Annotated in this window: 38 protein-coding genes and 10 pseudogenes (1 of these 48 running past the window's edge); 23 read left to right on the top strand and 25 right to left on the bottom strand. The window is 67.9% G+C overall.

Annotated elements, in window-relative coordinates; genetic code table 11:
- The 4 genes from J7E86_RS15620 to J7E86_RS15605 form a co-directional block, all read left to right on the top strand.
- Window positions 1-222, top strand: partial view of a lactate utilization protein B gene (locus tag J7E86_RS15620; protein WP_215082275.1) — the 3' end only. 1248 nt of this gene lie to the left of the window's left edge; only the last 222 of its 1470 coding nucleotides appear in the window; its start codon lies off the left edge, out of view; its stop codon occupies window positions 220-222.
- Window positions 219-887 carry an LUD domain-containing protein gene (locus tag J7E86_RS15615; protein ID WP_308312602.1) on the top strand — a complete coding sequence of 223 codons (669 nt, stop codon included), beginning with the start codon at window positions 219-221 and terminating at the stop codon, window positions 885-887. The genes J7E86_RS15620 and J7E86_RS15615 overlap by 4 nt, the downstream gene beginning before the upstream one ends.
- A 93-nt stretch (window positions 888-980) precedes the next feature.
- Window positions 981-4091, top strand: coding sequence for a glycoside hydrolase family 2 TIM barrel-domain containing protein (locus J7E86_RS15610; RefSeq protein ID WP_215082273.1), 3111 nt, complete (start codon window positions 981-983; stop codon window positions 4089-4091).
- Window positions 4092-4227: 136 nt separating this feature from the next.
- Window positions 4228-5388: a CaiB/BaiF CoA transferase family protein gene (locus J7E86_RS15605; protein ID WP_374223804.1), complete on the top strand. Its 1161-nt coding sequence runs from the start codon at window positions 4228-4230 to the stop codon at window positions 5386-5388.
- Here the strand turns inward: J7E86_RS15605 and J7E86_RS15600 are convergent.
- Window positions 5385-6710 (bottom strand): MFS transporter, encoded by a 1326-nt coding sequence (locus tag J7E86_RS15600; protein ID WP_215082272.1) that lies wholly within the window; start codon window positions 6708-6710, stop codon window positions 5385-5387. The two genes, J7E86_RS15605 and J7E86_RS15600, sit on opposite strands and share 4 nt — an antisense overlap.
- A gap of 111 nt (window positions 6711-6821) precedes the next feature.
- Between J7E86_RS15600 and J7E86_RS15595 the strand changes: the two genes are divergently transcribed.
- Complete coding sequence (locus J7E86_RS15595; RefSeq protein WP_308312601.1) at window positions 6822-8111, top strand: SGNH/GDSL hydrolase family protein; 1290 nt, start codon at window positions 6822-6824, stop codon at window positions 8109-8111.
- A 22-nt stretch (window positions 8112-8133) separates the two neighbouring features.
- Here the strand turns inward: J7E86_RS15595 and J7E86_RS15590 are convergent, their stop codons facing one another.
- Window positions 8134-9951 carry an ABC transporter ATP-binding protein gene (locus J7E86_RS15590; protein ID WP_215082271.1) on the bottom strand — a complete coding sequence of 606 codons (1818 nt, stop codon included), beginning with the start codon at window positions 9949-9951 and terminating at the stop codon, window positions 8134-8136.
- A 123-nt stretch (window positions 9952-10074) separates the two neighbouring features.
- On the opposite strand from J7E86_RS15590, the gene J7E86_RS15585 reads away from it, so the two are divergent.
- Window positions 10075-10515, top strand: a complete 441-nt coding sequence (locus J7E86_RS15585) for a MarR family winged helix-turn-helix transcriptional regulator (RefSeq protein WP_215082270.1) — start codon at window positions 10075-10077, stop codon at window positions 10513-10515.
- 103 nt (window positions 10516-10618) lie between these two features.
- Here J7E86_RS15585 and J7E86_RS15580 read toward each other — a convergent pair.
- Window positions 10619-11404, bottom strand: a pseudogene (locus J7E86_RS15580) (peptide-N4-asparagine amidase); the annotation flags it as partial.
- A 386-nt stretch (window positions 11405-11790) separates the two neighbouring features.
- A pseudogene (locus J7E86_RS15575) lies at window positions 11791-12095 on the bottom strand (transposase family protein); the annotation flags it as partial.
- 114 nt (window positions 12096-12209) lie between these two features.
- Here J7E86_RS15575 and J7E86_RS15570 point away from each other — a divergent pair.
- Window positions 12210-13325, top strand: coding sequence for a hypothetical protein (locus tag J7E86_RS15570; RefSeq protein ID WP_215082268.1), 1116 nt, complete (start codon window positions 12210-12212; stop codon window positions 13323-13325).
- 840 nt (window positions 13326-14165) lie between these two features.
- Window positions 14166-15182 (top strand): hypothetical protein, encoded by a 1017-nt coding sequence (locus J7E86_RS15565; RefSeq protein ID WP_215082267.1) that lies wholly within the window; start codon window positions 14166-14168, stop codon window positions 15180-15182.
- Between the two features lie 247 nt (window positions 15183-15429).
- On the opposite strand, the gene J7E86_RS15560 is transcribed toward J7E86_RS15565, so the two are convergent.
- Window positions 15430-15699 (bottom strand): hypothetical protein, encoded by a 270-nt coding sequence (locus J7E86_RS15560; protein ID WP_215082332.1) that lies wholly within the window; start codon window positions 15697-15699, stop codon window positions 15430-15432.
- 45 nt (window positions 15700-15744) lie between these two features.
- Between J7E86_RS15560 and J7E86_RS15555 the strand changes: the two genes are divergently transcribed.
- Window positions 15745-15984 carry a hypothetical protein gene (locus J7E86_RS15555; RefSeq protein WP_374223803.1) on the top strand — a complete coding sequence of 80 codons (240 nt, stop codon included), beginning with the start codon at window positions 15745-15747 and terminating at the stop codon, window positions 15982-15984.
- A 52-nt stretch (window positions 15985-16036) separates the two neighbouring features.
- Here J7E86_RS15555 and J7E86_RS15550 read toward each other — a convergent pair whose 3' ends face one another.
- The 3 genes from J7E86_RS15550 to J7E86_RS15540 all read right to left on the bottom strand — a co-directional run bounded on the left by J7E86_RS15550 (window position 16037) and on the right by J7E86_RS15540 (window position 20559).
- Window positions 16037-18685, bottom strand: coding sequence for a hypothetical protein (locus tag J7E86_RS15550; RefSeq protein WP_215082266.1), 2649 nt, complete (start codon window positions 18683-18685; stop codon window positions 16037-16039).
- 162 nt (window positions 18686-18847) lie between these two features.
- A complete protein-coding gene (locus J7E86_RS15545; protein ID WP_215082265.1) occupies window positions 18848-19267 on the bottom strand; it encodes a hypothetical protein in 420 nt (139 codons plus the stop codon).
- A 626-nt stretch (window positions 19268-19893) separates the two neighbouring features.
- A complete protein-coding gene (locus J7E86_RS15540; RefSeq protein WP_215082264.1) occupies window positions 19894-20559 on the bottom strand; it encodes a hypothetical protein in 666 nt (221 codons plus the stop codon).
- A 209-nt stretch (window positions 20560-20768) separates the two neighbouring features.
- Here J7E86_RS15540 and J7E86_RS15535 point away from each other — a divergent pair.
- Window positions 20769-20999 (top strand): annotated as a pseudogene (locus tag J7E86_RS15535) (IS110 family transposase); the annotation flags it as partial.
- 20 nt (window positions 21000-21019) lie between these two features.
- Here the strand turns inward: J7E86_RS15535 and J7E86_RS15530 are convergent.
- Window positions 21020-21711: pseudogene (locus J7E86_RS15530) on the bottom strand (transposase); the annotation flags it as partial.
- Between the two features lie 80 nt (window positions 21712-21791).
- On the opposite strand from J7E86_RS15530, the gene J7E86_RS15525 reads away from it, so the two are divergent.
- Window positions 21792-22142: a transposase gene (locus J7E86_RS15525; protein WP_215082263.1), complete on the top strand. Its 351-nt coding sequence runs from the start codon at window positions 21792-21794 to the stop codon at window positions 22140-22142.
- A 46-nt stretch (window positions 22143-22188) separates the two neighbouring features.
- Here the strand turns inward: J7E86_RS15525 and J7E86_RS15520 are convergent, their stop codons facing one another.
- The 7 genes from J7E86_RS15520 to J7E86_RS15490 all read right to left on the bottom strand — a co-directional run bounded on the left by J7E86_RS15520 (window position 22189) and on the right by J7E86_RS15490 (window position 29357).
- Window positions 22189-22401, bottom strand: coding sequence for a DUF5988 family protein (locus J7E86_RS15520; RefSeq protein WP_215082262.1), 213 nt, complete (start codon window positions 22399-22401; stop codon window positions 22189-22191).
- A 550-nt stretch (window positions 22402-22951) separates the two neighbouring features.
- Window positions 22952-24223: a wax ester/triacylglycerol synthase domain-containing protein gene (locus tag J7E86_RS15515; RefSeq protein ID WP_215082261.1), complete on the bottom strand. Its 1272-nt coding sequence runs from the start codon at window positions 24221-24223 to the stop codon at window positions 22952-22954.
- A gap of 188 nt (window positions 24224-24411) precedes the next feature.
- Window positions 24412-25659 carry a beta-ketoacyl synthase gene (locus J7E86_RS15510; protein WP_215082260.1) on the bottom strand — a complete coding sequence of 416 codons (1248 nt, stop codon included), beginning with the start codon at window positions 25657-25659 and terminating at the stop codon, window positions 24412-24414.
- Window positions 25656-25910 (bottom strand): acyl carrier protein, encoded by a 255-nt coding sequence (locus J7E86_RS15505; RefSeq protein WP_215082259.1) that lies wholly within the window; start codon window positions 25908-25910, stop codon window positions 25656-25658. Before J7E86_RS15505 ends, J7E86_RS15510 begins: the two co-directional genes overlap by 4 nt.
- Window positions 25911-25945: 35 nt before the next feature.
- Complete coding sequence (locus J7E86_RS15500; RefSeq protein ID WP_215082258.1) at window positions 25946-26947, bottom strand: beta-ketoacyl-ACP synthase III; 1002 nt, start codon at window positions 26945-26947, stop codon at window positions 25946-25948.
- Window positions 26948-27157: 210 nt separating this feature from the next.
- Entirely contained in the window at window positions 27158-28060 is a 903-nt protein-coding gene (locus J7E86_RS32045) for an alpha/beta fold hydrolase (RefSeq protein ID WP_215082257.1), read from the bottom strand.
- Window positions 28061-28982: 922 nt separating this feature from the next.
- On the bottom strand, window positions 28983-29357 hold the full coding sequence (locus tag J7E86_RS15490; protein ID WP_215082256.1) for a hypothetical protein: 375 nt from the start codon (window positions 29355-29357) through the stop codon (window positions 28983-28985).
- A 714-nt stretch (window positions 29358-30071) separates the two neighbouring features.
- Here J7E86_RS15490 and J7E86_RS15485 point away from each other — a divergent pair.
- The 6 genes and pseudogenes from J7E86_RS15485 (at window position 30072) to J7E86_RS15460 (ending at window position 44094) form a co-directional block, all read left to right on the top strand.
- Window positions 30072-31403, top strand: coding sequence for an AarF/ABC1/UbiB kinase family protein (locus tag J7E86_RS15485; RefSeq protein WP_215082255.1), 1332 nt, complete (start codon window positions 30072-30074; stop codon window positions 31401-31403).
- Window positions 31404-32743: 1340 nt separating this feature from the next.
- Window positions 32744-39277, top strand: a complete 6534-nt coding sequence (locus J7E86_RS15480; protein ID WP_215082254.1) for a type I polyketide synthase — start codon at window positions 32744-32746, stop codon at window positions 39275-39277.
- Window positions 39274-41574, top strand: coding sequence for a TIGR03617 family F420-dependent LLM class oxidoreductase (locus J7E86_RS15475; RefSeq protein WP_215082253.1), 2301 nt, complete (start codon window positions 39274-39276; stop codon window positions 41572-41574). The genes J7E86_RS15480 and J7E86_RS15475 overlap by 4 nt, the downstream gene beginning before the upstream one ends.
- A 49-nt stretch (window positions 41575-41623) precedes the next feature.
- Window positions 41624-42538, top strand: a pseudogene (locus J7E86_RS15470) (IS256 family transposase); the annotation flags it as partial.
- Between the two features lie 72 nt (window positions 42539-42610).
- Window positions 42611-42868, top strand: coding sequence for an acyl carrier protein (locus J7E86_RS15465; protein ID WP_215082325.1), 258 nt, complete (start codon window positions 42611-42613; stop codon window positions 42866-42868).
- Complete coding sequence (locus J7E86_RS15460; protein ID WP_215082252.1) at window positions 42865-44094, top strand: beta-ketoacyl synthase; 1230 nt, start codon at window positions 42865-42867, stop codon at window positions 44092-44094. The genes J7E86_RS15465 and J7E86_RS15460 overlap by 4 nt, the downstream gene beginning before the upstream one ends.
- Window positions 44095-44291: 197 nt before the next feature.
- On the opposite strand, the pseudogene J7E86_RS15455 reads toward J7E86_RS15460, so the two are convergent.
- A pseudogene (locus J7E86_RS15455) lies at window positions 44292-44924 on the bottom strand (IS6 family transposase); the annotation flags it as partial.
- A gap of 217 nt (window positions 44925-45141) precedes the next feature.
- On the opposite strand from J7E86_RS15455, the gene J7E86_RS15450 reads away from it, so the two are divergent.
- Window positions 45142-46386 carry an ISL3 family transposase gene (locus J7E86_RS15450; RefSeq protein ID WP_308312606.1) on the top strand — a complete coding sequence of 415 codons (1245 nt, stop codon included), beginning with the start codon at window positions 45142-45144 and terminating at the stop codon, window positions 46384-46386.
- Here the strand turns inward: J7E86_RS15450 and J7E86_RS31090 are convergent.
- The gene (locus tag J7E86_RS31090) at window positions 46294-46683 is read right to left on the bottom strand and encodes a hypothetical protein (protein ID WP_251019186.1); all 390 of its coding nucleotides are present in this window, start codon (window positions 46681-46683) and stop codon (window positions 46294-46296) included. The genes J7E86_RS15450 and J7E86_RS31090 overlap by 93 nt on opposite strands.
- A 107-nt stretch (window positions 46684-46790) precedes the next feature.
- On the opposite strand from J7E86_RS31090, the gene J7E86_RS15445 reads away from it, so the two are divergent.
- A complete protein-coding gene (locus J7E86_RS15445) occupies window positions 46791-47384 on the top strand; it encodes a hypothetical protein (protein WP_251019185.1) in 594 nt (197 codons plus the stop codon).
- Between the two features lie 298 nt (window positions 47385-47682).
- Here J7E86_RS15445 and J7E86_RS15440 read toward each other — a convergent pair whose 3' ends face one another.
- Window positions 47683-48099, bottom strand: a complete 417-nt coding sequence (locus J7E86_RS15440; protein WP_215082251.1) for a hypothetical protein — start codon at window positions 48097-48099, stop codon at window positions 47683-47685.
- Between the two features lie 239 nt (window positions 48100-48338).
- On the opposite strand from J7E86_RS15440, the pseudogene J7E86_RS15435 reads away from it, so the two are divergent.
- Window positions 48339-48848 (top strand): annotated as a pseudogene (locus J7E86_RS15435) (IS5 family transposase); the annotation flags it as partial.
- Window positions 48849-48896: 48 nt separating this feature from the next.
- On the opposite strand, the gene J7E86_RS15430 reads toward J7E86_RS15435, so the two are convergent.
- Window positions 48897-50108: an IS110 family transposase gene (locus tag J7E86_RS15430; RefSeq protein ID WP_215082250.1), complete on the bottom strand. Its 1212-nt coding sequence runs from the start codon at window positions 50106-50108 to the stop codon at window positions 48897-48899.
- 239 nt (window positions 50109-50347) lie between these two features.
- Here J7E86_RS15430 and J7E86_RS15425 point away from each other — a divergent pair.
- The 3 genes and pseudogenes from J7E86_RS15425 to J7E86_RS15415 all read left to right on the top strand — a co-directional run.
- Window positions 50348-50515: pseudogene (locus tag J7E86_RS15425) on the top strand (IS5/IS1182 family transposase); the annotation flags it as partial.
- 532 nt (window positions 50516-51047) lie between these two features.
- Entirely contained in the window at window positions 51048-52829 is a 1782-nt protein-coding gene (locus J7E86_RS15420; RefSeq protein WP_215082249.1) for a reverse transcriptase domain-containing protein, read from the top strand.
- Window positions 52830-52936: 107 nt separating this feature from the next.
- Window positions 52937-53082: pseudogene (locus tag J7E86_RS15415) on the top strand (IS5/IS1182 family transposase); the annotation flags it as partial.
- An 8-nt stretch (window positions 53083-53090) separates the two neighbouring features.
- Here J7E86_RS15415 and J7E86_RS15410 read toward each other — a convergent pair.
- The 5 genes and pseudogenes from J7E86_RS15410 to J7E86_RS15390 all read right to left on the bottom strand — a co-directional run bounded on the left by J7E86_RS15410 (window position 53091) and on the right by J7E86_RS15390 (window position 57595).
- Window positions 53091-54725: a GMC oxidoreductase gene (locus tag J7E86_RS15410; RefSeq protein ID WP_215082248.1), complete on the bottom strand. Its 1635-nt coding sequence runs from the start codon at window positions 54723-54725 to the stop codon at window positions 53091-53093.
- Complete coding sequence (locus J7E86_RS15405) at window positions 54722-55753, bottom strand: hypothetical protein (RefSeq protein ID WP_308312600.1); 1032 nt, start codon at window positions 55751-55753, stop codon at window positions 54722-54724. The genes J7E86_RS15410 and J7E86_RS15405 overlap by 4 nt, the downstream gene beginning before the upstream one ends.
- Window positions 55754-55761: 8 nt before the next feature.
- Entirely contained in the window at window positions 55762-56364 is a 603-nt protein-coding gene (locus tag J7E86_RS15400) for a hypothetical protein (protein WP_215082246.1), read from the bottom strand.
- A 534-nt stretch (window positions 56365-56898) separates the two neighbouring features.
- Window positions 56899-57422, bottom strand: a pseudogene (locus J7E86_RS15395) (transposase); the annotation flags it as partial.
- Window positions 57419-57595 carry a winged helix-turn-helix domain-containing protein gene (locus J7E86_RS15390; protein ID WP_308312605.1) on the bottom strand — a complete coding sequence of 59 codons (177 nt, stop codon included), beginning with the start codon at window positions 57593-57595 and terminating at the stop codon, window positions 57419-57421. The gene J7E86_RS15390 and the pseudogene J7E86_RS15395, both read right to left, overlap by 4 nt.
- Window positions 57596-57671: the final 76 nt, after the last annotated feature.

Here is a 57671-nt window from a genome sequence, read left to right as displayed (position 1 = left end):
AGGCACAGCGCCGAACGGGCCATGATGCGGGCCGCCCGCTGGACCTTCGACCATCCCGGCGCACTCCGCCGCGGCCAGCGGATCCTCTCCCGGACGCGTGCGCTCCACCCTCGTCGGCTGCCGGGACCGGGACGCGCCTGGACGGACTCCCGCACCCTGCCGACGGTCCCTCCGGAATCCTTCCGCGACTGGTGGGCCCGCACCCGCGGGGGCCCGGCGTGAACGGCGACGCGAGCAGGGAACGGATCCTCGGGCGGGTGCGGCGCGCGCTGGCCGACGTGCCCCGACAGGAGCGCCCCGGTGACCACCCGGTGGCTCGCGAGTATCTGCGCGTTCACGAGGAACGGTCGCCGGCCGAGTCCGTCGACCTCCTCGCCCGCAATCTCACGGACTATCGCGCCCTCGTCCACCGCGTGGACGCGCCCGGCCTGCCCGCGCTGCTCGCCCGGCTGCTGCACGAGCGGCATGCCGGCCGGGTGGCCGTGCCCGCCGGACTGCCGGAGGCATGGCTCGCCTCCGCCGGGGTGCGCCTCCTTCAGGACTCGCCGGCCCTGACACCGCATGAGCTCGACGGTGTGGACAGCGTCGTCACCGGCTGCGCGCTGGCCATCGCCGAGACCGGCACCGTGGTGCTCGACGCCGGCCCGGGCCAGGGGCGTCGCGCCCTCACGCTCGTACCGGACCATCACCTGTGCGTGGTGCGGATCGACGACCAGGTCGTGGACTCGGTACCGCGGGCCCTGGAACGCCTGACCGCCACCCGGCCCCAGACCTGGATCTCGGGCCCGTCGGCGACCAGCGACATCGAACTGGACCGGGTCGAGGGCGTCCACGGGCCCCGCACCCTGGAAGTCGTCCTCGTCGCGGGAGATCCGCGGACCGGGTGAGCCACGCCGGACACGGGGCTTGTGGCGGGAACGCGTTCCGTCCGATCCTGGTGGTTCCTGTTCCTCGGCGTATCGCTCATTCGGAGCCGACGTATGCGCGCACGACGACCGGACCCTCGCGCTCACCTTGTCACCCACGCGTCGCCGGAGGTGTTCCAGGAGAACCGGGAACCCGCCCGGGCCCCGTTCATCCCCCACGCCGACGTCAGGGCCGCGCTCACCGGCGAGGCGGCCGACTCGCCGCACTACCGCTCCCTGAACGGCGAGTGGCGCTTCGCCTGGTCGAGGAACCCCGACGAGCGGCCCATGCACTTCCACACCGCCGACTTCGACGACAGCGGCTGGGACCACATCACCGTGCCCGGCAACTGGGAGACCCAGGGCTACGGAGATCCGGTCTACCTCAACGTCGAGTACCCCTGGACCGGCTACGAACAGCCCGCTCCCCCGCACGCGCCCACCGGATTCAACCCGGTCGGCTCCTATCGCCGCACCTTCACCGTTCCCCCGGCGTGGGCCGGCCGCCGGACCCTGATCTCCTTCCAGGGGGTCAAGTCCGCGTTCTTCGTGTGGGTGAACGGCGAGCGGGTGGGCTACAGCGAGGACAGCTACAGCCCGGCGGAGTTCGACATCACCTCCTGTCTGCGCACCGGCCAGGATGATCCGGACGAAGGGTGCGACAGCCTCGCCGTCGAGGTCTACCGCTGGTGCAAGGGGAGTTGGCTGGAGGACCAAGACCTGATCGACCTCTCCGGAATCTTCCGCGACGTGTACCTCTACTCCGTCCCCGAGGTGCGCGTGAACGACCTGTTCGTACGCGCCGAGCCGGACAGCGCGTCGCGCGACGCCGCGCTCATGGTGACGGTCGGCCTGCGGTCGGGGGCGCAGCCGTCCCCCGACGGTCATCAGGTGCGGGCGACACTCCACGACCCCCTCGGTGCCGCCGTCCTCTCCCTGACCGGCGCCGCCCGCTTCGATCCCTCCGGGGAGGCCGTGGTCGAGCTCTCGGCCCGTGTCACGGCACCCGCCCTGTGGTCGGCCGAGGATCCCCGCCTCTACACGCTCGTCGTCGAGCTGATCGCCCCCGACGGCGGACCGGTGGACGTCCGGCGTACCCGTGTCGGCTTCCGCTCGGTCTCGTGCGGTCCGGCCGGGCTCACCCTCAACGGCAGGCCCCTCGTCCTGCGAGGTGTCAACCGGCACGAGTGCGACCCCGACCACGGGCAGGCGGTGCCCGAGCGGCGGATGGTCCAGGACATCCTCCTCATGAAGCGGCACAACATCAACGCCGTCCGCACCTCGCACTACCCGAATCATCCGCGCTGGCTCGAACTGTGCGACGAGTACGGCCTGTACGTGGTCGACGAGGCCAACCTGGAGACGCACGCCGTCCGCGACCGTCTGCCGGCGAGCCGCCCCGAGTGGACGGCCGCCTGTCTGGACCGGATCCGCGGCCTCGTCGAACGGGACAAGAACCATCCCAGCGTGGTGATCTGGTCGCTGGGCAACGAGGCCGGCCGGGGATCCGCCTTCGAGATCATGGCCGACTGGGTGCACCGCCGCGACCCCTCGCGGCCCGTCCACTACGAGGGCATGAACGAGGTCGCCGACATCGAGTCGCATATGTACGCCACTCCGGAGGACGTCAAGGCCTACGGCACATCCGGCGGCCCCAAGCCGTACGTCCTGTGCGAGTACGCGCACTCCATGGGCAACAGCACCGGAAACCTCCAGGAGTACTGGGACGTCATCGACGCCCATCCCTCGCTGCACGGCGGCTTCATCTGGGACTTCGCCGACCAGGCGCTCCGCCGCCCGGTCCCGGGCGACCCCGGCCGCACGTTCCTCTCCTACGGAGGGGACTGGCAGCCCGGCGGGCGCGACGACGGCAACTTCTGCTGCAACGGGCTCGTCGACGCCGACCGCAACCCCCATCCGGCGCTGCACGAGGTCAAGAAGGTCTACCAAGCCGTACGCATCGCGGCCGCGGACCTCACGCACGGGGCCGTACAGCTCACCAACCGGCAGGCGTTCACCGGCCTCCAAGGCTACGAGCTGTGCTGGGAGGTCACCCGCGACGGCGAGCGGATCCGGCACGGCACCCTGCCCGCCCCGCGTACCGAGCCGGGAGAGACCACGACGGTGAACCTCCCGCTGGAGCCACCGGAGAAACCGGAACCGGGGGCGGAGTACTGGTTGAACATCTCCCTCGCCCTGCGCGCGGCGACGCGGTGGGCCGAGTCCGGACATGTCGTCGCCGCCGGGCAACTCGCGCTCCCCTGGCGCGCGGCCGCACCGACCCCGCCCGCCAGGGCCGTCCGGCCCGCGCTCGACGTCAGCCGGACGCCGCACGGCGTCACCGTCACCGGGCCCGGCCTCCACGTCGTCCTGGACCGGGCCACGGGAACCCTCACCACCTACCGCCACCACGGCCGAACGCTGCTGACAGCCGGCCCCGTGCCCAACTTCTGGCGGGCGCCCACCGACAACGACATCGGCCGCGCCACCCAGGTCACCCAGATGACGTGGCGCGACGCGGGGGCGCGGCGCACGGTCACGGGGCTGGAGATCAGCCAGGTCGATCCCTCCGAGGTCGTCCTCACCGTCACGGCCACGTTGCCCACGGCTCCCGCGGTCTCCCGCTGGACCACGGTCTTCACTGTGCGAGGCGACGCCGGGATTCACGTCCGGCACGTGCTCGCACCGGGAGCGGGACTGCCGGATCTGCCGGTGGTGGGCGCCCTGCTGACCGTGCCGCCCGATCTCGGGACGCTCACCTGGTACGGGCGAGGGCCGCACGAGAACTACCGGGACCGGTGCACCGGAGCCTTCGTCGGCCGCTACAGCGGCTCCGTGGACGCGCATGGCATGCCGTACGCCCGCCCGCAGCAGACGGGCAACGTCACGGACGTGCGTTACGCCTCGCTGACCGGGCCGGACGGCACCGGCCTGACCATCGCGGCGGAGCCTTCCGAGAACGCGGGATGGCTGGAGTTCAGCGCGCTGCGCTGGACCCCGTTCGACCTCGACGGCCTCAGGCATCCGCACGAACTGGTCTCGCGCGACGAGATCGTTCTGAGCGTCGATCACCGGCAGACGGGCGTGGGCGGCAACGACTCCTGGGGCGCACCGCCCTTGGAGCCCTATCTCCTGCGCGCCGATCGCGACTACGGCTACGCGTACTGGCTGCGGCCCGCCCGCTAGCCGCCGAGCACGCTGTTCTCCCCCGGTGAACCGCCCCCTGATGTCCATGTCCGCGAGACTAGGCGGGAAGCGGCCCGGCCGTTCCGGACCGTCCACAGGGCCGGTCATATGATCTCACTTGACGGAAGGAGCCCTGGTGGAACTGCCGCTGCACGGCGTCACGGTCATCGCTCTCGAACAGGCTGTCGCCGCCCCCTTCGCCACCCGCCAGCTCGCGGATCTCGGCGCACGCGTCATCAAGATCGAGCGGCCGGGACGCGGAGATTTCGCCCGCGACTACGACCGCCGGGTGAAGGGACTCTCCGCCTACTTCGTCTGGGTCAACCGGGGCAAGGAAAGCGTGACGCTCGACCTCAAGGACGCCACCGACCGTTCCCTGCTCGACCGGCTCCTCGCCCAGGCCGACGTGTTCGTACAGAACCTCGGCCCCGGCGCCGCGGACCGCCTGGGGCTCGGCGCCGACGTGCTGCGCGCCCGCCGGCCCCGCCTGATCACCTGCGACGTCTCCGGTTACGGCGCGGCGGGGCCGTACCGGGACAAGAAGGCCTACGACCTGCTGGTGCAGTGCGAGGCAGGGCTCCTCTCGATCACCGGAAGCCCCGATTCGCCCGCACGGCCCGGCATTTCCGTGGCCGACATCGCCGGTGGCATGTATGCGTACACCGGCATCCTCACCGCGCTGTACGAGCGCGAGCGCACCGGCGAGGGGTCGGCCCTGTCCGTCTCGCTGCTCGACGCGCTCGCCGAGTGGATGGGGCAGCCGTACTACGCCCAGGCCTACGGCGGCGAGCCCCTCACCCGCAGCGGCGCCCGGCATCCGACCATCTCCCCGTACGGGCACTACGGGTGCGGCGACGGCGCGACGGTGTTCCTGAGCGTGCAGAACGACCGGGAGTGGGTCGCGCTGTGCGAACAGGTGCTGCGGGAGCCCGCGTTGGTCCGCGATCCCCGTTTCGCGGACAATCCGCTGCGCCGCGCACACGACGCCGACCTGACCGCCGTCCTGGAGAAGCACTTCGCCCACCACACGGCGGACGGGCTGGTGGCGTTGCTGGACCGGGCCGGCATCGCCAACGCCCGGCTGCGGACGGTCACCGAGTTCGCCGGCCATCCGCAGCTGGCGGCCCGGGACAGGTGGCGCGACTTCGGCTCGCCGGCCGGTCCGCTGCGGGGCCTGCTGCCACCCGTCGAGGTGAACGGTCGCGAGGCGGCGATGGGAGCGGTACCGGCCCTGGGCGAGCACACGGCCGCGATCCGCGCGGAGTTCGACGGCCCTTCGGAGGCCGGCACCGATTAGCGGTCCAGCGGACGCTTGGCGGTCTCCGGGAGGACGGCGTAGACGCAGGCGGAGACGAGGCAGAGCCCCGCGACGTACCAGGGGAAGGCTCCGGGGTGGCCGGACTGCTTGAACCAGGTCCCCAGGTAGGGAGCCGTCCCTCCGAACAACGCGACAGTGAGGGAATAGGGGAAGCCGATTCCGGCGGCTCGTACCCGCGCCGGGAAGACCTCGGCGTTCACGGCCGCGGCGACCGAGGTGTAGCCGGTGAGCAGCACCATCCCCGCGCACTGCACGAGCAGCAGGGAGGCGAAGTCGCTGGTGATCGCGCGCAGCAGGGGCACGGCGAGGAGCGCGAAGCCCACGGCGAAACCGAGCAGCAACGGCCTGCGGCCGACGCGGTCCGAGAGCAGACCGCCGAGCGGCTGGAGCACGGCGAAGAAGGCCAGCGAGAGGGTACCGGCGATGAGCGCCTGCCCCTTGTCGAAGCCGGCGTTCACCTGGGCGTAGGTCGGCAGATAGGTGGTCCAGGTGTAGTACGCGAGGGTGCCGCCGGCCGTGATGCCGCAGATCAACAGGGATTCGCGCGGGTGCTGTCGCAGGGCGTCGAAGAGGGCGGGGCGCTCGGCCGCGCGTTGCCTCACCTCATGCGTCTCCCGCGCGCCCTGGCGGATCCAGAATCCTACGAGGCTGATGAGTGCGCCGATCAGGAACGGCACCCGCCATCCCCAGTCGCCCATCTGCCCGTCGGTCAGCAGGTGGGCGAGGAGGGCTGCTATGCCGGAGGCGAGAAGCTGGCCGATCGTGGTGGACACGTACTGGAAACTGGAGAACAACCCTCGCCGGCCGGGGCCCGCCGATTCCACGAGGAAGGTCGTCGAGGCGGCGAACTCCCCTCCGACCGAGAGGCCCTGGACGAGGCGGGCGAGGACGAGGACCACGGGAGCGAGGACCCCTGCCGAGGCGTAGGTGGGGGTCAGGGCGACCAGCAGACTGCCGCCTCCCATGAGCAGGATGGTGACGGTCAGAGCGGCGCGACGGCCTCGCCGGTCGGCGATCGCGCCCATCAGCAGACCGCCGACCGGCCGCATGAAGAAGCCCACCGCGAAGACTGCGAAGGTGGAGAGCAGCGGCACGAGGGAATTGCCCGAGCTCTTGGGAAAGACCTGATCGGCGAAGTAGACCGCGAGGAATGAGTAGGCGTACCAGTCGTACCACTCGGCGGCGTTGCCGATGGACGCCGCCGCGAGTTGGCGGAGGGCTGATCGTGACGAGGTGGGCGAGGGTTCGGCGGTCGTGCCGGTATCAGTGCCGTCGACGGGCAGGGACTCGGATTGCGTCATGATCCATTGGATCCCCGCACCACCCCTCTCGCACACCCGTCCGAGGGCAGTTCTCGCAAGGTAACCCTGCGAGTGGTACGCACGGGGTTCGTACGCAGCAGGGAGGTCTGGGTGCAGCGGGAGCCCGGCGGCAGGCTCTTCTCCAACAGCTCACCGCACACGAAGAAGGGCCGGACCATGACAGTTCAGGAAGAGAGCCGGGCGACGACGGCGCACACCGAGGCGCCGCACGGGTCGGACGTGGCGACGGCCTGGTCGGCGGGCTGGTCCGCTCCGGTGCAGCGCCCGAGCGCCGGATTCGAGGAGAACTGGTCCGAGACGGGCTTCACCCGTCAGTCGGTACGCCAGGTCGTGCGCGTCACGGGCGGGGGCAGCGCCGCCCGCATCCGGCTGTCGAATCGTTTCGGCACTCAGCCGCTGACCGTGACGGCCGCGACGCTCGCACTGGCCGGAAAGTCACCCGCGCTCAAGCCCGGTACGGTCGGCGATCTGACGTTCGACGGAAGCGCCTCGGTGACGATCCCGGCGGGTGGCGAGGCCGTCAGCGAGTCGGCTCCGCTGCTGGTGGAGCCATTCGACTTGGTAGCGGTCACTCTCTACTTCGACGGACCGACCGGTCCTTCGACGTTTCACGCCCAGGCTTACACGGACTCCTACCGGGCGGCGGGCGACCGGACGGCCGACGTCGAGGGCGATGCCTTCGACGCACGCACCCACTCCTGGTACTACCTCTCCGACATCGAGCTCACGGGAGGGCCCCAAGGCGAGGGAACGGTCGTGGTCTTCGGCGACTCCATCACCGATGGCTACGGTTCCACCGTGGGCGCCGACCACCGCTACCCGGACGTCCTCGCCGAACGGCTCGCCTCCGCGGGACAGCGACGGGCCGTTCTCAACGCCGGCATCGGCGGGAACCTCATGCTCCACGACTCGGTCTGGTACGGCGAGCGGGCTGTGGGCCGCTTCGAGCGGGATGTGCTCGCCAAGCCCGGTGTCCGCTCGGTCATCGTCCTGGCCGGCCTCAATGACATCGGCTTCAGCGAGGTCGACCTGGAGACGTACAAGCCCAATCCGGAGGTGACGGCGGAGCAGTTGATCGCCGGCTATCGGGAACTGATCGAGCGGGCGCACGATCGGGGCATCAAGATCATCGGTGCCACCATCCTTCCGTTCAAGGGCTCGGAGTACCACACTCCCCGCGCCGAGGCGAAGCGCGTCGCTCTCAACCAGTGGTTCCGTAACTCCGGTGAGTTCGACGCCGTCGCCGACTTCGCCGAGGCCCTCGCCTCGGCCGACGACCCCGAGGTTCTCTCCCCCGCCTACGACAGCGGCGATTTCAAGCATCCGAACGACGCCGGATACCGGGTCATGGCCGAAGCCGTCGACCTCGGCGCCCTGTGAGCAACCGGGCTCGCCTCACGGCTCATCCCACGCTTGTCGTGAGGCGGGCGTCGCGCCGCACGAGCGCGGCATAGTGCCCGTCCTCCGCGAGGAGTTCCTGGTGGGTGCCGCGCTCGGCTATGTGCCCCTTGTCGAGGACGACGATCTGATCGGCGTCGCGGACGGTGGAGAGCCGGTGCGCGATGGTGATGGTCGTCCGGCCGGCCGAGAGCGCGTCTATGGCTTCCTGCACGGCGTGTTCGGTGCGGGTGTCGAGCGCGCTGGTCGCCTCGTCCAGGATGAGGACCGGTGGGTCGCGCAGGATCGTGCGGGCGATGGCCAGGCGCTGCTTCTCCCCACCGGAGAAGCGGTAGCCGCGCTCGCCGACGAGGGTGTCGTAGCCGTCGGGCAGGGCGGCGATGTGGTCGTGGATCTGTGCCGCGCGCGCCGCCGCGACGATCTCCTCGTCGGTCGCTTCCGGCTTGGCGAAGCGGAGGTTGTCGACCACCGAGGCGTGGAAGAGGTAGGTCTCCTGCGAGACCACGCCGACCGCGCGGGCGAGGGTGTCGAAGTCGAGGTCCCGGACGTCGACCCCGTCGAGCAGGACCCGCCCGCCGGTGACGTCGTAGAGCCGCGGTACGAGATAGCTGAGGGTGCTCTTGCCGGAGCCGGTCGGCCCGACGATGGCCAGGCTGCCACCGGCCGGCACGGACAGGTCGATGCCGCTGAGCGTCGCGCTCACCGGGCCGGAAGGCCCCGGTGGGTCGTAGGAGAAGGTGACGTTCTCGAAGCGCACCTCTCCGCGCACCTTGTCCAGTCGCACCGGTCCGGCCGGCTCGGCGATGTCCACCGGCAGGTCGAGGTATTCGAAGATGCGCTGGAAGAGGGCGAGCGACGTCTGCATCTGCACCCCGGTGGAAAGCAGGCTCACCGTCGGGCGGAACAGACCCTGCTGAAGGGAGACGAAGGCGACGAGCGTACCGATCGAGATGTCCGGGCCGCCGGCTCGCAGGGCCATCCCGGCCGCCCAGTAGATGACGGCGGGCATGGCGGCCATGACGACGCCGATGGTGGACATCCGCCAGCGCCCGGCCATGCTGGAGCGCACCTCGAGCCCGACGAGCCGCTCGGACTCCCGGGTGAACGCCTGGGTCAGGGAGTCGGAGCGGCCCATGGTGCGGCCGAGCAGAATGCCGCTCACCGACAGCGATTCGGTGACCATCGCGGACATGGCGGCCATCTGTTTCTGCCGCTGGGAGGTGATTCTCTTGCGCTCGCGTCCGACCCGGCGGCTGATCCACACGAACACCGGCAGCAGGAGCAGCGAGACGACGGTCAGCCGCCAGTCCAGGGCCAGCATGGCGACGATCGAGGCGATCACGCTGGTGAGGTTGGAGACCAGCGAGGTGGCGGTGGAAGTCACGGTGGCCTGCATGCCGCCGATGTCGTTGGCGATACGGGACTGCACCTCGCCGGTGCGGGTCCGGGTGAAGAAGGCGAGCGGCATGCGCTGGAGCCGGTCGTAGACCGCGGTGCGCAGATCGTGCATCACGCGCTGGCCGACCGTGGTGGAGACGAGGGTCTGCAGGACACCGAAGACGCTGTTCACCACCGCGGCGGCGATCATGCCCAGCGCCAGCAGACTCAGCAGTCCCGTACGCCCGTGGGGGATGGCGACGTCGAGGACCTCACGCAGCATGAACGGTGAGGCCACCGAGACGAGCGAGGAGGCGGCGACGAGCAGCCCGACAAGGGCGAGCCTGCCGCGATAGGGGCGGAAGAGCCGGAGGATGCGGCGCACCTGCGCGGGTTGCTCAGGGTCAGGGGGTGGTGGTGTCCAGTCCGGTTCGTCGTGACGCATGGGCTCCTGGTTCTCTGATCGCGAAGGGTGGACAGAGGGGAGTGGCGAGGGAACGGTAACGAAAAGAGCATAGCTCACTGTTACCTATACTCACAATGCACTCCCTCCTGGTAATCTCTGATCATGACCGCCCCCGACACATCCGGACAGCTGGCCGAACAGCTGCTGCGTCTCACGCGCAGGCTCCACCGCGCCCAGAAGCTCTATCTGGACCCCGTGGGCATCACACCCGCCCAGTCCCGGCTGCTGCGGACCGTCGCGCAGTACGAGGAGCCGCCCCGGATGGCCGACCTCGCCCAGCACCTGGAAGTGGTTCCGCGGGCGGTCACCACGCTGGTCGACGCCCTGGAGACGAACGGCGCGGTGCGCCGGGTGCCCGACCCCACCAACCGCCGGGTCATCCGCATCGAGCTCACCGACCAGGGCCGCTCCACCCTGCGGGAGCTGCGGGAGGCGCGGCGGACCGCGGTCGAGGACATCCTCGCCCCGCTCTCCGCAGAGCAGCGCGTCGTGCTCGGCGGCCTGCTGGAGGAGCTGATACGAGGGCCGGAGCAGCGCTGCTGACCTCGCCGCGCCGGCACCACCGGACGGAACCGCGCGGTCGTGACGGTCGAAGGCGGAGGGCGGCTCGCGCGCACGGGCCCGCGAGCCGACCCGGTCCGGGGGCTCAGCAGCGCTGCCGGTCCTCCGTCAACTCCCCCTGAGCCGTGGCAAGGATCCGGTCGTAGCAGGTACCCAGCCCGTCGAGGCGGTAGCGCTCACGGGATACCCCGGTGGCGTGCCGCTGCTCGCGGGGCACGTTCTGGTTGTACGAGGCGTCGCCGGTGTACGTGTCGTCCAGTCGCGACCAGTCGATCCGCTTCCCCGCGCGCAGGGTCACACTGTCCGACCGGTCGCCCATCGTCATCACGGTGCGCAGGCGGTCGCCCGCACCGACCGTCGTCTCGCCGTTCATGGTGTACGTGCGGTGGACGTGAGTAGTGGCCACGGGCCCGCGGCCGTCCACGGTGATCGTCTCGTCGTCGTTCCAGCGGGCCTGGAGCGCGTCCGTGGTCTCACCCTCCGTCCAGCGGTGCGTGGAGGTGTTCGCCACACTCCGGGAGACGGTCGTGGTCACCCGGCCGTGCGAGGTGTCGACATATCCCGCGACCGTCAGGGAGTGCCCGCCCTTGGTGCGCAGCCGGTGCTCGGTGCCGGGCTCGTACGCCGTGGTACCGGCCGGGTCACCCACCTGGTGCGTGGAGAGGGCGCCGGTGACCTGCGATGCCTTGGCGTCCTGCCAGACCAGCACATTGGTGGGTGTGCTCCACCCGCTCTGCCCCTCGGGCACTCCGGCGACGGATATCGCGACGCGGTGCGGCTTGCCGTCGTTCAGCTGTCCGGCGAACGGGGTGAGGTCGTACTCCACGGGCCGGACGTCGAAGGCGCGCGGGCCGGGGATGACGTACCACAGGTTCGTCCTGCCGGACACCCCGGCAGCGCAGCCACCTCGCTGACCACGAGGCCGGAACGGACTGCACCCCTATCTCGCCATGCCCTCTCAAGGGAACCGGGAGAAACCTCGCGGGGTTCACCCCCTGGCCGCCCGGCCAGGGGGTGAACAGGAAAGCTCCCGAGCCGGCCGTCTGCTGTAGGTTCTCAATCGGAATTACCTCTTCCGGCGTGCTGACCTGGAAGTACTCGTCATCTCGTTCGCGGGCCACAGCGTGTCTGTCTCACGATCTTGTCCCTTGCGGATTGCCATCTCACCTGCAGGCATTCGGAATGCTTGAGGCGCGCACCTCCTGACCTGCGTCGGCCGCTCAGCGCGAGTGGTTCGCGAGGGTCTGCAGCAGGTGGCAGGATCAGATATGCCTTCATCTGGGCCGTCTTCATCGCCTCGGCCAGGTGGGAGCGAGGGCGGCCAGAAGGCCGACGGCCTCTCGTATGTAAGGGAAGACGGTGGCGACCCCGATGCCGAACCCGGCGGCGAGCTAGGCGTAGGTGTCGCCGCACGGCAGGTGGGTCAGGGTGAGCAGGGCCTGACGGCCGGCCGCCAGTCGCCGCCAGCGTGTGCCGATCTCCCGGCGTCGTGCGGCAATTTGCCCGGTCAGGTACCACAGGGAATGGCTCGACAGGTCGATCGCCGACGGGTACACAAGCACATGGAGTTCCTGGCAGTGCGGTGGATCTTGGTCGTGACATTGACTACCAGGAGCTACGTCGTTCCATCAGGCCGTCCAACCCGCGTGCAGACACGGCAGATTGGAAACAGCTCGATGATCTGGATCAATGGAGTGCGCAAGACCGTCCACGACGTGGCCACCATCCCGGAAGCCGCCTCGTGGGCGGAGGACGAGGTGGTGCGCGACTACCTCAGCGAGGACGAGCTCAAACAACACACCCAGGGGACCACCGACCACATCGGGACCCTCCCTATCGACGGCACCTGGGTGCGCTTCCGGTCCACCGCCATGAACCTCATCGCCGAGCAGCACAACCACATTTCGTTCAGGTACCTCGCCCAGCAGCTCGGCATCACCACCTTCATCGACGAGTCGCTGATCGCCGAGAACCTCGCCGACGGCTCCGAGCTGCGCACCGCCTACACCCGGGAGATCGCCGGATACCTCGAAGCCATCGGACTGACCGTGGACCCGAGCGAGGTGCACAAGTTCGGAGCCGAGTCCGTCTTCCCGAAGATCGGCACACCGCTGCCCGTACTCGGCGACCTGCTCAAGGCCCCGGCCTCGCTCTCGGCGCTGCGGACCGGCAACTACTTCGGTGTCGTCGCCCGCTACGCGCTAACCATGGCGTGGGGCTATGCCAAGGACATCGTCGCCAGCCGCCAGTCGGTGGACATCAAGGGCATCCCGAACTCGGTCGTGGAGTGGGAGGACGGGGTCAGGAAGGTGGCGTCGGGGCATCTGGACGAGCTGGAGGACTTCATCACCGGCATCCCTGTCGGCGCGCACCTCGGCGACCACCTCGCCGACGGCGACCCCCGCATCCCCGCCCTGCGCGAGTTCTGCTCGGCGGTGGTCGATGCGCTGTCGGTCCGCGCGGTCAACGACGTCAGGCTGGGCTTACAGGCGCGCGTGGCCCTCAAGCAGCCGACCCAACGTACCGCGAGCACTCTGACCAGGCTGTTCACCGACTGGCGGAACGCCCACCTGGCGGCCAACCTCTCCATCGCATTCCGCCAGGGCAACGTCCGCTATGCGACGATGGGCGCCCGCCACGTCGCCGACTTGACCCGCATGAAGATGGTCCCCGCCGGCGTGGCGGTCTACGACCTGCGGCCCGCCGGCGCCGAGGAACTCGGTTCCCTGGGCACGGCGACGACGCTTCAGTCGATGATCGACCACACCGCCGAGCTGCGGAGGAAGGCGTAGGAGACCGGGGTGGTCCCTCGCCGCCCCAGCGCCCGGCTCAGCGGCGGCGGAAGGCCCGCCACCCCGCGGACCAGCCCAGGACCCAGGTGGCCAGCACCCGGCTGGTCACCCCGGCCACGCCCCGGGCCTGGCTCACGGCGGCCCCTGGCACTCGAAGTCCTCGCGTGGCCGCACAGCAGGCACCGCCCCAGGTCATGCCCGCTGCAGCACCACCAGTGTGGCCTTCCCAGTGACAGCCGTGTCGCAGCCAAGGAGCACGTCGCATCAAGCGAAGTGGGAAGGCCCACAGTGGCTCTGTCCGTCGGGTGCGTTGGCGATCGCGCCCCGCGGCACCCCGCACCTGGAAATCCCAGCCGCGCGACAGGACAACCTCGCGGGCCCAGCCGAGCGCGAAGGCCACTTTCGGCCGGGACAGCAGGTGCTGCGGCTTTACCTCCACGAAGACCGCGAATCTGCCAACTGGAATGCGACGGGACAAGAAGTTCGTCTCGCGGTGCTGTCCCTTGGGCCGGACAGAGGCCATCGTCAATGAGAAAAGGGCACCCGAAATGCGAGCCTACATCTGCCGGGCTCATGAACGGTCGCGAGCCCGGCAGACCACCGATTGTCAGTGGAGGCACGTACGGTGAAGACATCAACCCAAGTGCTGGCTGCGCTCGCCACCCGCCCCGCTCCCCAATAGAACGGGGCGGCTGGGTTTCCGGCCCCCATAGCCCCGCCTACACCGTCCGCATCCAGCCGTGATCACCAGCTCCGCTGGGGATGCGCCCTCGAAGACGGCTTCGAACGACTACCGTGGCGGCCACCACGACGAGGGGGGCCCGGGTGCGCATCACGGTCATGTCGCAAAACTTCGGCCGAGGCGGCTGGAAGCACACCCACGGCACGATCGAGGACCGGTGGCCGCACCTCGCCGCGAACATCAACAGCATCCGCCCCGACATCCTCCTCGGCCAGGAAGCCGAGGGCTGGGCCGCTGACGGTCACGCGCGCCTCACCCGCGCCGAACGCGACCTCGACATGGACGGCACCCTCACCCTCAGCCCCACCGGTCTCGGCCCCGTCACCATGTACCGGCGCGAGACTCTGGGCCGCCGCACCTACCTCAACCACGACTTCTCCGCCCAGATCAAGCAGGGATACCGCGAACCCGAACCGATCCAAGGGCCGCCCGGGGACTACCCGACCGATCACCAGTGGCAGATCGCCGTCGATCGGATCGTCATCGAACGCTGGGACGCAGAGGCTGCCGCCCGCAACCAAGAAGTGGCCAACGACCTCTGGGGCAACGTCGAGTCCTACGTCGACGAGACCGGCCTTGAGCTACTGCCATGCCCGACGTGCGGCAACACCGAGAACCTGATCGTCCGAGGAGCCTGGGACGACCCGATCACCGTCCACTGCCCATGCGGTGACGCCATGATTACCCACCCCGAGCGCACCGAATTCCCCGGTAATGACTGGGGGCGGAACCTCCTCAAGCGCCTCATCCTCACCACCGCAGCCCCCTCCTACGACGCCCGCAGGCTCCTGCACCGCGTCGCCAAGTACCACGACCAGGAACGGAAGAACCAGGGACAGCCCTGGTACAAGGGGCCCTATCAGGAGGACGTTTCGATCGCCGAATCCGTCGACCTGGGCGGAGCCGACCTCGGTACCTCCCTCACGCGGGCCCTCCAGCCGAAGCTGCCCAAACGGCACGGCGGCCGGCCGCTTGACCTCCTCCTCGTCAGCGTCGCACTCGCTCTGGCCATCCCGCAGGTGAGGGACAGCGATGACGGACGCCAGCTTCAGAGTGCGGTCAAGGCCCTGCTGACCCACATCCGTACCGAGGGAACGGCCGCACGCACGCCATGAGTTCTGCCTCGCCGTGACGCTGCCGCGCGGAGCGATTAGTGCTCGATTCCTCTTTGGCGGGGTAGGTGCAGGGTGTGGGGTGCTGAGTTGGGCTTCTCGGAGGCGAGTTGCCGTGCCGAAGCCGTTGTTGGCCCGTCCGGCGCCGGATGCGGTCGAGGAGGGGAAGGTCCGCAGGCTGGCCGGTGCCCGGCATGCGCCGGCTGACTGGATCCTGCGGGCGAGGACCACCGTGCTGAGCTGGGACGGGCTACGGTTGCCGGTGGTCCTTCTGCGGGGCGATGCCCTGCACGGTGCAGATATTCCAGCTCCCCCAGTGGCGGTGGGCGTAGGGGCGCATCTCGCCGCTGGCGAGGCTGTGTTCCAGGGCGATGCGCAGCCGGCTCTCCCATGAGACCGGCTGCCCGTTGATGGTGACGGCTTCAAGGAGCGGGGCGAACAGTGGCTCATGGCTGTAGGGCGCGACGTCGGTGCAGGCCAGCAGCGTCAGCGGCGGCAGACTGAGGGGACGGACCGCCACCAGGCCCAGCAGGCCCAGGACCGCACCCGCGAGGAGGTGCGGCGGGTGAAGGAGCGGGTGGAGGCGCAGGTCCGCGAGCACATGCGGCGCGGCGACTGGCCGACGGGCAAGGACCCCGCCCGTGACCTCGACCGGCTGCTCGACCGCTTTCGCGACGACGTCCGCGACGCGGCCCGCGACCACGGCGTGACCCCGGACCAGCTCGCCTCGGCCCGCCGGCACCTGGCCGAGGCGGCCGCCCGCATCGATGCGGTGCTGAGGCCGGAGCCCCGGCCCGGGGAATGAACCGGCACCGGCCCGTACGCGTACGGGCCGGTGCTCGCCGACAGTAAAGGTCCTACTTGTCCCGCACACAGGGGAACGCGCCGCCCGGCCCCCATGACGTCCGCTCGTCCTGGCTGGCCCGGAACCCGCACTCCAGCGCCACCTCCGGGCCCGCCGCGGTGTCGTGCAGCATCAACAGCCGCTTGTTCACCGGGACTTTGCCGTTACGGTCGAAGGCCAGCACCCCGGTGGCGCCGCGCTTGCCGTCCGGGCCGCCGACGCCCTGCACCAGGGACTGCTGCACCGTTCCCAGCCCGAACGGCGCCGAACCCGCCTGCTGGCGAGCCGAGTTGACGGCGGAGCCCAGCAGCCGCAGCGCGTCCCAGGCAAGCGGGGCGTGGCCGTCGTTGCCCCATAGATCGTCCGCGCCGTAGGCCTCGCGATACTGATCACGGAAGCGGTCGCCCATGACATTGGGCGAATGGCTCTTGGGCAGCGCGTGCGCCGCGTAGTACAGCCGCACCCGGGGGTGAGAGTCGCTGGGGCGCTGCGCGTCGACGACCGCGTTGGTGATGTCGTTGCCGCCGAGCACCGTCAACCGTCCATCGCACTGCGTGCCGGCGTCGAACGCATTCAGGAACGCGCTGAATTCGGTCGGCCGTGCCGCCCAGTACAGCACCGTGCGCGGATTTTCCTGTATGCGCTCGCAGACCCTGTTCGCCACCTCGTCCAGCGTGCTCGCCGACTCGACCCGGTCGCCCGACGCGGCCGGGACGGGCTCCCGGCTGGGCTCCGCGGTGTACCGGATCGTCCGCGCGCCCTCGAACTCCGATGTGAACAGCTCGCTCAAGTTTGCGCTGTAGCTGTCCGTGGGGTCCGCGACCACGATCGCCGCGCGGGCCGGAGCGCATGTCCGGGCCGACGTCTCCACGATGTTGCCGCGCCGGGCGAAGTCGGCGGCGATCCGGGCCTCGCGCCGGTTGTCGGGCGCCACCTGCCGGTACATGCCGTGCTGCTGCATCTCCAGCGCGGTCGCCGTGGTGCCGATCATGGGCAGTCCGCCGTCCCCGAGGATGTCCCGGGCGGCCAGGGAGTCGGCGCGGCTCTGCCCGAGGCCGACCACACCCATGATCTGCTGCTCGCCCTTGAGCTCCGCCATCTCCCGCACGAGTTCCCCGGCCACTTTCGGGGCGTTCGAGAAGCGCGGGCCCGCGTCGAGGACCCGCACCCGGAGCCACACCTTGTGGTGCACGTCGTTGGCCGCCTCGCTGTTGAGCTGTTCCTGTGCGAGGGCGATCCCGCGCAGCGCGGGGATGGCACCGCTGTACAGGCTGTCCTTCCAGTTGTCGACGGTCACCGGGATGCCGAGGTAGACGACCGTCCGTATCACCGTGCCGGCCCGCTTGGCGGCTGTTTCGGCCTGCTTGTTCTGCTCGTCGACGGCCGCCCGCGCCCGCGCGTACAGCTCCTTGGGGCTCTGCCCGGGAATCCGGCCCGGATCGGCCGGCTCCGTCGTGGCCACCGTGGCGCCGAGGCACCGGTCGCTGCTCGGGTCGACGAGCCGCCGCACGCCCTGGTAGCCCAGCAGCGACAGCACCGTGACCCCGGCCACCGCCATCACGAACGCCTCCGCCCGCGGTGCCAGATCGGAGTGGACCCGGCGGGGTTGGATCTCCGGATGGCCGAGCAGCCAGCCCTGGGCCTCCTGGTCAGGCCGCCCGGCCAGCGGCTCCACCCCGATGACGACCGACCGGCCCCGCCCCCGGCCGGGGCTCCGCGTCCAGGAGTCGATCGTGGTCGTCGCCATGGCGAGGCTCTGCGGGGTGTCCGGTCCGGCGGGGCCGACCGCCAGCAGGACGACGGCGGTGCTGCCGGTCTGCTCGACGGCCTGCGGGAAACCGCGCACCACGCTTTCGGTGACCGAACCGGGTTCGCCCTCGCGTGGGAAGACGAGGACGAAGCGGCTGCGCCGGCGCCTGGTCCAGGGTGAGAGCCTGGGGCCTCGCGCCGCCGCCTCCAGGTCGTCGAGCAGCGCGCACAGCAGCGCGTCCTCCCGCTCCGTGACGACCGCGTCGTGGTGGCGGAAGAAGTCCCCGCGGCCCGACGGGACCCGCGCCCAGCTCCGGAACCAGCCGCCCTTGCGCATCATGCGGCGCCCCGCCCGGAGTCCGTACAACCGGCGAGGCAGCACGCCGAACAGAGGGTGGCGGAACCAGTGCCACATCCAGGCCACCACGTTCGCAGGCGGCTCGCCCGCACCGCTGATCGCGTGCAGCGCCTTGAGGATGCGGGAGTCCTTGCGGCGCTCGGCGTAGCACTGGTCGCGCAATTCCCGGGCCCGCACGGCCGCCTGATCCTCCGTGGAGGAGGCGGCCGCGAAGGCGCGCATGAGCCGGTAGCGCGGCAGCCGCAGCCGGCCGAAGCCGCCGGGCAGGTTGTCGCGCAGGCCGACCTCGATCTGCTCGAAGACGTCCGGTGTCCGCTGCCCGTCGCCGCGCGGCCGGGACTCCTGGATGCGGGCGTACGGGACGAGTGCGCGGCCGCGGACCCGCAGCCGCAGGCACTCGCCCTCCGCGATCCGCTCGGCCTCGTCGCCCCGGCCCTGCTGCACGAGGACGATCCTGGCGGAGGGCCCGCGGCGCCCTGGTGGCACGAGCACGAGTTCTTCGAGCGCGTTGACGAAATCCCCTGCCGAGGGGAGAGGTGGGATCGAAAAGGACATGGCTTCACCCCCGAACGGCCCGTCGCCGGGCCGCCACAGTCCTTGAGCACCGATGTACGCCGACGTAGGCAATGACGTTGGTACGACTACGTCGATTGGTGGGGCGTTCGCCCCGAGCCGTCCATCATCCTCAGGCCCCGGGCGCGGCGCCACCGCACCGGCTCACTCCGTTTCGCGCCCTGCCGTGACCACCACGAAGACCGGCGCACCGTCGCGCGGCGCGCCGTGCACGCGCACCGTGGCGCGCTCCCCCGGCGGTATGTCACGGGTCCTGGTCCGGGCCTGTCCGGTCACGTCGATGTGCCAGCCGCGCGGGGCGGGCGGCAGGGACAGTTCGGTGGTGCCCGCCGGGTGCGGCGTATAGGTCAGGCGGTAGGCGGTGGCGGCCGGGTCGTAGGCGTCGGCCGTGACGGTGCCGGCGACGGCGGGGGCGTACGGGCGGGCCGTGCGCTCCTTGTTCGTTCGGAAGCGGCCTTCGGCGTCCAGGGCGCAGTAGCCGCCGCCGTAGCACCAGGTGTAGCCGGCCCAGCCGGAGGTGTAGCGGGCGAGTGAGGCGAGGGTGTCGTCGTAGAAACGGCCCATGTTCGGCAGGGTGTTGTTGAGGGGTCCCCATTCGCCGCCTCCATGGGAAAACCCCTCAGCCGGCCAGCGCACCGAAAGTCAGCACCGCAGGCCCCGGCCGACCAACAGGCTCGAAGAACAGACACCGTGCGCGCGAGCACCCCGTCGGCAAACAAGACAAACCAACCATCGCAGAGGGCGTCACGAACAGCCGAGCTACATAAACGCCAAGCTTAGACTCCCTGACCGGCCCCAGCCGCCGGACGGGGTGCAAGCCGATCGGTGTCGCCGGTGCCCGACAGCGCAACCAGCGCATCGCCCAGCACGCCCGCTACGGCTAGACCCTGTTCTACGAGTACTACCTGCCCACCGGCGACGACGCCCTCGGCCCCGACAACGTGCGGGCGGGAGCAGTACGTTGTGGCAGCCATGAAGACGCCGAACAGCGCCGCTCTACCGATACATCAAGGTCGGGATGCCACGGGGCCTCCGTTCGGCGCCCAGGCGACCGTCATCACCACGAGCGTGAGAACCGTCCGCACGGTCTACCCAGAGGCTTGGCGTGCCCCCCGAAAAGGCGTGCCGGCTCTCATCACTCGAACAACCGGATGTTGCCCATCTGGCTCCATGCGACCGTCAGCAACGAATCAGGGCGTCACGGTCACGTCGCCAGGCACCTCAGCGGTGTTCTCAGTGGCCTCTCCCGCGGCAGTCGGCTGTCCCTGTGAATAGAACACGGACCGCTTCTGCTTGGTGCGCTCGGCTTTCCCCCGCGAGACGAGAAGCTCCAAAGCGGCGCGTACAAGTGTCGGCTTCACCTCCCGTTCCGGATGCGTTGCGGCAACACTGGAGGTGATCGCGGAAACCGAGCGCGGCTCGCTCTGCTTCTCCAGGCACTCGGTCACCACAGCGTGCAGCGGCGCTTGCACGGTGCCTGCTTCCTTGGGGGCTGGCGTCGCCCGCCTCGGCGCCTTGGTCTTTCCGACTCGCTCAGTCTTCGCGGTCCTGCCTCCCTTGGCGACGTCGTGCCGGGCCCGGGGCACCGCCACCGCTGTCCGATCCTTCGAGATGACCACCTCTTGTTCGGAGGCGCTGACTGCCGCCGATGTGGACACCCTGGCCGCCAGCGTCTCCTGCATGCCCTGTAGCAGCGCGTGATCCGCGCGCAGCGTCACGAGGAGTGCCTGAAGCGCTTCTGCCTCGGTGGAGATGCGCTTCTGCTCGCGCTCGTTGAGTTCCAGGTCGGCCGCCAGTTTCTGACCGTACTGATCCGCGAGGCTGGTGGTGTCCGGCTGGTGCGTCTGTTCGGGCATGGCATCTCACTTTCCACGTCGCACTGTTGGAGGCGGATGCTACCCACCACAGACGCCTCTGTTACCGCGTCAGGAGGATGCGAATCAGCTCTCGGCTGCCGGATCGGGACTGCGAGGCCAGAGGATCCCGGAGCGATCGCGCCGACGATCGGCATGTGCCTCGACCGGGCGGGCCGCACTCAGTGCTAGCGCTGTCACCCCTGAGGGCGAACGACCGCCTCAACCACGCCGGCTACCTCTGGGCCTTCGCGGCCCCCAACGGATCACCCGGAGCCAAGGCCCACTACCGACGTCGACGCGACGTCCACGGAGACTGGCACGCGGCCGCCCTGCGCAATCTCTTCAACCGGATGCTCGGTCAGCTCTACCGCTGCCTGCGGGAGCACGAGATGTTCGAAGAGCAGACGGCGTTCCCCGCCACGATGGCCGCCGCGGCTTGACTCTTAGATTCGTGAGGTGTCTGGTAGATCGCCTCCGGGGAGATGCGCATGGACTCATCATCGGGGAAGTCCACCTTGAGCCGCTGCATATCTGCTCCGGGCTCCACGCCGTCGCCCAGAGGCGGTCCTGCCGCCGCGGCTTGTTCCGGCCCTTCCACGGCGGCACTTGTGGTCCCTCGACGATCTGACCGTCCATCGCGTGGACGACGGTCCCGGCCAGCCGGTCCTGTACGTAGTCGTGCAGGCGCTCATTGGCCACCAGCTTCGCCGTCTTCGGCCTCTGCGCGCGCCGCTCGGCGTGCCACTGCGCCAGCGAGGCCCGGTACTCCAGGTGATAGGTCCGGGTGGACGCGTTGCGCCGCAGCTCCCGCGAGATCGTCGAGGGCGAACGCCCCAGACTCCGCGCGATCGCACGGACACCGATGTCCCGGGCACGCAGCAGTGCGATCTCCTCCCGCTCGGCGAACGACAAGTAGCGGCCCGACACGGTCGGGGCAAGGCACGGATTCACCCCGCCAGCATGACAAAACCATCGCGACCCCACGGCCGGGGAGACCCCGCTCGCGGCCGCCGCGTCCACCGAGCTCAGCCCCCGCGCGATCGCCTGCCAGAACCGGACCCGGTCCTTACGCCACGCGACGCTCGGTCGACCCGGCGAGGGCATCTGCCCGCGATACTCCCGTGCGGCCCGCTGCCGACTCCCCACACCCACCGCAAGCCTCCAGCTCACAGGAGTGTTGCGACGACCAGTTGAATCCGCCGCACGCGCCCAGTGCACCCGAAGCAACACCCGTGTCCATCGGGTTCCCGCCGAAGGAACCCTTCGACCTGCAGAACCGCACACGCGCCGAGGGCCAAAGCCCGGCCTGGCGCGAACGCTACGCAGCACGCGCCGGTGTCGAGGGCACCATCTGCGAGTTCGCCCGGGGCTACGGGATGCGCCGAACTCGCTATCGGCACCGCGCCAAAGCTCATGTCCAGCATGTCCTGACCGCCATCGCCATCGCCATCAACATCGAACGCCGCAGCAGCCAGACACCTCCGCGAGAACCGCGACCTCCACGCCCTCCGACAACCCTCCAGAGCTACCTGGATCAGCGCGGAATCCCCCGTCGGCAGCCCTGGCGAACGACCAACGGATGACACCGAGCTCACAAGATCCCCGACAGAGCCTACCGGTAGGAGGTTGTTACTCGGCGATGCGGGTGCGGTATGCCCAGCGGTAGACAGCGAGGCAGTGGCCGTCGTGTTCGGTGGTTTCGCCGGTGGCAACGAAGTGTTCGCGGCCTCCGTACCAGGTAAGGGTCACTTTGTCGCCGGGTGGGTCGAGGCGGCGAAGCCGCTCGGCCGCAGGGATTTCGTCCGGGCCTTCGACCAGGAGGGCGTTGGGGAGTTGACACATTTTTTCATCCCTTCTGCTGTGGCTGGGTGCTTGCTGGTCACAGCGATGGCGGCGGTGCTTTCTAGCGGCCCCGAGCTGGGCGGGCAGGTCAGCAGGCGGCCGGTGAGGCGTGTCATGCCCGCCGGTGGTGTGCCGAGTGCAGGCGGCCTGCGCTGGCTTGGGTTGGTTGGGGGAGGGAAGACGGCCACCATGTGTGCAGCTCCAGTGAGGCGGCGGATGAGGGCGGCAGAGCCAAAGACGGCGCAGCGTTCGCCCAAACGCTTCGAGCGCCCGGCCGAGTTGGGCGAGCACTGCTTCGGTGGAGAGGGCGGTGGTGAGCAGCAGCCAGGGGCCGCCCCCGGGGAGGGCGGGGTTGGGCCGGGTGAGTTGGGGGTGGCCGCGGCCGTCTGATGCCTCGGCGCTGCCAGATGGGTCGTACTGGCGCGGCGTGCTGGATGACGAGGCCCTGTAGGAGTGCGTGGCGCCCGTCGTCGGGAGCGCCGCCCAAGGGGGCCAGCGCGCGTCACCACCGACCAAGGAGCAGAGCGCAGTTCGTGATAGTCCCGCGGCTTCATTGATGCGGCTGCGCGATGTCGACGACGTCGTCGAGCGCAGCGCGTATGCACTGGCAGAGCCCCTGGGGGTGGGATATGGCGGCGGGATCCATATGGACTGTGAAGTGGCAGGTGCCCTGATAGGTGACCATCGCTGTGATCATTCCTGTACCCATCAGCGGGGGGATACCGAAGACAGTGGTGACCCGGCTGTCGGCGATGGAGAAGGGGGCTTGCCCTGCTGGCACGTTGGTGACCATGACGTCGTGTCGGCGGGCAGCGTATTTGAGACCTCTGGCGATTAACCCGCTGGGCACATGAGGTGACAGCGCGGCAGCGAGCCCAGCCACATCGACCGGTCGGGTGCCGCCAGCGCTGACGATGGCTTTCCGTGTTTCTTGTAGAGCTGTCTTCACATCGGCGTGGGGAGTCGGGAGGCGAACGCTCGCAAAGTTGATGGCATTACCGGTGTGGCGTGTCGGGATGCGGAAGCGGCCAACGAGAGACATGACTGTCAGCTGGCGGGGAGTTTCCTCTTCGTACTCCTCGCGGTAGCGAGCCAGTCCGCGGGCGACCCCGCACAAGAACACGTCATTGACGCTCACCTGTCCGGCCGCCTTCGCAGCCTGTTTGATCTTGATTAGTGGGACGGTGAAGAACTCGAATTCTCGAGCGGCGCTGATATTGGGGAGCTGGCGGTGACGTCCTGCGGCACTCAGATCGGCCACGAGCCGATACCACATAGGAGCTCGCCGCAAGCCATGAGCCCTGGCGGATAGATCACGCTTTGCCGGGGCCATGCACTCGCCATCGACGGGGGGCCGACGGCGACGGAGCAGATCTACCACACGTAGCCCGTCAGCCAGCGCATGGGAGATCTTTAGGAAATACACGGTTCGACCGCCTGCGTCCTCGATGAGGTAGCCGTGCCAGGGCGGGGTCTCGAGAGCAAAGGGTGCGTATAGGAGGTGGTGCACAAGGCGTAAGAGCTGGGACGAGTCCGCATCGGGCGGAAGGGAGATGCGGCTCATCTGGCGCTCGACCGCGAAGTGGGGGTCATGCTCCCACACAGGGTTGCGATCGCTCCCCCCGACGCGGCAGGCCAAGCGCGGGCAGTCCGTCACGAGACGGTGGTGCCATTCGCGCAATTGCTCGGCCTCCACGCCGCCTTCGAGATAGGCGACGACTCCGATTACGGCGTGATGAAAGGCGTGACGTTGCAGCTTCCACAGGACCTGATCCAACCGATCCATTGCGATTTTCTGGCCAAGGTCAGAAACTTCACCCATGTCTTAACCTCCAGATGTTCGATCGCTCCTGGATTGTGGAAGCGGCTCGGCCGGCTTTCACTGCGGGGCCCGGGGCCCGGGGCCAAGGTCGTGGCAGGGGCAGCGTGCCGGACAACTGGGCCTGGAGCACAGTGAGCCAGCGTGCGCCATTTGAAGAAACGCGGGGCACCGTGCTCCCGAAAATCGCTTCAACTCCCGGCCGCTGTAAAGGCCAGGACAGCGTTTTGCCCGCCGAAGCCGAACGAGTTGCTGATCGCTACGTCGATCTTGGCTTTGCGGGGCGCCCTGGTCACCACGTCCAGTTCGATGGCCGGATCGAGCGTCTCCAGGTTGGCGGTGGCGGGGATCTGTTGGTGTTGGATGGACAACGCGGTTGCTGCCGCTTCGATGGCACCGGCAGCGCCCAAAGCATGTCCGATCACCCCTTTGACGGAGGTGACAGCTGGCTTGACACCCAGAACGCGTCGGATCACTCGTGCTTCGGCGAGATCGTTCAGCGGAGTCGACGTCCCGTGCGCGTTCACATGTGTCACATCATCAGCTGACAGGCCAGCGTCTCGCAAAGCTGCCCGTATTGCCAGTTCCGCCCCGAAACCTTCAGGGTCGGGCGCAGTGGCGTGGTAGGCATCGGCGGAGGCACCGTAGCCGCTGACACGGGCATAGACAGATGTGTGGCGGGCTTGCGCGTCCGCCACGTTCTCCAGGATCAAAATGGCGGCGCCTTCAGCGGGCACGAAGCCGTCCCGGTCGGTGTCGAAGGGGCGGGAAGCGGCGCCCGGGTCGGCCCGCCGTCGCGAGAGAGCTCCCATTTGGCTGAACCCGGAGACGATCGATGGGATCAGGCACGCTTCTGTACCTCCGGTGATGACCACGTCACAGACGCGGTTGCGCAGCAGTTCGCGGGCTTGACCGATAGCTGATGTACCAGCCGCGCATGCGGTCGCCACGACGAAGTTAGGGCCGCGGGCGCCCGTTTCCATAGCGATGTACCCCGCACTCATGTTGACCGCGAGCATCGGGATGAGCATCGGGGAAACTCGTTCGAAGCCGTCCTCAAGGAGGATATGGTGTTGCTTCTCCCAAGTCGCTGCGCCGCCGATACCGCAGCCAAGGACTACACCGACCCGCGCCGCATCCCATGTTGTGGTGTCCAACCCGCAGTCGATGAGTGCCTCGGCCGCGGCGACTAGAGCGAATTGACTGCTGCGGTCCAGACGCCAGGCTTTCCGTCGCCCGATCAGCTGGGCCGGGTTGAAGCGGGGGACCACGCAGCCGAAGTCAGCCCGGGTGCCGGCTAGCTCGGGGACCGTGTCGGCTGCTGTGCTCTCGCCCAGCCGGATTCGCTCCCATGCCTGCGTGACACCAATTCCCGCCGCGCTCACCATTCCGATGCCGGTAATCGCGGCGTGGAAGGGCGTCTGGTTGTCGAACGTCATGCCTGTGTCCCGGAGCCTTGGGCAATCTTTGCTGTGATGACTGCGGCGGCGTCCGCTACTGTCCCATCCAGGTCCAGATCATCTTCGCCGATCTGAGTTGCGAATTCCTGCTCTGCTGCCAGGCTGAGTTCGACCAGGGCAAGGGAGTCCACCTCCAATGAGCGGAATGTTGCGTCAGGGGTGACCTCGTCTGCTTCCAGCCCACAGTGCTTCACTAGCAGGCTGGCCAGACGCTGGTAGGTGTCGCTCATAGGATATGTCTCCCTGAATCTCGTTGTAGGGGTGGTCATCCCGGCTCGATGTCGGGCCAGCGCATGGTGCAGGCGCCCCACGTCAATCCGCCGCCGAACGCGGTCATCAGCACCCGGTGACCGGGAAGCAGCAATCCGCTCCTGGTCGCGTTGTCCAGTGCCAGCGGGATGGAGGCAGCGGCAGTGTTGCCGACTCTGTCAAGGTGCACCGCGCACCGGCACCGAGGAACTCCCAACCGATCTGTGACCGCATGCATAATCCGCAGATTGGCCTGATGTGCAACGAGGAGATCGACATCGTCAACCGTCCAGCCAATATCGTGCAACGCCGCTATGCACGAGCTGGTCATGTGCTCTACGGCTTGGCGGAAGACCGCCCTTCCTTCCATGCGGAAGAACGGGTCAGCCTGCCGGGCGGTGGGCGTGCGAAATGGGTCTCGAGAGCCTCCCGACGGGATGTAGATCAATTTGGCGGCTGCTCCGTCGCTCGCCAGGCGCACGGGGCCGAGTGCACCTATCTCGTCGGCGGTGCCGGAGGCGAGGACGACCGCTCCCGCGCCGTCACCGAAGATGGCTCGCGTTGAGCGGTCCTGTGGGTCGAGAACGGTGGAAAAAGTGTCCGCGCCGATCACCAGGACGCAGTCGGCCACCTCAGAGGAGATCAGGCCGGCTGCTGTGGCCAGTGCGTACAGAAAACCAGTACACACCGCCGCGACGTCGAACGCCGGTACGTTGCCCAGCCCAAGCCTGGCGCTGACCAGCGGCGCCGTCGCCGGGCACAGGTAGTCCGGTGTCGTCGTGGCCAGCACGACGGCGTCCACCCCCTTTATGGCCGCCGACTTCAGCGCTCTGGCGCCAGCCTGCACGGCGAGGTCCGAGGTGGCCACCCCCGGCGTGATGACGTGACGTGCGCCGATACCGGTCCGGCTGCGGATCCAGTCGTCGGACGTGTCGAGCTGTTGTGCCAGGTCGTGGTTGGTCACCAACCGCGGTGGTAGCCAGGAGCCGAGTCCACGGACAACGGCCGTACGTTTCACCGTGCCCTCCGACGCCTGCTCTGACGCTTGTAGTTAACACCGGGCGCCCCCTGAGGAGATGCCATCAGTGAGTCCTTTCGACCCTGGATTGGGACCAAGGTGCTTTCGAGTTGTGGTGTGACCCAGGGCAGATGGGCTTATCAGCCGGCATTTGACGCCTGCAAACTGCTGATGAAAGGGGCACTGCTGTCACACTGCTCAACGAGGGAGTTATCTCGAGACGGTGCGGCAGTGTCGTGTCCGCTCTGCTTCGGCGTGCGCAAGGAACGAGCGCAGAGCTTTGAGCAGCCGGCCCGCTGCTTCAATCGGCACAAGGTGCCCGCACCTGGGGAAGACCGCCAGGTGCCCGTGGCGCAGGTGGCGGAGCGCGGCCTTGGCTTGCCAGGAGGGCAGCAGCTGGTCCTCTGCTCCCCATACCACCAGGGTGGGCATCGGCAGTTTGTGCAACTGATCAAGCAGAGGGTGCCTTTGTCCCAAGGGGCCGGTGACGATGCGGCCTGCGCGCAGCGCTGTGTTCAAGGCCCGGTGTGAGGAGGCTGCTTTTGTCTGGGCCCGCCACCACGAGGCAGGGAGCCGCCTTGGATTCCAGCTGCCTTCTGCTGCTGCCCAGGCGGTAAGGAGCTGCGGGCCGAAAGGCAGTCTGGATGCGAACAAGGACAGCTCTCCCAAGGGAGTAGCCGCTTGAAGTATCTGGACCGGGTTGATGGCTCGGCCCATTCCCACAGAGCTGACCAGCACCAGCTCGGGGACACGGTCGGGGTGTTGGAGGGCCATGTGCACAGCGATGGCTCCCCCTAGAGAGTGACCTACGACGGTGGGGCGGCGTAAACCCACTGCTTTCGCGAATTTCCACAGGAAATTTGCGGTCACTGCAGGCTCGAGGCACCCAATCGGCTGAGTCAAGCCGTAGCCGGGTAGCTCTACTGCGATGACACGGCGGGTACCAGCGAGTCCTCGCATGACCCCCAGCCAGCCGTCGGCTGCGCCGCCATCGCCGTGTACCAGCAGGGTCGCTGGCCCCTGACCGGCCTCAAGATAGTGTGTTCGTACCCCCTGCACGTGCAGCCAGTGTTTCCTTACAGCAGGTTGGCGAGAATGTTGCGTTCCACTCATACCTCTCCTCCATTCCCTCTAGGGAAAGTTGATAAATTGGGGCGGCGCTAATAGCAATGCATAATTGCGGGCCGCCAAAGCAATGGCTGCCATCGCCTCGTTCGCCGCGGAGAGCACCGATACACGCTTGCCGGGATGAGGATAGGTTCAGCACTGCTGACGAAGTCTATTAGCATTTGGCGGCGCGGCCGGAATAATCGACAGACACGGAAGTCGCCAGTTGCGGCGGCCAGAAGAGTACTTTTTGAAATACTGCCGATAAGCGCCGAATTGCACGGTGTGTCTTTTCGGTCACGGAGAGCTCCTTCGAGGTACCAGCACTCAGCACACCAGCATGAACGTGGCCGGGAAGAACACTCGGGCGAAAAAGTGTCATTATAGTCATGAGGCGGCGGCGGGATGGGACCGGGACACTCTCGCCGGGAAGAAATCCAACCGGGTCGCGTGCGGGCCGACGTGGAACGATACGCGCGGCCATCTCCTCCTAAGATCGCTTGAATGCTTCCATGCGCACATAGGAGCGATATTCGCTTCGATGTGCGATTCACGTTAGAATCACTTGTTGAGGTTGTTGTTGCACAATGTGGCAGCCGATGCATCCGCCTCCTCCTGTTTGGCTAACGACGGCCCAGGGCGTTTTGACCTTGAACGGGCTATCCGCTCGTCTAGATTGGATTTTGAGGTCGCCCACTTGACATGTCAATACGGGTGGCTCCATTGTGTGATGTGAACTCGATACGGCAGCAACAAGATCTATTAGGTCGCTAAGCTCGATGATCTCGGCAACAGCAACGCAGAAGGAAAGAGTTGTGACCGGCCACGTTTCACGAGTGGGCCGTGAACCCAACCGGGCAACCAGCGGCCGTAGCCGCCTGCCCCAATCGCTGGTTTCTGAGTCACGCGTTCATGTATTTAGCGTGACTCAGAAACCAATACCCTCCACGACATCTGACAGGAGGAAGTTCCTGTGCAACGATCCACTGGAATGAGTCGGGTAATCGACGAGTTCTTCGACGTCACCCAGGGCGTAGTTGAACAAGTCATGAACCGCGTCTACGACGCGCCCCGAGAGTGGAGGCGCGAAATGGATGAAATCTCCTGCGGTGACCGTTGGGACGACTGTGGCTGCCGCAAAGACCGCTGCCGGCATGATCACCCTGACCGGTGCCGGTGCGATGACTGCCGGTTCCGCCATCGGGAGCGGCGCCACCACGAGGACCGCCGGTGCGGCTGCGAAGAGTGCCACCGTGAGCCGTGCCACCACGAGGATCGCCGGTGCGGCTGCGAAGAGCGCCACCGCTGCCACTGCGGAGACGGGCACAGTGACGACGACGGGCCACACAAGCCTCGGAGCAAGAAAGAAACCTAGAGTCGTGAGCTGAGCGGCTGGCCAGGGGCCGGTGCGCAGTGGCCGCTAGCTCTCACCAGACGTAGCGGGGCACAATTGGATGTTGGATGTCAGGTGGGCCGCATTCCAAAATCACTTGGCGTTGCCTCAGCGCATCGGTGGCGCAGGGGGAGGCACGGTCCAGGCTCAGTGTCGCCCGTGTCCTCCCTGGCCAGCCAGCAGCCTGGCTCCGGGTAACGGCGGCCCTGTACTCGTTGGCCGCCTCTTTGGCCCCGCAACCGGCCGCCGATCAGTAGTCATGCACCTATCTGGCCGAAGAGGAGACATACCGGTGCGTTGCTCAGCACGCCAGCCGCTCGAGGGTGACAACCCGCTACCACTCTCCTCGCGACAAGGCATGCCTCACCCCTACCGGCAGCTGGGCGGACGTGCGGCCCCCCACGCCGGTCTGCCCGCATCACGGCTGCTCCGGTGAGCGCCGCCCGCGCACGCCTCCTGGCCCGGGTGGCCGGAGGACTCATGGCGCGGGAAGCAATCGGCCGCCACCGGCCCCGGACCGCCCCCGACCCAGGGGCGCCGATTCTCACGTCTGAGCAACGGCGCGCTGTGGCACTGAGGGAAGCCTTCGAGCGCTTAGGCCCCCTCTATACCAAGGTGGGCCAGATGCTCTCCACCCGCCCGGACCTCGTTTCCGCGACGGTCATCAGCGAACTGGAAAAGCTTCACGACCAGGCCCTCGTCCTTCCATTCAGCGATATGGAGACCGTGCTCGAGGAAGAATTCGGGCGTTCCTGGCGCAACCGTTTCTCCTTCATCGACACACAGAACCCACTCGGGACAGCATCGCTGGCGCAGACGTACCGAGCCGGCCTCACTACGGGTGAAACGGTGGTCGTGAAAATACAACGCCCTGGCATCCAGGCGGTCATGGACGACGACATGCGCATGATGCGCAGATCCGCACGCATAATCGCCAAAGGCGCTCCACGTTTCGACGCCACCATTGGAATCGAAACCATGCTCTCCGTGATCTTCGACGCCATGCGCCCTGAACTGGACTTTCAAGTCGAGGCCCATAACATGGATGCCGCCCGACCTATGGCCAGCACTTTCGATCGCCTGTCCGTTCCCTACGCCGTGGACGCTACCCGACGAGTACTGATCCAGACACCTGCCCCGGGCAAGAGCATTCGTGACGTGGACCTGGATGACTTCAAGGACACTGACCGCATCGCCATCGGCCAGGACCTGCTGGCATTCATGTACCGTGGTTATTTTGTCGAGAACTTCTTTCATGCCGACCCTCATCCAGGCAATATCTTCATCGACCCTGACGAGGGTGCCACGATTATCGATTGGGGGATGGTCGGACGCGTTGATCGCGGTATGAGCATGTCCCTCGCGCTCATCCTCATCTGCATCGCCGAAAACGACGGCCTTGGAGCTGCGAAAGCCTGGATAGAGATGGGAAACCCCACCGCATGGGCCAATCTCACCGGATTCGTCACAGACATTTCGATACTCGTGCCGAAGATCGCTAAGGCCACCCTAGGGGAACTGAACTTCGGCACCATCTTGACCGAGGCCTTGAAGTCGAGTACGAAACGCGGAATACAGACCAGCCCCATGGTTTCCATTCTCGGGAAGTCATTCGCCAACATTGACGGTTCCATCCGCTATCTGGCGCCCGAGATAGCTGTGACGGAAGTATTCACGCGAGAACTCAGCGGCATTCTTCGCCACTTTGCCCTAGGTGCTCTGTCAGAAGGGCAGGCCGCTCGCGCTGCTCTGGACCTCATCATCAGTGCCGGCACGGCCCCCACGGACAGCCGGCAAATCCTTAGAGATCTGGCCAACCAGAAACTGGGCATCCATATCACCGCGCTGCACCAACGATCCAGGATTCCCGGCGCGCGTTCCGACGAGTCACCTCGTCTGCTCCTGCTCGCCGTAGCCGCCCTCGTCTACCACGCACTCAGAGAGCGGAGGCGCTGATGCCAGGTAACCGACCAGCCAAGAGGTGCCTCGATCCGGGTCTCAAAGGGCAGGCAGCCGCCCGCCCAAGGATATGAGCGGACCCTCCAGGAGGACATCATGAGCAGTTTGACGGATTCAGCCGATCTTCCTTCCGGCCAGGCCATAACGGTCGTCGGAATGAGCGGGGGGTCGAACACCGAAGCCTTCTGGCGCCTAGGGGTCCGAAGGTCAAGATGGGATAACTGACACACCTCGTGATCGTTCCTGGTTACGGGAGATGGGCCCTCCGAGCCGCCGAAGCCCGGCCCGCTTGCCCACCATCCGCGGTGGCTTCCTCGAAGGGATCGATCTCTTCGATCCGGGCTTCTTTGATCTATACGCCGAGCGAGGCGCGCAGGATCGATCCGCAGCAGCGGTTGCTGCACCAGTAGTAGCCGGGGCGGGAGATCTCAAGGGCCCGGCATATCCGCTGAACGCCGAACGTTTCGGCGTGGTCGGAGACGAAGTCCCCGCGGCGGGCCCTTACTTCACCCCCTCGCAAAACAGGCAGCTGCTCGGCGCAGTATCTCCCGCTCGAGGTGCCATTCCTTCTCTGCCTTCAACCGCCGGGCACTTTCTTCCCGCAGCCCGGGCCAGCTTCGCCTGGACTCGCTCCGGCTCGCGGCCGGGCGCCGTGCCGGCCTCGGCGTCACGCACCCACATGCGCAGCGTCTCGGGATTGACATACAGATCGGCGGCCACGTCCCTGAACGTTCGCCGGCCGGTCGCAGTCCGCCACAACACCACCGCCGTCGGGCCGGAACTCCGCGTTGTACTTCGAGGGCCTTGCCATGCAGGTCTACACTTTCCTGGTTCATCAAGATCCATTGCTAGGTGTATCCACATCGCAGGATCACTTCGCTGCTGTTCACCCCGCTCCGGCGTCGCCGAGTGGGCCTACTCGGGGTGAGCGGGGAGAAATCCTGGCCATGCCCGGGGGGATCCATGGCCATAAAATGCGCGGTAAGTAGCCGCCTGCAAGGAGCTTGCCACGGCCGCCGTCACTGCACGACAATAGGTCGAATTGAGCCACGGTCATGACCTTGCCTCAGCCGTACAGGCTGGTGAGGGCAGGGGCAAAGAGTTCGGGCACCACCTGGGGAAATTCTTGCCATCGTGGCTCGTGCGCCTGTACATGCCTCCTGCTACGGCAGGAGGCATGTAGGGCGGCTCCATCTCGAATGTGATCTCCTGGCGAACTACAGAAACATCGGCACCCGTTCGGTCATCGATATGCATTCACCCTTCGAGCACGACCTTGTTCTTCTAGTTGCGCGAGAACAGGTCTGGAATACAGGGAGCCCTGCGGAGGAGGCCCGGTGAAGGTCAATGAGTTTTCAGGGCGAGAGATTGCCGTGCTGGGAATGAGCGGGCGTTTCCCGGGTGCCGGGAGCGTGGGGGAACTGTGGGGCTTACTGATGGAGGGCCGTGACGGCATCAGTACCGCTCCGCCCGAACGGGGCTGGATGCACGACCTGTACGACCCGGTTCCCGGCGCTCCCGGAAAGCTGCCGACTGTGCGTGGCGGGTTCCTTGCCGGACTTGACCGGTTCGACCCCGGGTTCTTCGACATCTCCCCGCGCGAGGCGCGCCGCATCGATCCGCAGCAGCGTCTGCTACTGGAGACGTCCACAGAGGCGGCGCAGGATGCGCAAATACCCGTGGCCGAGCTCAGCCGGGCCCGTACGGGGGTGTTCGTCGGCGCCTTCAGCGGTGACTACTGGCTCCGCCAGATCGGGGACCTGGAGGGGCTGGATCTCTTGGCGCTGCAGGGAGGAACCCACAGCGCGCTGCACGGGCGCATCGCCTATGCCCTGGACCTGCGAGGACCCTCCCTGACGATAGACACGGCGTGCTCATCGTCGCTGGTGGCGATCCACACCGCCTGTCAGTCGCTGCGGCTGGGCGAGTGCGACTACGCCCTGGCCGGCGGGTCCCATCTGCTGCTCGCACCGTACAATTCCGTCGCGCTTGCCCGGGCCGGGGCGCTGGGGCCCGATGGCCGTAGCAAGTTCGCGGATGCGTCAGCCAATGGATACGTACAATCCGAGGCAGTGGGTGTGGTGTTGCTCAAGCCGCTGGCCCGCGCGCTGGCCGACGGGGACCGCGTGCGCGCGGTCATTCTGGGCGGTGCAGTGGGCGGCAGCGGCTTCACCGGACAGGGCATGATCGCACCCACCGTGAGCAGCCAGGAGACCATTCTGCGGCTGGCCTGTCGTGCTGCGGGCGTCGACCCCCGGGGGATCAGTCTCGTTGAGGCACACGGCCCGGGAACGCCCGCGGGCGATCCGGTGGAACTGGAGGCGCTGGCACGGGTGCTGGGTCCGCGCCCGGATACCGAGCCATGCCTGGTGGGCTCGGTGAAGACGGCCATCGGGCACTGCGAAGGAGCCGCGGGGGTAGCCGGGTTCATCAAAGCGGTGCTGTGCCTGGAGCACCGCCTGATGCCCGGCAACACCCAGCTGCGACGCCTCCACCCGAAGATCGACTGGGACACTGCTCCTCTGCACCTGCCCCGCAGTGTCACCCCTTTGCCGACCGGCCGGCGCACACCACTGGCCGGCGTCACCTCGTTCGGGGCCTCCGGTGTCGGCGCGCATCTGGTGCTGTCGGCAGCTCCCGACAGCGCCGCCGCCGCGGCGCCGCGCCCCCCGGGCGCTCTGCTTCTGCCCGTATCGGCCCGCTCCGAAGACGCTCTGCGCGCCCTGGCCGCGGGCTACAGTCGCCTGCTGGCCGACATCCCGGCCGCCTCGGCCGCCGATGTCTGCGCGGCAGCCGCCACCGGCCGCGATCACTACGAGCACCGGCTCGCCGTGACCGCTGCTACGCCCGAGCGGTTGGCGGCCTCACTCCGGGCCCACCTGGCAACCGAGGAGTCTGCCGGTGTCTTCACATCGGACGGCGGGGTGTGGTCGGCGCCCCGAGTCGTCTTCGTCTTCCCCGGCCAGGGCTCGCAGTGGGCCGGAATGGGCCACACCCTTCTCGACCGAAACGCAGCCTTCACCGAAACGCTGGAACAGTGCGACGCGGTCATCCGCCGGCACGCGGGCTGGTCGCTGCGCGCGGCACTCGAGCAAGGGGACGAGGAGTGGCTGGGCCGAACCTCCAGCATCCAGCCGGCCCTGTGGGCCATAGGGGTGTCGCTGGCGTCGCTGTGGCAGTCCTGGGGCATCTCGCCGGACGCGGTGGTGGGACACAGCCAGGGCGAGATCGCCGCCGCCCATGTGGCCGGGGCACTCACCCTGGAGGAAGCCGGCCGCATCAGCTGTCTGCGCGCCCGGCTCATCGAAGAGCTGGCTCAGCCAGGTGCGCTGTGCTGGCTGCAACTTCCGGCCGGGGAAGCGGCCGAGCTGGTAGCCGAACTCGGCGTCGATGCCCAGACAGCGGTCGAGGAGAGCGCCACCTCCAGCGTCCTGGCCGGCACCCCGCAGGCCATCGACGTCCTCGTGGAAGCGTGCGAACAGCGCAACATCTCCTGCATGCCCGTGCCGGTCGATTACGCGGCGCACAGCCCCAGTGTCGACCCCGTCCGCCGCCCCCTCCAGCAGCAGCTCGCCGACCTACGGCCCCGCGCGACGGCCGTCCCCTTCCTGTCCACCGTGACCGGTACCCAACTGCCCGGAACCGCACTGGACGCCTCGTACTGGTGGCGCAATCTGCGCGAACCAGTCCTGCTGAAGTCCACCATCAGCACGCAGCTGCGGGACCAACAGCGCACGGTCTTCCTGCAGATCTCGGCCCACCCCGTGCTCAGCGCCGCACTGCGCGGGGACAACGCACTGCCGCTGGCGTCGCTGCGCCGCGACCAGGACGAGATGACCACGCTCTACAGTGCCCTCGCGGCCCTCTACACGGCCGGAGTGAACCCGGACTGGAAACAGGTGGTCGGCCCGCCGCCCGCGCGGGTGCCCCTGCCGCTGTATCCGTGGCAGCGCTCACGGTACTGGCACCAGTCCGAAGACTTTTCCTGGCCTGCCATCGAAACCGACCCCCCGGAGGTTACGGTGACCGATCCTGCCGCCCCACCCGTAATCCCGCACACTCCCCCGAGTCCGGCGACCGAGGAAGAACCGGCACACGACACCGTGCTGTCGCTGAGCCGCACGGTGGACACGGACGAATACACCATGCTTCTGGGCCATCGGGTGGCGGGACGGCCCGTGGTACCCGGCGCCTTCTTCCTCGAACTGGCACTGGCGGCAGCGAAGAAGGCTGGGTGTCCCACCGACCTGTGTGACATCACTTTTCAGGAGGTACTGCTCCTGGACGACGATGCGAGGGGGAGTCTCTCGCTGCGGGTTCAGGAAGTCGCACCGGGCTCATCCCGTCTGACGATCGACAGCCGCGCGGAACCAGCCGCGGCATGGAAGACGCACGTCTCACTGCGCCTGCCATCCGATCCGGCCGCGGCGCCCTCCACGCGGGTTGATCTCGACAGTCTCCTCCAGAGGTGCCCCGCCTGGCAGGCAGGAGAGCACTTCTACCGCGACCGGCTGGCTGAGGGCAACGACTGGCGCGGGCCGTTCCGCTGCATGGCCGAGATCCACCGCGGCCGCGACGAAGCTCTCGTGCGCCTGCGCCCCGTAAATGATGAGTTCCATCTCATCCACCCGGGCGCCCTGGACGGCTGTCTGCAGGCAGCCTTCGCCTCACTGACCCATGAGAACTCCCCACAGCGCGGGTTTCTCCTGGCTTCAGTGGATCGTCTGAGCCTGTACCAGGAGCCCGATGTCCGGGGGTTGTGGGTGCACGCCGTCCGCAACGACGCGTCGGCAGTGGGCCAGCTCTGCGTCGACCTCACCGTCTTCGACGAACACGGCACCCTCATCGCTGAGATCAGCGGAGTACGGGGAAAGACCCTCGCCGCCGACTCCCCTCAGACCTCGGCCCCGCCCGCGAGCAGTCCCTGGCTCCAAGTACGCTGGGAAACCGTACCGTTCGCGCCGGCCACAGCAAACGGGACCGGCAACTGGCTGCTCATCGGCGGCACCCCCCCGCTCGACCGCGCACTGCACACCTCACTTGTCCGGCGCGGAAACACCGTCCAGTCCGTACAAGCTGGTAGCTATCAGGTGGTCGCCCCCGGTCGCTACCGGGCCGACCTCACCTCGCCGCAAGACCTGGCGAAGGTCATGCGTGAGGCATCGCGAGGCGCACCGCTGACCGGCATCGTGCACCTTGGCGCACTGGGCGGGGCCACCGCAGCGGATGCGTCGCCACGCGAAGTGCAGTGGGTGACCACGGACCTGTGTGCGGGACTGCTGTCCGTGGCCCGTGCGGTGGCGAGCGCGGAACTGCCGCAGCCGCCGCGGCTGTTCGTTCTCACACGTGGCGCCCAGGCCGCTGTCGACGCCGACGCGGTGCCGGCGCCGTGGCAGGCAGCCCTGTGGCCCCTGGCCCAGACGATCTCCCTAGAAATGGGTCAGTGCCCCACCGTCCTCGTCGACCTCGACTCCAACGAGCCGGAGGATGAAGCCGACCCGCTCGGGCCCCTCCTCCGGGCAGCCGGCGCCGAGGACCGCATGGCGCTGCGCGGCACGAACGTCTACGCTCCCCGCCTTACCGCCGCGGCCCGGCAGCCCTCGCTGCCCTCGCTGCCCTCGCAGGACGTAACTCTGTGCACCTCCGGCGGTATCGACGGCATCACGCTTGAACCGCTGACCGCCCGCCCGCGCCCAGGTGCCGGTGAGGTCGGCATCGCAGTCACCCACACCGCGCTGAACTACCGTGATGTCCTGCAGACGGTGGGGATGCTCGCGGGCCACCAACAGGTGCTGACCGCCTGCGAATGCGCCGGGACCGTGGTGGACATCGGCGAGGGGGTGGAAGGGCTGCAACCGGGCGACGAGGTTATGTCCTACATGTATTCGCCGCCCGCCTCCTACGCCGTCGTCTCCGCAGCCTGCGTCGTCAAACGGCCGCAAGGGCTGACGCCCGCCGAGGCCGCCGCTGTGCCCGTCGTCTATGGCTCCGCCTACCAGGGGCTGATCGAAACCGCTCGACTCCAACCCGGCCAGCGGGTCCTCATCCACTCGGCGAGCGGCGGCCTGGGTATGGCCGCTCTGGAGATCGCCCGGTGGCGCGGCGCCGTCGTCTATGCGACCGCCGGGACGGAAGCCAAACGGGACTTGCTGCTCAAGCTGGGCGCTGCGAAAGTTGCCGATTCCCGCTCGACCGACTTCGCGCATGAGCTGCGTGATCCCGACGGGCGCGGTGTCGACGTCATTTTGAACACCCTGGCGGGCCCGGATGCCATGCAGGCCAACTTCGAGTTGCTCTCGCCCTTCGGCCACTACGTGGAGGCCGCCTGCACCGAGGCGCACAGCGGTCACATCCCCGCCCGTCTGCTCCTGCCCAAGCGTTCCTACCACGTGATGGACCTGGCCGCCGTACACGAACACGATCCGAACATCCTCGGCAACACGCTGCGTCATGTCGGGAGCCTGCTCACCCGTCAGGAATGGTCTCCGCCCCGGGTGACGGTCTTCGAGGCGGAAAAGGCCGGTGACGCCATGCGGCTGATGGCTCGCGCCGCACACACCGGCAAACTCGTCCTGCGGTTTCCTGACCTGTCCAGCCGCTGTGCAACGGTGCGTCCCGACGTCACCTACCTCGTCGTGGGGGGCCTCAGCGGGATCGGCGCCCTCTTCGCCCAGTGGCTTGCCGCCCAGGGCGCGACCCATCTTCTCATCACCGGCCGCAGCGACATCTCCAGCACCGATCCCACCGACCCACGCGCCCGCCTGCTGCGCTCGCTCAGCGACCGCCCGGAGCTGTCGGTGCAGTACGCGGCCGTCGATGTGGCCGACGAGCCGGCGATGAAGCGCGTCCTTCGCGAACGAGCCCAGCAGGGCCTGCCTGCGGTGGCGGGTGTCGTCCATAGTGCGCTCACCCTCGATCCCCGGCCCCTGGTCGACCTGAGCGACGAAAACCTCGACCGGACGCTGCGGCCTAAAGTCGCCGGTGGCTGGGTACTGCACCGCCTCTTCGCCGACGAGGGCCTGGACTTCTTCGTCCTGTTCTCCTCCGCCCTCTCCCTCCTCAGCGGCCTGCGCATCGGCAGCCAGGTGGGTGCCTACGCGGCAGCCAACGGCTTTCTCGACGCCCTGGCCGTGCACCGTCGTGCCGCGGGTCTGCCCGCCACTGTCGTCAACTGGGGCTATTGGTCCGAGACAGGCATGGCTCACCGTCTCAGCGAAAAGAACGGCCGTTCCGTACGGCCGGACGGCATCGGCGCGCTCCACCCCGCCCAGGCCCCCGACCTCTTCTCCGCCGTGCTCGCTGCCGATGCCGACTTGTGCTGTCTGCCGGCCGACTGGCCCGCCTACATCGAAGCGGCACCGCAAGACGCCGCTGCTCCCATCCTCAGCACGCTTCTCGGCCGTCACGCCACAGCCTCGCTTCACGCCCCCGGCGAGCGGACACGGCCCGACACGACAGACCGCCACCCCCCGCAGCCTGAGCTCGAGCCCGCGCCCCGCCCCGCCGCGATCACGCCCGCCCCGCCGACACCACCCGACAGTGCGCCGACACCACCGGCCCAGCCGCTGCCCAGCCAGAACAACGGATCCTCTGCTGACCCGAGGCCACAGCCCGTCCCGGCGCACACCGCTTCCGTCCTGGAACAGTGGCTGATCCAGCAGGTCGCCCGAGTCCTAGACATGTCGGCCGGGGACGTTGACCCCTCACGGCCGGTGAATCGGCTCGGCATCGACTCGTTGCTGGCCGCGGAGATCACCACCCGCCTGCGCACGGCACACGGCCACGACATCACCGTGCCCCGCGTCCTGAAAGCCCCCAGCCTGCACGCCCTGGCAACCGAACTCGCGGCCGAACCCCGGACCCAGACGTGAGCGGCGTCGAGAGGCAGCTGCTCCGGCCCCGGTCAGTACTCCTCACCGGGGCCACCGGGAACCTGGGCAGCCACCTGTGCGCCATGCTCCTGGAGCACACCTCCGCCACCGTGCACTGCCTGGTCCGCGCACCCGGCACCGCGCAGGCACTCCACCGGCTGCGTCAGCGCCTCGACGATCTCGATCCGGCACCCCGACACCCCGAACCCCGGCTGACCGCCGTCCCGGGCGACCTGAACACCCCTCGATTTGGCCTCAGCCCCCAGGCGTTCGACGCGCTCGCCGAGAGCGTCGATGCCATCGTGCACTGCGCTGCCTCGGTCAACCTCGCCGCCGACTACCAGCAACTGGCGGGAACCAATCACGAGTCCCTGACGCAAATCGTCGCTCTGGCTCGTCGCCGGGCAGCCCTGACATCGCACCCAGCCGCCATCCACCACATCTCCACCGTGGCGGTCTACCTGACAGCCCGGCCGGCCGGGCTGGACGTTGTCGACGAGAGCACTCCCGTCTCCCACGCCACCTGCGGCCCTCACGGTTATCCGCGCAGCAAGGCCGACGCCGAAGCAAGGCTCCGCCAAGCCGCCCTCCAGCACGGGCTGCCCCTGGCCATCTACCGGCCAGGCGTCATCACCGGTCACTCTCTGACCGGCCGGATCACCACGACCGACCCTCTGGTGCCGCTCCTCAAAGCCGGTGTCGCCCTAGGAGTGTTCCCACCGGGAAACATCCAGCTGCCCGGCGACCGGGTCGATCTCGTCGCCCGCTCCATCGCCGCACTCCTGGACCAGCCATCAGAACCAGGCCGCGCCTACCACCTGATCTCCCCCGCCCCGCTACGCCTCGCCGACGTCACCGCGGCGCTGCGCCGAGCCGGGCATCCCATCCAGGAGGTACCTGCCACCCAGTGGTGGCAGCACGTCGAACGACACATCGACAACCCAGACGTACGTCCCATCGCGGCCCTACGCGCCATCAGCAGCCCCTTCTTGGGGAGAGCTGACGAACGGATGCCGAACATCAGCTGCGAAGCCACCTGGACCGCCCTGCGCATGCGCGGCGTACACCCCACCCCCTGGACCGCCGCATTCTTCGGCCACCTCGTCGACCACCTGCTACCCCGCACACGCCCTGCGGCCCCCCGCAGCCTGCACCGGATCCGCCCCCGCACCCCCGACCCGGCCCCCCAGCCCTTGCCTCCAGCCGTGCGCATCAGTGGTCTGGCCACACCCGTCACCTTCGAACACGACGGGCACTACCCCGACTTCGCTCAGGCAGCCGCCGCCTGCCAAGCCGCTGGCTACGGAGGTTTCTGGGCGGCCGAACAACGGCACAACCCCCTGCTCGCGCTCGCGCAGGCCGTACCCCACACCTCGCTGCCCCTGGGCACCGCCGCAGTGGTGGCCCTCGCACGCAACCCGATGACCCTGGCCCACGCCGCACATGACCTGCACATGCACAGCCGGGGTCGTCTCACCTTGGGCATCGGATCTCAGGTCAAAGCCAACCTCACCTATCGCTACGCCATGCCCGCCAACGATCGCCTCGCCCGCATGCGGGACTTCATCCAAGCCCTGCGCGCCATCTGGGCCAGTTGGAACAACCGCAGCCCACTAGCCTTTCGCAGCAGGCATTACACCCATATCTTCAGCAACCCGTTCTTCACCCCTCCCCCCTCCCCCTGGGGACCGCCGAAGCTTTTTCTCGCCGCCACCGGCCCGCGCATGGCTGAACTCGCCGGAGAGCTGGCCGACGGACTCATCGCACCGCCCTACGCGCCACCACGCCTCCTCTCCGAGGTACTGCTGCCCGCCCTCGACCGGGGACTGGCACGTTCAGATCGCACCGACGACGACATCAGCGTCGTGTGTCCGCCACTGATCATCACCGGCCGTACCGCCCAGCAACGGGCCGCGCTGGAAACCCGCACACGCATGACGCTCGCCCTGTTCTGCGGCACCCGGGCCTACCGGCATGTCTTCGAGCTCTACGACCTGGGAGGCCTCGCGGACAAGGTGTCACAGCTCATGCAGAGCGACAGCCCCGACGGCCAACGCCATGCGGCCGACCTGCTCGACGACGCCGCAATCAGGACTTTCGCTGCCGTTGCTGACCAGCCCCACCAGACCGGTGAAATCCTGCGGCGCCGATACGGCGGCCTGGCCGACCAACTGCTGCTGCCTGCCCCCCATGGCCCGGAAAAGGACCTGTGGCAACCGAATACCCTCGGCCTCGCTGCGGCCGATCCCACGTTGCCCCCCCCCGCATCGGTCGGGTCTGTACGGTCTCCGGTGTAATTGATGATCAAGGAAGAGACATCAAGTGACTGACACCGTGACCGAGCCCGTGGCTGCCGACGACCAGGTGGAGCCGTCGTTGGAGACCCCGGCGGTCGAGCAGAGGCTCATCGACCAGCTCGTCGAGCAGGCCCAGAGCAAGGGGCTGCAGCTGACCGGCGAGGGCGGGCTGCTGCAGCAGTTGACGAAGACGGTTCTCGAGTCCGCCCTGGAAGGCGAGATCACCGACCATCTCGGCTATGACAAGCACGATCCGGCGGCCAAGGACGGCGGCAACAGCCGTAACGGCACCCGTTCCAAGACCGTGCTGACCGACATCGTCCCGGTCGAGATCGACGTTACCCGCGACCGCGAGGGGTCCTTTGAGCCGGCCATCGTCAAGAAGCGGCAGCGCTGGCTGACCGGCGTGGACGAGATGGTGCTCTCGCTGTCCGCGAAGGGCCTCACTCGCGGGGAGATCTCCGCGCACCTGGCCGACGTATACGGCACCAACGTGTCCAAGACGACCATCACCACAATCACCGACAGGGTGATGGATGGCATGGCGGAATGGCAGAACAGGCCGCTCGACCGCGTCTACCCCATCGTCTTCATTGACGTTGTCAACGTGAAGATTCGCGATAGCCAAGTAGCGAACAGGTCGATCTACGTGGCTCTGGCGGTCACTGCCGAAGGGCACCGGGGCATCCTCGGACTGTGGACCGGCGACGGCGGTGAGGGCGCGAAACACTGGCTGCGTGTGCTGTCGGAGCTGAAGAATTGGGGCGTTGAAGACGTCCTCATGCTGGTCTGCGACGGGTTGAAGGGGCTGCCCGACGCGGTCGGCGAAGTGCGGCCCCGTACCGTTGTGCAAACGTGTGTAGTTCACTTTTTGCGGGCGTCGTTCCGATACGCGGCCCGCCAGGGCTGGGACAAGATCGCGAAGGCGCTGAAGCCCGTCTATACCGCGCCGGCCCGGCGTGCGACCGCTCCATCAAGCACCCACACCCACCGCCGACAGTGCGGGGGCCCTGTCATCCCCTACCCAGGAGTCGACATGGACAGCGCGTACCAGCACCTCGTAGACGTACTCACCGACAAGTTCGAGTCGACCGTCGCGGACATGAATCCGCGTACGACGCTCGCCGAACTCGAATTGGACTCGCTCGCCGTTGTCGAGCTCTTCATCACCCTCCAGGACCATTACGGCGTGGAGCTCGACGACAGCCAAGCGCGGCCGGAGATGTCCTTGAAGGACATTGTCTCCTTGATACGAGCCCAACTCAACGCTGAGGGCCGGGCGGAACGGCTGTGAAGCTGGCGCAGGAACGGATAGCCGTCACTGGTGTCGGTCTGGTCACGCCGGCGGGGGTCGGCGCCGCCCGTACCTGGGAGGCGGTGTGCACGGCTCGCTCCACCGCCGCCACCGACCAGAATCTTGCCGGACTACCTGTCACCTTTTCCTGCCGGGTCCCCGGGCTCGACGCCGCTCCCGGTCCCCGGTCATGGCGGCACGACCGGTACACCCAACTCGCCCTCCTCGCGGCCAGCGAGGCGGTCGCCGATGCGGGCCTGGATCCCCGTGCCTGGGCGGGGACGCGCGTCGCCGTCGTCCTCGGATCGGCAGCGGGCGGCATCAGTACCTACGAGGAGCAGCACGCCAAGCTCCTGAGGACCGGGCCTGAGAGCATCTCTCCTCTGACACTCCCGGCCTTCCTTCCCAACATGGCCGCCGGCCAGCTGGCCATCGAACTGGGTATTCGCGGCCCATCCCTGCACACGGCCACTGCCTGTGCCTCCGGCGCCACCGCCCTGATAACTGCCGCCCAGCTGCTACGTGACGACCTCTGCGACATCGCCATCGCGGGGGCAGCCGATTCCATGATCACCCGGCTGTGCGCGGCGGCCTTTGCCAAGATGGGCGCTCTGTCGCGGCGCAACGAGCAACCCGAATCTGCCTCACGGCCGTTCGACACTCAGCGGGACGGCTTCGTCCTGGCCGAGGGGGCGGGCATCCTGGTTCTCGAACGGTCCGCGGATGCGGCGGCGCGACGGGCTCGCCCGTACGGCATGCTCGATGGATGCGCGGCGACCACCGACGCCCACGGGGTGACCGCTCCCGATCCGGAAGGGCGAGGGCTCCACCGGGCCTTCGAACTCGCCCTGGCCGACGCGGACGCCACCGCGCGCCACGTGGATCACGTCAACGCGCACGGCACCAGCACCCTGCTCAACGACCGGATGGAGGCTGGAGTGCTCTCGCGGCTCTTCGCCGCGGTGGCGCCTTCTGTCACTTCCGCGAAGGGAGCGCTAGGTCACACCATGGGGGCGGCCGGTGCGATCGAGGCCGTCCTGGCCGTCCTGACCTTGCAGCACGGTCTCGTGCCCCCGATCGCCAACCTGTGCGCCGTGGACCCGGCCGCCCGACCGCTGGACCTCGTGTCGGGCAGGGCCCGGCAACAGACGGTGGACCTCGCGCTCAGCGCCTCGTCCGGGTTCGGCGGCCACAACACGGTGCTTGCCTTCCGCCCGGCGATATGAGCCCACGGGCTCTCAGCAAATCCCAGTGGACGGAGATTCTCAGGCGCTTGGCCACGGTGTGGGGATCTTCGATCCCCGGCAGCTGCACCAGGGGCCTTGTCAAGTTGCTGGTGTGGCTGGCGGGTTGGGGCATTCTGATGATGTGTGGGTGGTTCCGCTGAGGCCGCCGGTGTCATGGGGGTGACTCCGGTGATGGTGTTCCAGGTGGTGAAGCAGTGGGTCATCTCGGTGCGGTACTCGGTGGCGGACATCAGGTGGCGGCGGGGCCGGAAGTAGGGTGATATCCGGGAGAAGGCGGCCAGGAATCTCTGGGCCGCGCCGACGCTGCGGAAGCCCTGCATCGCGTGCTCGCGCCGCCTGGCGGGCAGGTGGGAGTTCTCTGCCCGGTTGTTCAGGTATTTCGAGGACCGGTGTTCCACCGACGGCATCGTCTGCCGGTGGGCGGCGCCGTAGGAGTGAAGCTTGTCCGTGACGATCACCCGGGGCACGGTCTGCGTGCCCTTGAGGAGCTTGCGGAAGAACCGCCTGGCCGCGGCGGCGTCCCGGGTGTTCGTGACGAGGATGTCGAGCACCTGACCACCCTGGTCCACGGCCCGCCACAGGTAGCGCTGGCGCCCGTGGACCTTGATGAACACCTCGTCCAGATGCCACTTGTCGCCCGGCTTCGGGCGGCGCCAGCGCAGGGCGGCGGCGTAGTCCGGGCCAAACCGCATCGACCAGGCCCGCACCGTCTCATAGGACACCGTGACGCCGCGCTCGGGCACCAGCTCCTCGATGTCGCGCAGGCTCAGGGCGAAGCGGTGGTACAGCCATACGCAGTGGGAGATGATCTCCGCCGGCCTCCACGAACGACCTCCCCAGCAGCACGGTCAACCCGATGATCATCCCAGAGGCCGCAGCCCGAACCCCAACTTGACAACCCGGCTCGAGCTATGACAACGCCCTCGCCGAGGATCATCGCGGTGACACGGTCGGCCGGTCCGTATAGCGGGCAGCCTGTAGCTGTGCTCTGTTGAACTACCCATCTTGTTACCGCAGTTGTCTGATGTGCTGGTGGAGTCGACTGATGTCTCCGATGCTGGGGTGTCGGTCCGCGCCCGTACGAGATCCGGGAAACCGGCGGGATGTACGGGATGCGGACAGCTCAGCGAGTGGTGCCACAGCCGCTATGCACGGCGTCTCGCCGACGTCACGCTCGCAGGCCGACCTCTGCGCATCGACCTGTCAGTACGCCGGCTGTACTGCGAAAACACGACGTGCCCGAAGGTGACCTTCGCCGAGCAAGTGCCAGGTCTGACGATGCGCTACCAGCGGCGCACACCACAGTTGCAGCGCCTGGTGGAGGATGCCGGGGTGGTGCTGGCAGGGCGGGGCGGTTCCCGGATGCTGCGCATCTTGAACATCAGGCTGTCGCGGTGTGCTGTCCTATCCCAGCTGATGCGCGTGCCGCTTCCGCTCCTGGAGACACCCCGGGTGCTGGGGGTGGACGATTTAGCGCTCTACGGCGACACCTACGGCACGCTCCTGGTCGACGCCACCACCCGGCTCCCGCTCACACTCTGGGAAGGGCGCGATGCCGAACAGCTCGCCCGGTGGCTCCGCGAGCACCCACGTGTCGAGGTCGCCTGCCGCGACGGCTCGCTCACCTACCGGCAGGGCATCACGGCCGGCGCTCCCGAAGCAGTGCAGGTCAGCGACCGCTTCCATCTCTGGCAGGGCCTCTCCCGCCGTGTCCAGGACATCGCCTCCGTCCACCGCACATGCCTGCCAGCGGCACTGCCCCCGGTCGGCAACACCGATCCTGCACCAGTCGAGGAGCCGGCCGAGAGCACCGCGGCGAACACCCGGGCCGGGCGCCACGCCCGAAGGCTTTTCGATTCCGTGCAGGCCCTGACCCGTTCTGGCCGGAGCCACAGCTCTGTGGCCCGGGAACTCGGCCTGAACCGCCGCACCGTCAGCAAATACGCCCGGGCCCACACCTGGCAGGAAGTGATGCGCCGCCCACCCCGCAAGCCCTCCACTCTCGACCCCTACCTCGACTACCTGCAACAACGCTGGGACGAGGGACAACACAGCGCGAAGATCCTTCACGAGGAACTCCAGACCAAGGGCTACCTCGGACACTACCAACGCGTGAAAATGGCCGTCGCACCCCTCAGGCGGAACCTGCCCCTGGACGAACCACGCGAGCGACCGCCCTCACCACGCGAAGCCGCACGGTGGATCATCACCCACCCGCACCGCCGCAACCCGCACATCAACGACCGCCTTCCCCGGCTCCTCGACCACTGACCAGAACTCAGGCGCACCCACGACCTGGTCCGCCGATTCGCCACCATGCTCGACAACCGTGACGCAACTCCCCTGCCCGACTAGCTGACCGACCTCGCCAACAGCGAACTGGCGCTTCTCGCCGGCCTCGCAGGAGCCCTGCGCGAAGACCGGCACGCCGTCGCCCAGGGAATCGCCACCCGCTACAACTCCGGCGTCAACGAAGGCCGTATCACCGACGTCAAACTGCAAAATCGCCTCATGGCCGGCCGTGCAGGCGTCCCACTTCTCCGCCGCCGAGTCGTCCTGATCGCCCACCTACGCCGCCGCTATACGGACCGGCCGACCGTGTCACCGAGATGATCTCCGGCTACGAAATTCTTGACAGACCCCGTTCGTGTGTACGCCGACAGCACCACTTGGACGTGCGCCAGTCCGGCAGCGGCATCTTGATCACGTCCTCGCCTGCCGAGGTCCACGGTGTCCCGGCGGCCTGGCCGCTGCGGCTGCCCAACGACGACAACGGCCAGGGCCTGGGCGAGCTGAGCGCGGCCCTCGCGGCGGGACGGCCGCACGGCATCTCCGTGGAGAAGGGGCCGGGCTTCGAGACCGCCCTGGTGTTCATCCCCCACCATCCCGAAGAAGGCGTCGGGACGCTCGCCCGGGTCCGCATCGCCGAAGCTCCGGACACCGGTGTCACCTCCGAGCGCCGCGCGGAGCGGCCGATGGAGCTGTGGGCCGAGGCCGGGGAGAACGTCCGACGGATCGTCCCGCTGCTCGGTCCCGACGCGCCGCTGGCAGATGAGCCCGAGGACTGCCAGCTGTGCCCCGGCTGCTACCGGCCCGTCTACGAGAGCTCCACCTCGCACACCCTCATCGGTGCCGGTCCGATGCCGGTGTTCGGGCTGTGCAGGCTGTGCGCCAAAGGCACCACGCTGCGCTCACTGCGCCAGGCCGACGCGCCCATCGACCCGCAGCAGCGTGCCATCCTCGAGACCGTGGCCGCCGCCCTGGTGTAGTCGGGGGCCGGGGCTGTGCACCAGCGGAGAACTCTGGGGTGCATTCCACCAGGTCGGCGACCTGCGGCACGGTCAGACCCCGGCCCAGCAACCGGACGCACTCCAACCGCCGCCGCTCGTTACGCGGCAGGTCGCGCCCGGCCAGCCGCCGACGCACCTCGGCCCGCTGCCCGGGGGCAACTCCACCGTCAGGATCTTCGGCATCACCACCACTCCCACCAAAGCTCCTACCGGCATGGAGAGTTTCCTTCACCGAGACCGCTTAGCCCGTGGGCCGCAGCCAGCCGCGAGGTGCGGTTTACATGTCGCCGATGACGAGGGTCGCGGGGGCGTGGGCCTCGGAGGGAAGGTAGTGGTCACTGCCGTCGAAGCGGGCGTTACAGCCGTTGACGTTCTCATTGACGAGCTCGAGGGGTGCCGCGAGCGGTGCGTCGCAAGTGGCGTCACCGCGGGTGTCGGTGACACGCTCACACAGCAAGGCGTGGCCGGGGGTGAACATGCGGATGTTCGCGCCGGGCACGGGTTCGCCACTCTCGTTGGTGAGGTGGGCGTGCAGGATCTGGTGGAAGTTGAGCAGCGATTGCTTGCTCATGTCCAGGTCGAGGATGGTGGACCGCTTGGCATGCGGGTGGACTGCGGCGTTCGCCACACCTGCGAGGGAGAGAACGGCAGCCGCGCAGACGACGGCGAGGGTGCGACGCAGTTGAGAACGCAAGGGGACTCCTCAAGCTCGGACCGGGGAGGGCGGCAGGGGCCTGCCGTCCTGTGCATCGGAGTAACGCAGGCCGATAAGTATGGGTTACGGGCGGTCAGTTGATTGCGCGCCGGGGAAACTTGGACGATTGGCGCGCCGGTCCAATGTCACGGCTCTGACCTCGAACTCTTCGTCGAGCAGCGCACGTTGCCATATCACTAAGACCGCGTCCTATGCCGTGAGGCGTCGTTGAGCTTCGCATGGGGCGGGGTACGTGGAGTTGGATTGTTCCGGACGGACTGTGGGAGATTGCGGAGCCGCTGATCCCTCCGTCGAAGGTGCGGCCGCAGGGCGGCGGTACGCGGGACACGCCTGATGAGACGCTGTTCGCCGCGATCATCTACGTGCTGGTCAGCGGGTGCGCCTGGCGGTCACTGCCACCATGCTTTGGCATATCGAAGTCGACCGCCCTCCGCAGATTCCTGATCTGGTCGCGAGCCGGAGCCTGGGGCCGGCTCCACGAGGAGATCCTTCACCGGCTCGACGACGCCGGCCTGCTCGACCTTTCCCGGGCCGTCCTCGACTCCGCCCACGTGCGCGCCAAAAGGGGGGGCGAACTCACAGGCCCGTCGCCCGTGGACCGGGGCAAACCGGGCTCCAAGATGCACGTCCTGTCGGACTCGAACGGACTGCCCCTCCTCGTCGGACTCTCCGCGGCCAACGTCCACGACAGCCAGGCCCTGAAGCCCATGGTGCTCGGTCACCAAACGATTCCCAATGGAGCTGTCAAGCCAGGCTGGTGACTTGCTGTGAGTGGATCAGCCCAGCCCAATGGGGTTCGGCGGTGCGGTGATCTCGAACGTGCGGCCGTCACGTATGAGGGCCCACAGGACGTTCAAGCGGCGGCGTGCGAGGGCGATGACGGCCTGCTTGTGGCTCTTTCCTTCGGCTCGTTTGCGCTCGTAGAACGCCTTCGAGACGGGACAGCATCGGGCGGCGACCATAGCGGACATGTAGAAGACGCGCAGAAGGCGTCGGCAGTAGCGCCGTGGTCGGCGCATGTTTCCGCTGATGCGACCGGAATCCTTGGGGACAGGAGCCAGGCCGGCGACACCAGCGAGGCGGTCGGCGGTGCCGAAAACGCTCATGTCGCCGCCGGTATGGGCGATGAACTCGGCGCCCAGGACGGTGCCGACGCCAGGCATGCTCAGGATGACCTCGGTGTGTGGGTGGTCATGCAACCGGCCTTCGATCAGGGCGTCAGTCTCGGCGATCTCCTCGTCGAGGGCCATCACCGCCCTCGCCAGTTTCGCCACCACCGCGGCGGCGAGCTTCTCCCCGGCAACAGCAGTGTGCTGGGCCTCGGCGGCCTCAAGCGCGGTGGCTGCGACGACCTTGTAATTGCGGACCTTGCGGTTCTTCAACCACGTTGCAAGCCGGTTGTTGCCGATCCTGCGCAAGGCAGCCGGGGCCTGATAGCTGCTGAGGAGTACCAGCGCGGCCTTGGAGGTCTTGTAGTCGAAAGCACGTTCCAGGGCAGGGAAGTACTCCAGCATCTGGGCCCGCAACCGGTTAATCGCCCTCGTTCGGTCCGCTGCCAGGTCCAGGCGGCGCGAGGTCAGAATGCGCAGGTCCACAGCGATCTCATCGCCACGGCGCATCACCTGGAGGTCACGACGCATGCGGGCTTGGTCCGCGATGACGAATGCGTCCTTCGCGTCCGTCTTGCCCTCACCCCGGTAGGAGCCGGCGGCATGGTGGACGGTGCGGCCAGGGATGTATAAGACCTGCTGCCCGTTGTCAGTTAACAGCGCGATCATCAGCGCGGCCCCGCCAGCGTTGAGGTCGATCGCCCAGGTCACCGGGCCGCCCTCGCTCAGTGCGAGGACGTCACCGATCAGATTGAGCAGTGCTGTCTCGTCGTTGGCCACCCGCCGCGACAGCTTCCGCTTGCCGTCGGCGTCGATCACCACGCAGTGATGCTCGGCCTTGCCCGCGTCCGTACCAGCCCACAGCTCGGGCACGGCCACCTCCGAAGTCGTTGCCTGTATTTGTCCCAGCAGACGACATCGCCAGCTTGTCCTTACCGAGCGATCCTGTCGCGCGCATCCCAATGAGTGGTCGAGTCGTCGCGGGATGCCAGGCGGCCAATCGTTTGAAGCCACCACTGGGCTGGAGACACGCAGCCACACCCAGCATCCCTGGGCCTTCCGATCCTACGAGTGACCGGAATCAACCCAGGAACAACGTAAGGAGACACGACCCCCACCGCGGCCGGAACTTCAAGCCTCAGCGCCTGCACGCCGATAAGGCCTATGACATACCTGAGCTGCGGAAATAGCTCCGTGGCAAGCGCATCGGCGTCCGCATCGCCCGTAAAGGAATCGAGTCCTCGGAACGGCTTGGCCGTCGAAGGTGGGTGATCGAGCGGACCATGTGCGCCACGAGGCGCTCTGTTTGTATCCCCGGCTGAGCCGGGAGGAACTCGGAAGGAGGTTCCTGGGCCGAATGACTTACCTGGATCCGAAAGGTGAAGGGGACAACAGCATGTCAGGAAACCAGTAACCGGGCCCAGTTGTCAGGGACGGTGTACTGGGCGGCCCGCGCGATATGGCGAAGACTGGATTGTTTGAAGCCCAATCTCCAGAAGATGCAAGTTCCCATCCGCCGGAAAGATGACTGAAACCGGCGCCGTGCTCTGCACCGCCTTCGATTGGTTGGGGGGTGCACTTCCGGGGTACGGGGCGATGTCCAGCGAGGACATTCAAGGAGATGAGTGGGACGCCTACGTCGCGCTAGAACGTACAGATAGAGACGAACGTGGGATCGCCTACGGGATGCGAATCCTATGGCGACGGAGGCCCCGTAGTAGTCGCCGGAGTCACGACCGGCCAGGGAGGACGGGAAAGCCGTCCGCAGGGCGAAGGGGGCCAGGTGATTCGGACACCGAGACCTGGGAGGTATGCGTAATGCAGAGCGCCAAAACGGTGCTGGGTGTCCTGCGTGAACGCGGCAGGCATCGCCTGCCGTGCAATGAACTGTATCGACAGCTGTTCAACCCGCAGTTGTATCTGATGGCCTACGGGCGCATCTACGCCAACCACGGCGCGATGACATCCGGGGTCACACCGGAAACCGTGGACGGCATGTCCCAGCGGAAGATCAGCCGGATCATCGAAGCGGTACGTCACGAGCGATACCGCTTCCACCCGGTCCGGCGCGTGCTCATCCCGAAGAAGAATGGGAAAACGCGTCCGCTGGGACTGCCGACCTGGTCGGACAAACTCGTCGGTGAAGTCGTCCGCCTCTTGTTAGAGGCGTACTACGACCCGACATTCTCCGACCGGTCCCATGGATTTCGCCCCCGTCGGGGCTGCCACACCGCCCTGCGGGAAGTGGCCCACACGTGGACCGGGACGTCCTGGTTCATCGAGGGCGACATCGCCGACTGCTTCGGCAGCCTGGACCACCAGGTCCTGCTGTCGATCCTCGGCGAGAAGATCCATGACCAGCGGTTTCTGCGCCTGGTGCGCAACATGCTGACGGCCGGATACCTGGAGGACTGGAAGTGGGGAGCCACACTCTCCGGAGCACCGCAAGGCGGAGTGGCCTCCCCGGCCCTGTCCAACATATACCTGCACAAGCTGGACGAATTCGCCGAGACAGTTCTGATACCGGAATACACCCGAGGGGACCGCCGGGCCCGCAACCCCGCCTACCTGGAGTTGCAGAATCTCCTGGCGAAAGCCCGCCGGCGGGGCGACCGGGCCGAAGCCTGGACGCTTCGCCAGCAGATGGTCAGCCTGCCGAGCTCGGATCCCAACGATCCGGGATACCGGAGACTGCGCTACATCCGCTACGCGGACGACCACCTCCTCGGATTCACCGGACCCAAATCCGAGGCCGAGCAGATCAAGCACCGCCTGGCGGAATTCCTGCGCGACGAACTTAAGCTGGAACTCTCCCAGGACAAGACGCTGATCACCCATGCCCGCACCGGGGCCGCGAGGTTCCTCGGCTACGAGATCACGACTCAGCACAACGACACGAAGAAGACCGGCCGTTACCGACGTGTCAATGGCCAGATCTCACTACGTGTCCCGCGAGACGTGATCAAACCCAAATGTGCCCCTTACCTATTCCGCGGCAAACCCGCGAGAAGGAACGCTCTGCTCAACAGCGGCGATCACGCAATCGTTGCGACCTACGGAGCTGTCTACCGGGGCATTGTCCAGTACTACCTTCTTGCCGGAGACGTCTTCCGGCTGCACCGCATGCAATGGGTCGTGGAGACCTCCATGTTCAAGACCCTCGCGGCCAAGCACCGCTCGACGGTGTCGAAAATGGCAGCCAAGCACAAGGCCAGAATCGACACCACCAACGGGCCCCGAGTCTGTTTCGAGGCCCGCGTCGAACGGAAGAACAGGAAACCACTGGTGGCAAGGTTCGGTGGGATTCCACTCCAGCAGCAGCGATCGGCGAAGGTAGTCGACCGCCGCCCCGTCTGGGTGGACTATCCGCAGAAAGAGCTGATCACAAGGCTCCTTGCGGATACCTGCGAGATCTGCGGAAGCACCGGCGATGTCGAAGTGCATCACATTCGTGCACTCGCCGATCTCACGCGTTCCGGGTGGCCGCCGTCCGACTGGGCACGCGTCATGCTCGACCGGCGCCGCAAGACAGTTGTGGCCTGTGTCAGCTGCCACGATCGTATCCATGTCGCACGATCGGCTGAATCACTCACGCGGTGATCACTGGAGAGCCGGATGATCGGGAAACCATCACGTCCGGTTCGGCGGGAGGCCGTGCGGAAAAGGACCTACCTTGGCAGACACCTCGCCGCCCGGCCGACCCAACCGGCTGGTTTATGCACCACCGCCGGATCTGGCGCGCGACTACGAGACCCACCCCCACCGCTCCGAAGCCGTGATCCACCTCGCGATGATCGACCTCATGGCCCGCCGCCTCACCGGCGAAAACACACCGAACTGGAGAGACGCCTGATAGCGGGATCAAACACGAATCAGTGGATGAAACGCCCAGTCAGGGGCTGGTGGTTTGGGCGGGATGTGGTCCATGGCTCGCTCGGCGAGTGCGGTGATGGTCAGGGCGGGGTTAGTGCCCAGGTTGGCGGGGACGGCGGAGGCATCGCAGATGTAGAGGTGGTGGTAGCCGTGGACGCGGTGGTGGGGGTCGGTGACGCCGGTTGCGGGGGTGTCGCTGAGGACGGCCCCGCCCATCAGGTGCACGGTGGTGGGCGCACCGGCCAAGGCCTGGGAAAGGGGGTGTTGGACGGTGCCTCCGGTTTTGCGTGCCAGCCACCGGGTGAGGTGCTCGCCGGGGCGGTCCGCGGTAGTGGCCGCGGCAGCGCGGGGGATGCGTGGGCGCAGCCTGCCGGTCAGGCGGTGGCGGGTGTGGTGCAGGGTCAGTTCGTGGGCATCTTGGCGCATGGTGAGGGTGATCAGTGTGCGGCGGGCCCAGTTGCGGGTGGTGAGCAGGTACCGGGCGGTACGCAGGGCGTCGGTCAGCCGGTGCAGGAGGCGTCGGCGGGCGTGTCGCAGGGGGTGGCCGGCCCAGAACAGCCAGGACTGGGCGTTGGCGCCGGGCCCATAAGTGGCCAGCTGAATGTGGGTGTCGGCGTCCGGGCGGGCGCAGCGCTGGACTGCGATGGCATGGGTGTGGTCGGTGCGGGGGTCGGGTGAGGTGACGGCGGTGATGGTTTCGCTGTTGGTCCGCACGTGGTGGCCGATGGTGGGAGACAGGTGGGGCATGGCGCCGCTGCGGCGGGCTTCGGTGAGCAGCAAGGTGGTGCCCAGGGTTCCCCCCGCCAGGACGACTGCCGCAGCATGGAGGGTTTCGGGGTGGGGGCGCAGGCGTGCACCGGAGCGTTGGTGGGTGATCTGGTATCCGCTGCTGCCGTCGCCGGGCGGGCGGGGACGCAGGCGGATGGCGGTGCGGCGGGGCAGGATCCGCACGCCCAGGCGTTCGGCCAGGTAAAGGTAGTTCTTCTCCAGGGTGTTCTTGGCACCGTGGCGGCATCCGGTCATGCACGCTCCGCAGCGCAGGCACCCGGTGCGGTGGGGGCCGCGCCCGTGGAAGTAGGGGTCGGGCACGGTAGTGCCGGGTGCGGCGAGGAAGATGCCCACGTGCGGGGCGTGAGCGGCGTCGGGGTGTGCGTGCTCGGTGGCGTAGGCGTCGAGCAGCGCGGCGGCGGGGGTGGGTTCGTCGAAAGTGACGGCTCCGAGCATGGCGGTGGCTCGGTCGAGGTAGGGGCGCAGCTCTGCCTCCCAAGAGTGGGAGACGGGCCAGGCTGGGTCCCGATAGGCGGCAGGGGGTGGCCGCATGAGGGCAGCGCCGTAGCTTAGGGATCCTCCGCCGACGGCACATCCGCTGATGGCCAGGGCGCCACCCAGCCAGGTGAGCCGGAGCATGCCATGCAGGCCCAGGGCCGGCTTCCAGTGAAAGCGCCGGGCCTGACGTGCTGAGCGGGGCAGCTGGTCGTCGGTGAAGCGGCTGCCGGTCTCCAGCACGGTGACGCTGTAGCCCTTCTCGGCCAGGCGCAGTGCGGCGACGCTCCCCCCGAAACCGGAGCCGATGACCACGTAGTCGACTCCGGACTTGGTCCTGTTGTGATGTGGGGTGCTCATCGTCCGGCCCCCTGGGGTGTCGGGGTGGTGTAGCGGCCGGAGCGGGTGAGCCAGGCGGCGTGGGCTCCCGTGCTGTCGTGCAACACGCCGGCGATGCTCGCGATGGCGTGGCGGCGGTGGGACGGCTGTGCCCGGCTGTGGCCGAGGAGTGTCGCGTGGGCTTGACCGACCTGTTCTGCCCGGGTGGTGATGTGCCCGACGACGGTGGACAGCGCCTGTTCGGCGCTCGCCGACTGGTGCGCCTGCAGGACCAAGAGGTAGTTGCTGACTTGCCGGGTTTGCCGTTCCTCGGGGTAGGAGGCGATGTCGTTGCACCAGGCGGTGACATCGCAGGCTCCGTGCAGCAGCGTCTGCCAGGCACGGGTCCGGGCGGCGGGGGGTGGCAGGTGCAGGCCGGTGATCGGCTCGGCGAGGTCGAACATGAACAGGCCGTTGCCGTGCCGTCGCAGCTCCACGAACCGGCCTGGGTCGGGGATGCGGTGCTGTAGCCGGGCGAGCGTGTCGGCGCGGGCCGCCCGGTGGTGGTGACGCAGATGACGGCGGAACCGGGCGCGCCAACAGGGGTGTGAGCCGGGCGCGGTGCGGTGCCACAGGTCCGCGAAGGCGGTGACCAGCGAGGTATGCCGGGGCACGTGGGACCGCGTGGCGGGCCCAGGGCGCCGGGGGGATCCGCGGGTGACGAGCAGCAGACGCTCGTAGAGACAGTCGAGGGCCTCGGCGGCCGGGGGCACCGGCTGGTCGAGCTCGTCATCCAAACTGAACAGCCAGGTCAGCCAGCAGGTGAAGAGGGTCAGTGCGTGGGGCGGGACGCTGGGGAAGATCCTGCTGGCAAGCTCACCCAGACGTGCGCTGGGTGCCGAAGAGCCAGGCGGCGCGAGACCGGTGTCACGGGCCCATGCCGCGGCCTGAGCCTCAGCGACAGGGCTATCGGGGTGGATCCACAAGCCCCCCGGCAACAGGTCAGACAGTCGGTGCAGTTCGGCGCCGCCGAAGCGCGCTGCGTCGGCCGACAGGTCAGGAGCCGCCACAACCAGTCCTAGCCCGGTGCCGTGGGCGCGCTGGGCATGGGTTCTCTGTCACTTGTGACGGGGGCGATGGTGAACTCGCTGCTGTACTCCAGGAACGGCTCGCCGGCGCGGAAAATCGTCTTTCCGAAGGCGAGGTTCAGTGCCACAGCTGTCGAGGAGGTCATGGTCACTGTGCCCGACAGGGCGGCCTTGCCCGGCTCGAGGCGAACCTTGGCAGGATCCAGCTTGAACCGCGCGAAAGGGATCCGGTTGTCGGGGCTGCCGTTGACCAACGCGGTCGCGATGCCGCCGGACAGATCCGCCTGTCCATGGGTGAAGTCCAGCTGGTGCGCCTGGCCGTCAGCGAAGCGGAACCCACCGCCCGCGTAGGTGAGGGAACCCCCCAGCGGCGCGAGAGTGATCTGGCCGGACTCCAGCATGACCGTGCTGCCGGGCTTGCCGTCCGAGGGCGCCCCCGCCGGCGGCGCCGGACGCACCGTGATGCTCGCTCCGTTCAGTACCGCGGCCAGGGAGTCAACGATATGGAACTGCGTACTCCCGCCATCTAGCAGCACCGTCGCGGCGCGCGCACTCCCCGACGCCCGCACCGGCACCGCCACCGGCAGCGCCACCAAAAGCACACTGGCCAAACGGCACAACAGCCTCACCGGTCGAGCCCACCCGGCGGGCCACCGCTCAGAAAGCCTTCGCACAGCCACCTCCCGCGCACAGACGACGCCCCCGCGGCGAGCATCGACATCAAGGACGCATCCAAGCTTCCCGAGGTCATAATCTTTTGAACGCTATGTCAACATCTTCACCTGTCTGGTGGCGGCTTCCCCGCACTCCGGGCAGACGGCACCAAGCGGCCGCACGGGTACGGTTTGGACCCGGCGACCCGGTCGACAAGGCGGCCACCGGGCCAGTACCCGGCGCTGCGGGGAAGGGCTGACGCGCGAGCTCCGTGAAGCTCGGGAAGCCCACCAGGAATGTGTCTGCACGCTAAAACAACAACACCTGCATCCTTGGGCGCCTGTCCGTTGAACCGGTCCGGCGGCCTCCAAGGGCTCGAGCTCCTCGATGCCATGGCCGAGCTTCGTGACCAGCGGCGCAGCGCACGGCAATACGTTACCTACTGACCTTTTCGGGTTCATGTCGGTTGGTGGGGGGGTGATGGTGAGTTCGGTCTCAGTGAGACAGCCGTCGATGAGTTCGGTGTGGTGCTGGATATGGCTGAGGCCCCGGCGGAGGGTGCGTTCGAGGTGGTCGGGGTCGGTGAAGGCGGTGTTGGCCAGGGGGCCCCGCCTCAGCAGCGACCAGATCCCCTCCGCGGGGTTGAGGTCCGGCGCGTAACTGGGCAGCTGGATGATGGTGAGCCAGTCGTGATCGGCGGCGTACTGACGCATCCCGGCAGCCCGGTGGATGTTCAAATTATCCCAGACCAAAACAATCGGGGCGCCGAGTTGCAGGTGTGCCCGGACCGCGAGGTTGCGGTAATCCGTCCAGGCGAAGCTCCTTCGGGCGCCCTTGAGGGCATGTGGAAGCGCGGACGGTAGATCAGCCGCGGCGTTTCGCCGGGCTTGTAGCAGCACATCGCCGCGATGGAGATCCGGCGCCGGGACCGGCCGCGGACCCGCACGACGGGAGTGTGTCCGCGCCGGCCCCAGGTGCGTGCCTTCGGCGGCGTCATCGCGAACCCGGCCTCGTCCTCGAAGACGATGTAGGCCCCGAGCGCCGCCGCGGTGCTTCCACCTGCGGCCACACATCTTTCTTCCACAGTTCCACCGCGTGCTCGTCGCGCTCCAGTGCCCGGCGGGCCGGGCACTGCCAGGACCAGCCGTGCCGGTGCAGCAGCCGCCACACCCCCGCGACAGAGCAGGTGACACGGAACTGTCTGCCGATCACAGCCTGCAAAACTGTCAACGGCCTCTCGATCGTC

The organism is Streptomyces sp. ISL-11, assembly GCF_018614525.1.
In the GTDB taxonomy this organism is placed as follows: domain Bacteria; phylum Actinomycetota; class Actinomycetes; order Streptomycetales; family Streptomycetaceae; genus Streptomyces.
Note: the sequence above shows the minus strand (reverse complement) of the source record. Positions and strands in the feature narration are given on the sequence as shown.

What these genes read in the sequence shown, in the direction of transcription:
- J7E86_RS15570 (WP_215082268.1), top strand. Translation starts at nt 12,210, where the DNA reads ATGATCTGGATCAATGGAGTGCGCAAGACCGTCCACGACGTGGCCACC.
- J7E86_RS15585 (WP_215082270.1), top strand. Translation starts at nt 10,075, where the DNA reads ATGACCGCCCCCGACACATCCGGACAGCTGGCCGAACAGCTGCTGCGT.
- J7E86_RS15465 (WP_215082325.1), top strand. Translation starts at nt 42,611, where the DNA reads ATGGACAGCGCGTACCAGCACCTCGTAGACGTACTCACCGACAAGTTC.
- J7E86_RS15550 (WP_215082266.1), bottom strand. Translation starts at nt 18,685, where the DNA reads ATGTCCTTTTCGATCCCACCTCTCCCCTCGGCAGGGGATTTCGTCAAC.
- J7E86_RS15600 (WP_215082272.1), bottom strand. Translation starts at nt 6,710, where the DNA reads ATGACGCAATCCGAGTCCCTGCCCGTCGACGGCACTGATACCGGCACG.
- J7E86_RS15545 (WP_215082265.1), bottom strand. Translation starts at nt 19,267, where the DNA reads ATGGGCCGTTTCTACGACGACACCCTCGCCTCACTCGCCCGCTACACC.
- J7E86_RS15410 (WP_215082248.1), bottom strand. Translation starts at nt 54,725, where the DNA reads ATGAGCACCCCACATCACAACAGGACCAAGTCCGGAGTCGACTACGTG.
- J7E86_RS15515 (WP_215082261.1), bottom strand. Translation starts at nt 24,223, where the DNA reads ATGGGTGAAGTTTCTGACCTTGGCCAGAAAATCGCAATGGATCGGTTG.
- J7E86_RS15610 (WP_215082273.1), top strand. Translation starts at nt 981, where the DNA reads ATGCGCGCACGACGACCGGACCCTCGCGCTCACCTTGTCACCCACGCG.
- J7E86_RS15510 (WP_215082260.1), bottom strand. Translation starts at nt 25,659, where the DNA reads ATGACGTTCGACAACCAGACGCCCTTCCACGCCGCGATTACCGGCATC.
- J7E86_RS15420 (WP_215082249.1), top strand. Translation starts at nt 51,048, where the DNA reads ATGCAGAGCGCCAAAACGGTGCTGGGTGTCCTGCGTGAACGCGGCAGG.
- J7E86_RS15505 (WP_215082259.1), bottom strand. Translation starts at nt 25,910, where the DNA reads ATGAGCGACACCTACCAGCGTCTGGCCAGCCTGCTAGTGAAGCACTGT.
- J7E86_RS15565 (WP_215082267.1), top strand. Translation starts at nt 14,166, where the DNA reads ATGTCGCAAAACTTCGGCCGAGGCGGCTGGAAGCACACCCACGGCACG.
- J7E86_RS15590 (WP_215082271.1), bottom strand. Translation starts at nt 9,951, where the DNA reads ATGCGTCACGACGAACCGGACTGGACACCACCACCCCCTGACCCTGAG.
- J7E86_RS32045 (WP_215082257.1), bottom strand. Translation starts at nt 28,060, where the DNA reads ATGAGTGGAACGCAACATTCTCGCCAACCTGCTGTAAGGAAACACTGG.
- J7E86_RS15485 (WP_215082255.1), top strand. Translation starts at nt 30,072, where the DNA reads ATGCTCTCCACCCGCCCGGACCTCGTTTCCGCGACGGTCATCAGCGAA.
- J7E86_RS15520 (WP_215082262.1), bottom strand. Translation starts at nt 22,401, where the DNA reads ATGTGTCAACTCCCCAACGCCCTCCTGGTCGAAGGCCCGGACGAAATC.
- J7E86_RS15540 (WP_215082264.1), bottom strand. Translation starts at nt 20,559, where the DNA reads ATGCCCGAACAGACGCACCAGCCGGACACCACCAGCCTCGCGGATCAG.